Here is a 55,325-nt window from a genome sequence, read left to right as displayed (position 1 = left end):
TCTGGCCGGCCACGCGCTGACGCCGCGACTGACTGATGATGTGCCCTATCCCTATTTGATGCTACTGGTTTCGGGCGGTCATTGCCAGTTCCTGCTGGTCCGCGGGCCTGAGAGTTTTGACCGCCTCGGCGGCACAATTGATGATGCGCCGGGCGAGGCATTTGACAAGGTCGCGCGGCTATTGGGCCTTCCGCAGCCCGGTGGACCTTCGATCGAAAAATGCGCGCAGGAGGGCGACGCCAAACGCTTCGCCCTGCCGCGTCCGCTGTTGGATCGTGAAGGGTGCGACATGTCCTTTTCGGGTCTGAAAACCGCTGTGCTACGCGCCCGTGACAAATGTGTGGCCGCCCATGGCGGGCTGACGCGGCAAGATCAGGCGGATTTAGCGGCAGGGTTCCAAGCCGCTGTGGTTGATGTGTTGGCCCATAAGACACGCCGCGCCTTTGCAGAGTATCCGGCAGAAGGCGCGCGGGGTCTGTGCGTCGCTGGGGGTGTCGCTGCTAACCAGTCAATTCGTGCAGCGTTAGAGACTGTTGCTGCCGAGCAAGAGGCACGTTTTGTCGCTCCGCCGCTGACGCTTTGCACTGATAACGCCGCGATGATCGCTTTTGCAGCCGGAGAGCAAGCGGTACTGCGCGCGCCCGATGATCTGACGCTTTCGGCCCGCCCGCGTTGGCCATTAGACACTGCGCGGCCGTCGATGTTGGGCAGCGGCAAGAAGGGGGCCAAAGCATGAGCGTATCGGTTCTGGGCGCAGGGGCCTTTGGCACGGCGCTGGCGATATCGCTGGCGGGCAAAGGTCCGGTGACACTCTGGGCCCGCGATCCAGGCGACATGGCTGACCGACGCGAGAATAGCAAACGTCTGCCGGACTGCCCATTTCCCGATCGCCTTTCGGTGACCAATAGCCTCACCCTCGGGTGTCGAGCGGACATACTGCTGCTTGCCGTCCCGATGCAAAAGCTGCGCAGCGTACTGGAAGAACACGCGACCCTGCTTCACGGGAAACATCTGGTTGCCTGCTGCAAGGGCATCGAACTCAGCAGCGGTGTCGGACCAGTGAGCGTGATTGCGCAGACGATCCCCGATGCGAAGGCTGCGATCCTCACGGGGCCAAGCTTTGCCGCCGATATCGCGCGGGGGTTGCCCACGGCGCTGACCTTGGCCTGCGCAGATGCAGATTCAGGAAAATACCTTCAAGCGGAACTGACCACCGCGAACCTGCGGCTATACCGCACCACGGATACAATCGGTGCGGAATTAGGTGGAGCGCTGAAGAACGTGGTCGCGATCGCAAGCGGGGCCGCGATTGGGGCGGGTCTGGGCGAAAGCGCACGAGCGGCCCTGATGACGCGCGGATATGCCGAAATGCAGCGTCTTGCCGCGCATCTAAACGCCGAACCCACTACGCTTGCCGGGCTTTCAGGCTTTGGCGATTTGACATTGACCTGTACGTCCGAGCAATCGCGCAACTACCGGCTGGGGCAATCGCTGGGCCAAGGCACGCCCTTTGACCCGTCGACCACGGTCGAAGGCGCCGCCACCGCACGAGCTGTCGATGCGCTGGCCCGCGAGGCCGCGCTCGACATGCCGATTACGCGTGCAGTTGCCGGATTGCTCGACAACCAGTTAGATGTGGCTGGCGCTATGAAATCTCTGCTGACCCGCCCACTAAAGGAAGAATGATATGTTTGTTGCCCTAATCGCCCATGACAAAGCCGATGGCCTGCCGATCCGTCAGGAAAACCGGCCCGATCACCTTGCCTACCTCAAATCCAGCGATGCTGTGGCCCAGGCTGGCCCGCTCTTGAACGGCGAAGGCAGCATGATCGGCTCGCTCATCATTCTGGATGTGCCTGACATGGCCGCAGCCGAAGATTGGGCCGCGAATGACCCCTATGCCAAGGCCGGATTGTTCCAGAGCGTCACCCTGACCCACTGGAACCGGGTGATCGGCTGATGGCCTATTGGTTGTTCAAATCCGAACCCGCAACATGGAGCTGGGCCGACCAGAAGGCCAAAGGCGACGCGGGTGAGGAATGGGACGGCGTGCGCAACTACCAAGCCCGCAACTTCATGCGCGAGATGAAGCTTGGCGATCTGGGGTTCTTCTACCACTCGCAGAAAGACCGAGAGATCGTTGGCATCGTTGAAGTTTGCGCCGAAGCACACCCCGACAGCAGCACAGATGATCCGCGTTGGGAATGCGTGGACATCAAGGCGGTACGGTCTTTCGCCGTTCCGGTCACCTTGGATAAGATCAAAGCCGATCCGCGACTTGAGGATATGGTGCTGGTGAAAAACTCCCGCCTATCGGTGCAGCCGGTAACGGACGCGGAATGGGAGTTGATCTGCGCTCTGGGCAAAACGGCACCCTAGGGCCAGCAGGTTTTGACCATTGTGAAACGAAAAAGGGTTCCGGCACCCCGCCAGAACCCTTCTCACCCCATGTGCTCCCAAAACCACCACACATGTTCTTTATACGTTGATCTGCCCTAGCAGGCCGATACAAGATGGATAGCCGAACCGACTGTTTCGCGCAACTTTCGACTATGTCAAAGCCCGTTCAAAAACGAAACGCACGCTTAACCAAGCGCGCGCTTCAAGAAAGGATTTGTTAAGCTATTCTAAGGGCTTGCTCAGCCGTAAACCGACTCTTTGCCGAAGTGTTTGACCAGCATATAATAAACCACGGCGCGGTATTTGTTCCGCTCGGAACGGCCATAGGTTTCTATCGCTTTTTGAATACCGCCCATCAGATGTTCATCATCCGGCAGGCCGAGTTTCTTGATCAGAAAATTGTCCTTCACGGTGTTCAACTCCGCCGTGTCGCTGGAAGACACTGTTTGCGCGTCGGCATTATAGATCGACGGACCGCAACCGATAGTCACCTTGGTCAATAGGTCCATGTCTGGATCCATGCCGCATTTGTTCTTCAGGTCTTCGGCGTATTTCGCGATCCATTCATCACGCTTGCCCATAACATCTCTCCCAATAGTAAACTTCGGCCCCGCAGGGGTTCCTGAGACGGGAGCCTAAAGTCATATCGCTGTTTTGCAAAAGATTTATTTCGCCGCCGTTTGTAGCCCCATGCTGAGCACGAAAAAGAGGCGCCCCAAAGGGACGCCTCGATGCTAAAAATCCGTCCGTATTTTAGGATGCGTCGTCAAGGCTGACGTCGTCTTCAAGCCCTTCGAGCTGGCTTTCATCAACCTCTGGCTGCGCTTCCAACTCGGCTTTGGTCCAAGTGCTCAGCTTCAGGTCATTTTCAGCCGCCATAGAGATTTCTTCAAGCGGTACGGCGACGGTATGTTCGCCAAGGCCAAGGAAACCACCCACGCCAACGACTGCGGCATAGCCTGTGTCGGTTTGGATCACGTAATCAATGTCACCGATGGTATCACCGTCAGCTTCGACAACGGTCAGGCCAACCAAGTCACCTACGACCATGCCGGAAAAGGCGTTGCTCATGCCGGTGTCGGTCCGTGTGACGTCTGTCTCCATGTCAGCTTCGGTATCGGAAGCGACATCTTCAGTCAGGTCAGTTTCATTCTCGCCTTCGACTTCAGCGGTCATTTCGCTATCGACATCGGCGTTTTCCTCAGCAGCGACATCGGTATCGGTTTCAGTCGTCGTTGTGCCGCTTGTGTCGGTGCTCAGTGACGAATTCGACTCTGAATCAGCGTTCCCGGCCAGATCCGCTTCGGCGTCTGTGGTTGGCGCCACTTCTTCGGTCTCGGCGGTCAGTTCAGCGTCATTATCGACTTCGGTATCACCGTCGATTTCTGCGCTTTCGGTCGGCGCGGTCAGCACTTCATCAGTTGCCTCCGGGTCGTTTGTCCCTTCGTAATCATCTGAATTTTCGCGCGACATTTCGGCAGTTTGCTCAGCTTCTTTTTCAACCGATGCGCCAAGATCGTCGGCGGTGTTGGTCACGGTTTCACCAGAGACGGTTGCTTCGGCATTTGCTGCTGCACCAGCAGTGGTGTCGGCAGTCTGTGCGAAAGCGGTGCCCGCTGTCAGAGCTAGGGCTGCTACGGTCGATTTCAGGAATGTACGTTTCATTTTCGAACTCCTTTGTAATGGTCTGGGGAAGAAACACCGCCTGGATGACTATGTTCCGCTTCCTACCCGGAGCGCGCGGATATCTGCCTGAATCCGCCGAGAGAGGATTTATATACATACTTTCAATAGTTAAACGAAAGACGCCGCCCTGCTATATGCAAGACGGCGTGGTTATTCTTACGAAAGGGCGGTGAACCGACCGATTAGTAGCGATAATGCTCAGGCTTGAACGGACCTTCGGGGGTCACACCGATATAGGCAGCCTGCTCCGGGTTCAGCTTTGACAGCTTCACGCCGATCCGATCGAGGTGCAGACGGGCAACTTTTTCATCCAGATGTTTGGGCAGGATGTAGACGTCATTGCCGTATTTGTCAGTGTTTTCCCAGAGCTCGATCTGCGCCAACACCTGATTGGTAAAGGAGGCTGACATCACGAACGACGGGTGGCCGGTGGCGTTGCCGAGGTTCAGCAGGCGCCCTTCGGAGAGCAGGATCAGACGATTGCCATTCGGCATCTCGATCATGTCCACCTGTTCTTTGATGTTGGTCCACTTGTGGTTCTTCAGCGCGGCGACTTGGATTTCGTTGTCGAAGTGGCCGATGTTGCCAACGATCGCCATGTCTTTCATCTCGCGCATATGCTCGATGCGGATCACGTCTTTGTTGCCGGTGGTGGTGATAAAGATATCGGCGGTGGCTACGACATCTTCCAGCAGCACGACTTCGAAACCGTCCATCGCGGCTTGTAGCGCGCAGATCGGGTCGACCTCGGTCACTTTCACGCGGGCACCCGCACCGCGCAAGCTTGCGGCAGAGCCTTTGCCCACATCGCCATAGCCCATCACAACAGCGACCTTACCGGCCATCATCGTGTCGGTGGCCCGGCGGATACCGTCGACGAGGCTCTCTTTACAGCCGTATTTATTGTCGAACTTCGACTTAGTGACAGAGTCGTTCACATTGATCGCAGGGAAGGGCAGCTGGCCCTGTTTCACCAGATCATAGAGGCGGTGCACGCCAGTGGTTGTCTCCTCAGAAACGCCTTTGATCTGCTCACGCATCTTAGTGAACCAGCCGGGGCTTTCTGCCATACGCTTTTTGATCTGAGCGAAGATCGCTTCTTCTTCTTCGGACTTGGGAACGGAGATCAGCTCATCTTCGCCATTCTCTACCCGCGCACCCAGCAGAATGTACAGCGTCGCATCGCCGCCATCGTCGAGGATCAGGTTCGGGCCTTCCGGGAACATGAAGGATTTGTCGAGGTAATCCCAATGTTCAACCAGCGACTGGCCTTTGATCGCGAAGACCGGAACGCCCGCTTCGGCAATCGCCGCCGCGGCGTGGTCTTGGGTAGAGAAGATGTTGCAGGATGCCCAACGCACATCCGCGCCAAGTGCGACAAGCGTCTCAATCAGAACGGCGGTCTGGATGGTCATGTGCAGCGAGCCGACGATCCGCGACCCTTTCAGCGGCTTGCTTTCACCGTACTCATCACGCAGAGCCATTAGGCCCGGCATCTCGGTTTCGGCGATGTCCAGCTCTTTGCGCCCGTAGGCCGCCAGATTGATATCCTTAACAATATAGTCGTGGGCCATGCGGCGCTCCTGTTTGAAGTGTTGCAGGGCGGTTAGCACCTTCGCCGCGAATTCTCAATGTGAATGGAGAACGACCCCCGCAGGCTCAACGCTGAAGAGCGGCCAGTTGCTTATCGCCCGAAAGACCCGCCATCCAGTCATCGCCTTGGGCCAGCACACAGGCATTGCCGTCGGCCAATGTCTTAACCAAGGTCCATGTGCCCGATTGATCCGATGCCCAGAGTTGGCTGTTGTCGTCCCGCTGACCCGGCACAGGCTCTTCACCGTACCAATCGATCAGGGCCGACTTCATTTCCTTGGCGGGCATGCAGACTTCTTCTGCCTGTGCAGCACCTGCGAGGCTGGCCAAGGTAACTGCAAGTATCGTACCGGAAAAAACGGGTTTCATGATTATCTCCTTCGTGGGATGAACAGGGTGTAATGGGCAATGGTTCCCAAAGGATTACCAAGGAAGGACCGCATCGCGATGGCTCAGAAACCCCGCGCGTGGCAGAGGATGCTCTCAGGTCGGCGGCTAGATCTGCTGGATCCGACCCCGGTGGATGTTGAGATTGAGGACATCGCGCATGGGCTGGCCTTCGTCGCCCGCTGGAACGGGCAGACGCGGGGCGACTATGCCTATTCAGTCGCCGAACATTCGCTGCTGGTCGAGACGATCTTTGCCCGGATCGCCCCCCGCGCGCCTGCAAAATGGCGCTTGGCCGCGCTGCTGCATGACGCACCCGAATATGTGATCGGCGATATGATCTCGCCCGTGAAGGCTGCCGTGGGGCCGGATTATCGCGCCTTGGATGACCGGCTGACCACTGCCGTGCATGTCAGGTTTGGCCTGCCCGCCAGCTTGCCAGTGCGCGTCAAACAGCAGATCAAAAAGGCCGACCGCGTTAGCGCGTGGATGGAGGCCAGCCAGATCGCGGGATTTTCTGAGGCCGAAGCCACCCGTTTCTTTGGCCGTCCGGATGCAACGCTGATGCAGGGGCTAAACATCCTGCTGCGCCCGCCCGTCGAAGTACGGAATGAATTCACCCAACGCCATGAGGCGCTGTTGGGCGAAATGGCGTGATCCACATCCGCCATGCCGGGGCCCTTGATACGCGCGCCTTGGCCGATCTGTTGAATGCGATCATCGCCAAGGGCGGCACCACTGCGATGGTCACCCCCATCACCCCGCGCGAATTGCAGGGCTGGATGGCAGCACCAGACAGCGCGTGGCATCTGGCCGAGGATGAGCGCGGGACGCTCAAAGGGTTTCAATATATAGAGCCGCATCCAGATCTGCCCGAGGGCGGTGTAGACGTGGCAACATTTGTACGAGTGGGAGAGACGGGCTTCGGCATCGGATCGGCACTGTTCGAGAAGACGAAACAAGCTACCCGAGACCTAGGCTATGCCCATATCCACGCCATCATCCGCGCCGACAATCCGGGCGGATTGGCCTATTACCAAAGCCGCGGGTTCGAAGATTTCCGCCGCCTGCCCAACTGCACGCTGGCCGACGGCACGCGTGTTGATAAAGTCTGGAAACGGTTCGAGCTTTAGCGCGGTGAGCGTTTAGCCAAGATGCGCTGCAAGGTCCGCCGGTGCATGTTCAGCCGCCGCGCGGTTTCCGAGACGTTGCGATCGCAAAGCTCATAGACCCGCTGGATATGCTCCCACCGCACGCGATCCGCGCTCATCGGGTTTTCCGGCGGTTCGGGTAGGTCCCCCCCGGTGGCCAAAAGCGCATTCACGATGTCATTCGCGTCAGCCGGTTTTGAGAGGTAATCCGTGGCCCCTGATTTCACCGCGGCAACCGCCGTGGCAATCGCGCCATAGCCCGTCAGCACGACAACCCGCGCATCGGCGCGTTTGTCACGGAGCACTTCGACGACGTCGAGGCCATTGCCATCTTGAAGCCGCAGATCAACAACCGCAAAAGCCGGGGGGCGCGCAGTTGCAATGGCTTTGCCCGCCGCGACAGAGCCTGCGGTCTCCACTTCAAAACCACGCTTTTCCATCGCCTTGGCCAAGCGGCGCAGAAACGGCTCATCGTCATCAACCAGAAGCAAGCTGCGGTCTGGGCCTAAGTCGGAAATATCCTGCATCAACGTCCCCTCTCCAAGGCTAATATGGGGCGGCTATCGCGGCGGGTCAATTTCAGCTTTGATCGAGGAAGCAACCGATGCTGTCGGCCATTTGTTCGGGGCGCACCTCACGGCGGAAAAATTCGACGACGCCTTCCTCGGGCATGACCAGATAACTGAAGGTCGAGTGATCGACGAGGTATTCGCCATTCTCATCTGCTGGATGGGCCTTGTAGTAGGTACGGTAAGCTTGGCTGGCCGCTTTGACTTGCTCAGGCGAACCGGTAAGCCCCACCATACGCGGATGCATCACTTCGGCAAAGTCACCGACCACTTCGGGCGTGTCGCGCGCGGGGTCGACGGTAATGAAGACAGGCGTAATGCTTTGGCCGCGCTCATCCAAAATCTCGGTCGCCGCTGCGTTGCGGTCCACATCCAAAGGGCAGACATCGGGGCAAGAGGTATAGCCGAAATAGATTAACGCAGGCTCGGAAATCACATCAGCATCGGTCACGGTCTCGCCGGCGCCGTTGACCAGTTCAAACGGCCCGCCGATATCGCCACCCGCCACTTGGCTCGTCCGACAAGAGGCATAGGCGTCATCCTCGCCGCGCAGCACCATAAAGGCCGTGCCCGCCAGAAATACTGCTGCAACCCCAACCGCACCAAATGCAATCATCCGTTTCATGTCAGTCCTCCGGGCCATCGGCCGCTCTTGATCGTGTTTCGCCGCAGACCTACGCTAGATCGCAGGTGATGCAAGACGCAATAAAGTGATGGGGCTAAGATGACGCAGGCAAATATTCGGCCCCTCGACGGGCGCACCCGCGCCAGTTGGATCCGGCTGCGCACCATGATCGTGCTGCGTTGGTTCGCCATCGCCGGGCAGTTGACTGCCGTGACCGTCGCGCAATCGGCGCTTGGCCTGCAACTGGCCTTTGGCCTTTGTTATATGACCATTGGCGTTTCTGTGGTGGGCAATCTAGTAGCGGCTTTTGTCTTTCCGCAGAACAAACGCCTGTCCGAGCGTGAGAACCTCGCCATGGTGCTGTTTGACCTTTTGCAGCTCACCCTGCTGCTGGGGCTAACTGGGGGGCTTAACAATCCCTTTGCGCTACTGCTGTTGGCGCCGGTCACGATCTCGGCAACTGCGCTTAGCCTACGTTCGACACTGGTTTTGGGCGCGACGGCGATTATCGCGGCGTCGGTACTGGCGTTGTGGCATCTGCCGCTGGTGACGCAATCGGGTGATGTGCTGCGCCAGCCCGGTATCTTTGTCTTTGGCCATTGGGCCGCCCTGCTGATCGCAATCGTCTTTACCAGCGCCTATTCGCGGCGCGTGACTTCTGAGGTGCATTCGATGGCAGACGCACTTTCGGCAACACAACTTGTGTTGGCGCGCGAACAGAAACTGTCGGACCTTAGCGGAGTTGTCGCCGCTGCCGCGCATGAATTGGGCACGCCTCTGGCGACAATCAAGCTGGCCAGTTCCGAATTGCTGAACGATCTGGAAGACCGCCCAGATCTAGCCGAAGACGCCGCACTGATCCGCGATCAGGCTGACCGCTGTCGCGATATTATGCGCGACATGGGGCGCATTGGCAAAGACGACCTGCACATGCAGCGCGCGCAGCTGACAGCCGTGGTAAAAGAGGCCGCAGAGCCGCATTTGGACCGGGGCAAGACGGTCATTTTTTCCGACAATCCGATGGCCCGAGACCACGGGCGCCCGCCAACCATTCCACGCAAACCCGAAATCATCCACGGTCTGCGCAATCTGGTGCAGAACGCAGTGGATTTTGCCGAAACCACCGTTTGGATCGAAACTGAATGGTCGACCGATGATATTTCAGTGCGGATCATCGACAACGGGCCCGGCTTCCCCCCGCAGCATTTGGGCCGGATTGGGGACCCCTTCCTGCGCCGCCGCAGCGGCACGACAAGCGAACCTGCGCGTCCAGAATATGAGGGCATGGGGCTGGGGCTTTTTATTGCCAAGACCTTTCTAGAGCGTTCCGGTGCGCGGCTACGATTTGCCAATGGATCAGACAGTGGTTGGCTGCGCGGGCTGCCGCCAGCAGGCAGTGGGGCCGTGGTCGAAGTGGTCTGGTCGCGCCACCTGCTCGACCTTGGCCCAGATGACAATGTGTTCGGGGAAAACCAACGTCTGACCGTTTAACGACGGGCTCAGGAGAATTTGTTAACGATGCGTTAACCTTTGGTCTCCAAGGTAAGGCGTCGCATTTGCCGAAAGGGTTTTCCGTCATGGCATTGCCAGACGTTCTCATTGTGCTTGCCGCAGCCTGCGTATCTGCTTTGGTCGCCCTTTGGTGGCTTAGCACCCTCGGTACGCGTACAACGAAAGCCCCCCCAGATATCGACGACATGAGCCTGCTTTTCGAGGATGGGCACCTGATCCACGGGTCCGACAACGCCCTCACCCGCTTTGCCCTCGCCCCCGGTTATCACCATTGGGAGGACATTCGCGAGGCGCTGTTAACGCGGTTTCCCGAATTCCCTGCCTCCCCCCGCCATGGGGCCACCGGAAATCTGACGCTCGCCGCCGAAGATGGGGACAGCCCGCCAGAACTTCGTATCACATGGCGGGACGCGCTGTGTTGGTTGCACCTGCCACAGACCCGCGCGGCAGAAGAAATCACAGAGGAAACATTTACCACACTCGCCGCCCTGCGCCGCGCCAGCGACAGCAGCCCAAACCCCGCATGGCAAACCGAGGCAGGCGGACGCATCATCTGGCACAACAAGGCCTATGCGGCGCTGAAACAAAAGGCGCAGCATGATCCTGAATGCGGGGGCGCCGCCCTGTTCAGCACGCCGTCGCCCGATCACCCCAACCGCGTCTGCTTGCGCAGTGCCCAAGGGGAAAAGCCGGATTGGTACGCGCTGACCACCACCAGCGAAGATAATCTGCAGATTTACCACGCCACCTGCATCAATGCCGTTGTCGCCGCTGAGGAAGCACAACGCAACTTTGTCCAGACCCTCGCCAAAACCTTTGCGCATCTGTCCATCGGCTTGGCAATCTTTGACCGAAACGGGCAGTTGGCGCTGTTCAATCCGGCCTTGGTTGACCTTACCGCGTTGCCCGCACCCTTCCTCAGCGCCCGACCCACAATGGTGTCTTTCTTTGATTAACTGCGCGAAAGCCGCCGCATGCCAGAGCCGAAGAACTACAAGAACTGGCGGCAAGAGATCGCAGAGGTGATCGCCGCCGCGACCGATGGGCGCTATCAAGAGACATGGTCCCTCGAAAACGGTCAGACCTACAGCATTCGGGGGCGCCCTCATCCAGATGGAGCCACCGCCTTTCTGATCGAAGACATCACTGCCGAGGTTACCCTAACCCGCAATTTTCGCGCCGAACTTGAGCAAAGCCAAAGCCTTCTTGACACATTAGAGGACGGTTTCGCCGTCTTTTCAGCTTCCGGCGTGCTGACGGTCTGCAACGCTGCATATCGCGCCCGGTGGAAACAAGACCCCGATAAAAGCTTTGCCGAGATAACCATTGATGACGCCATCCGTGTTTGGCGGGAAATGTCAACGGCAAATCCGCTTTGGCCCGACATCGCTGAATTTGTCATGTGCCGGGGGGACCGCGCGGGCTGGAACATGCCCATCTATCCTCTCCAAGGCGGGCCGCTATCATGCGAAGTATCAGCCATCGCCTCAGGCGCGACGCTCGTGCGCTTTCGCCCGATCCCGGTTGGCGCGGCCAGACAGGATCGCTCTGCCGCCCCTATGGCAAGCGACCAGCGGCCCCCCTCCGAGTAAGGCACCTCCATCCGCTTTGATCTTGCGGCTGCGCGTCGGCACGCTAAGCATGGGGCATGTCCGAAGATACACTTTCCCTCCTGCTCAGCGGCCCGGATGAGACCGCCCAGCACGCGCGGCAATTGGCCCGCCGTCTATCCCCCGGCGATGTTGTCCTGCTCAGCGGCGATGTTGGAGCGGGTAAAACCCATTTCGCTCGTGCGTTAATCTCTGAACTGCTCGACTATCCCGAAGACATCCCCTCGCCCACCTTCACGCTGGTGCAGATTTATGAGGTGCAAGGCGGCGCGATCTGGCACGCTGACCTGTACCGGCTAACCTCTACCCATGAGATTGAGGAACTGGGGCTGATTGACGCATTCCACGATGTGATCTGTCTGGTGGAATGGCCGGATCGTCTGGGGCCGCTCGCACCCCACGGGGCGCTGCACATCACCCTTGCCCCGGACGCCGAAGAAGACACCCGCACACTGACCGCCAAATGGATTGGCGCCGATTGGGCCGACAAGTTGGTCGAGTGGCACAGATGACCCAGCGCACCCCCCTGATCGAAACCTTCCTGCGAAATGCAGGCTGGTCTGATGCCACGCGAAAACTGCTGGCCGGTGACGCCTCAAACCGGCGTTATGATCGGCTTCGCAGAACGAATGGTAAAACTGCAATATTGATGGACGCCCCGCCTGACCGCGGCGAAGATGTGCGCCCCTTCTTTCAGGTTGCTAAACATCTGACGGCCAACAACCTCAGCGCGCCCCAAATTTACCACATAAACAGCGACCACGGGCTCTTGCTGATCGAAGACCTTGGTGACGCATTATTTGCCAGGCTGATGGCAACCGATCCTGCTCAGGAACTTCCGCTTTACCGTGCCGCGACCGACGTGCTGGTCCAACTCCATGCCGCGCCCCTGCCCGATCTGCCGATCTGCGATGCCAATTGGCTCACTGAAATGGCGGCCCCTGCGTTCGATTTCTATGCGCCGGACAGCGGGCAAGGCCCAAACGCCGCTTTTGAGCAGGCCTTTCACCCTCTTGCAACCGCATTGGATGCCGCGCCCAAAGTCGTGATCCTGCGCGACTACCACGCCGAAAACCTGCTTTGGTTGCCACAGCGTACAGGGGCCGCGCGTGTGGGCCTGCTAGATTTCCAAGATGCACTGCTGGGCCACCCGGCCTATGATCTTGTCTCGATCCTGCAAGATGCCCGCCGCGATGTTTCGCGCGCGACCGAAGCAAAGATAGTGGACTATTATCTTGCCCAGACCGGGCAGGACGAAACCGCCTTCCGGCACGCATATGCTCTGCTTGGTACGCAGCGCAACCTGCGCATCCTCGGTATCTTTGCCCGCCTCTGCATACGCGATGGCAAACCGCATTATGTCGACCTGATCCCCCGTGTTTGGCAACATTTGCAACACAACCTAAGCCATCCCGCGCTATCCACTGTGGCAGACAGTATCGCGGGCGCACTGCCCCATCCTACCCCCGATTTTCTGGAGCATTTGAAAAGCCAATGCGCGAGTACCCCGACGCCATCATGATGTTTGCTGCCGGGTTCGGCACGCGCATGAAGCATCTTACCCAAAACCAGCCCAAGCCGATGGTGCCGGTCGCCGGTCGCCCGCTGATTGACCACGCGCTTGACCTTGCCCAAGCGGTTTCGCCTGCGCGGATCGTCGCGAACCTGCATTACTTGCCCGATCAGCTAGACACACATCTGCGCGCACAAGGCGTCGAGACGATCACTGAGACGCCTGACATCCTCGATACCGGCGGCGGGCTGCGCAATGCGCTGCCTCTGCTGGGCTCAGATCCGGTTTTCACCATGAACAGTGACGCAATCTGGGCAGGACCAAACCCATTAGAGAGCCTGCGCGCCGCATGGAATCCGGCACGAATGGATGCGCTTTTGATGACGGTGCCGCTGGAAAACACTCTTGGTCACGGTGGCGAGGGCGATTTCACCATCGCAACAGATGGCCGCCTTAAACGGGGGCCGGGGCAAGTCTATGGTGGGGTACAGATCATTAGAACCGATCTTCTGGCTGAGATTGAGGCCGATGCATTCTCGCTTAACCTAATATGGGACATGATGCTGCACCGCGAGAGGGTGTTTGGCCTGTCCTATGAAGGACGTTGGTGCGATGTGGGTCACCCCGGCGGCATTGCCCTCGCCGAAGGTCTGTTGGCAGGTACCCATGTTTGAGCCGCAAGAGACACCCCGCATCTTCGGCCTAGCCCCCGGCGTCGACTTCCCGCGCGGGTTGGTGCGCGGGCTCTGCGAACGTCTGGAAAACGGCCCGCCCGAGGCGATGGCGCGGGTCGAACTCATCGTGAACACCAACCGCATGGCACGCCGATTGCGCCATGATTTTGATGCGGGTCCGGCAGGCTTCCTGCCACGCATCCGGCTGATTACCGACCTTGACGCATTGGCGCCCGGTGTTGCCCTGCCAGCGCCGACACCGCCCCTGCAACGGCGGCTCGAACTAATTCAACTGGTCTCGCGCCTGCTGGATGCCGCGCCGGATCTCGCGCCGCGTGCGTCACTTTATGCACTGTCTGACAGCCTTGCCGGGTTGATCGACGAGATGCAGGGCGAAGGCGTTTCGCCCGAAACCGTGGCCGGGCTGGACGTGGGTCACCTTTCGGCCCATTGGGAGCGTGCGCAGCGTTTTCTTGCCATCGCCCATGACTATCTTGGCCAGACCACCACCCGCCCCGACGCCGAGGCGCGGCGGCGTCAACTGGTCGCCCGGATCATTACCCGTTGGCAGGACAATCCACCGCAGCATCCGGTGATCCTTGCAGGCTCCACCGGTTCGCGCGGCACGACCGCCTTGCTGATGGAGGCCGTGGCCCGCCTGCCCCAAGGCGCGATCATCCTGCCTGGGTTCGATTTCGAGATGCCGACCGCCGTTTGGAACGAATTAGATCAGGCGCTTTTGGCCGAAGATCATCCGCAATACCGTTTCCGCAAGCTAATGAATATGCTCGGCGTTTCGCGGGGGGCGATTGAACCGTGGTGCGACATGCCTGCCGTTTCTGCGGCACGTAACAAGCTGCTGTCGCTTTCGCTCCGGCCTGCGCCGGTCACCCATGCTTGGCTGAATGAGGGGCCAAAGCTGGAAGACCTACATGGTGCCACGGCTGACATCACCCTGATCGAAGCGCCCACGCCGCGGGTCGAAGCGCTGGCCATTGCGTTGCGTCTGCGCCAAGCTGCCGAAGACGGGGTGAAAGCCGCGTTGATCACGCCCGACCGGATGCTGACCCGGCAGGTTACCGCAGCCCTTGATCGGTGGAATATCCTTCCCGATGATAGTGCCGGGATGCCGCTGCAACTGTCCCCTCCGGGGCGGTTCCTGCGCCATGTGGCGGCGCTGTTTGTCCGGAAACTGGATGCCGAAGCGCTGCTGACCCTATTGAAACATCCGCTGACACACAGCGGCGCGGGGCGGAACTTTCACCAGCTCTATACCCAGCGGTTGGAGGCCGAGATCCGGCGTCACGGGCTGCCCTATCCCGACGCCGAAGGGTTGACCGAAATCGCGGAACGCGCGGCAAAGCGGATGGAAGACCCCAGCGGTTTCCGCGATTGGGTTGCTTGGCTGGGCGAGGTTTTCCCCGGCCATGACGCCCCCGGTGAGCGGCCCCTGCCCGATTGCGTCGCCGCACATTTGGCGCTGGCCGAAAGGATCGCCGCCGGACAACCCGCCGACCCCGATCACCTGCTCTGGCAACATGGCGCTGGCATTGCGGCGGAAGCTGTGATGGCAAACCTCACCGAACACGCCGTGCACGGCGGCGCGATGAATGCGGCTGATTATGCCGATTTGTTGGGCGCGCTGCTGTCCCAAGAAGAGGTGCGCGAGGCCGACACCCCGCACCCCGACATCATGATCTGGGGCACGATGGAGGCGCGGGTTCAGGGCGCTGATCTGGTCATCCTTGGCGGCCTTAATGAAGGCACTTGGCCCGAAGCACCGCCACCCGATCCGTGGCTGAACCGCCAAATGCGCGAGAAGGCGGGCCTGCTGCTGCCCGAGCGGCGCGTCGGTCTTTCGGCGCATGACTACCAACAGGCGATCGCTAGCCCCGAGGTTTGGATCACCCGCGCGATCCGCTCGGATGAAGCCGAAATGGTGCCTTCGCGCTGGTTGAACCGGCTGGGCAACCTGCTGGGGGGGTTGGGCGAAACCGGTGGACCGGAAGCATGGAAAGCAATGCAGCAACGCGGCGGCTATTGGCTGGATCAGGTGCGTGCCTTGGAAACAGTGGAGCGTACCGCCGCCGCGCCGCGCCCGTCGCCCCGGCCCCCACGGGCGGCGCGGCCCCGCAAGTTGTCGGTGACTGAGGTCAAGACGCTGATCCGCGATCCCTATGCCATCTATGCCAAACACAGTCTGAAACTGCGCGCCATAAACCCGCTGGTGCAGTCACCCGACGCCCCCGTGCGCGGTATTGTTCTGCACCGCATAATGGAGGACTTCGTAAAGCTGGTGGCGCGCGATCCAGCGCGGCTAACCCGTGAAACCCTTCTCGAAGTTGCCTCTCAGGTTTTGGAGGAGGAAGCCCCTTGGCCCGCTGCCCGCGCCATGTGGCTGGCGCGGATCGACCGGATCGCTGATTGGTTCATCGCCCGCGAGCGGACCCGCGCGGATTTCTCCAGCCCCGTCGCTTTTGAGCAGGGCGCGCGCGGCAGTTATACCTTCGCGGACCTCGGCTTTACCCTCAGCGGTTTTGCCGACCGGATCGACCAGACCGAAGACGGCGATGTGCTGATCTATGATTACAAGACCGGCACGCCGCCGGGCAAAAAGGAACAGCGGTTGTTCGACAAACAACTGCTGATCGAAGCGGCGATGGTCGAACGTGGAGGGTTTCCCGAGGTGGGCGTGGCCCATGTGGCGCATGCGGCCTTCATCGGCTTGGGCTCCAAACCCGTCGAAGTGCCCGCCCCCTTGGATGAGGAAAACCCCCAAGAGGTGCTCGCTGGTCTGCATGCGCTACTGTCGCGCTACCTTGACGAAGGCCAAGGGTTTACCGCCCGGCGCATGGTGCAAAGCGATGGGTTTGCAGGAAACTATGACCAATTGGCCCGCTTTGGCGAATGGGATGGCACCACAGCGGCCAAGCCAGAGGATCTGGAATGATGCGTAATTTCAACGATGCAACCCGGGCCCAGATTGAGGCAGCGCGGCCTGATGCTTCCACTTGGCTGACCGCGAATGCAGGCTCTGGCAAGACCCGCGTGCTGACCGACCGCGTGGCGCGGTTGTTGCTGGATGATGTGGAACCGCAGCATATCCTTTGCCTGACCTATACCAAAGCCGCCGCATCAGAGATGCAGAACCGCCTGTTCAAACGCTTGGGCGAATGGGCGATGCTGAAGGATGAAGCGTTGCGCAGTGCGCTGGCCGATCTTGGCGTACACGGGGAGCTGACGCCCGATCAGCTGCGCAATGCCCGCACCCTTTTCGCCCGCGCGATTGAGACGCCCGGCGGGCTGAAAATTCAAACCATCCACTCCTTCTGCGCGGCCCTCTTGCGGCGTTTCCCGCTGGAGGCGCAGGTCAGCCCACAGTTCACTGAGATCGAAGACCGGGCCGCCGACCTACTACGCGCAGAGATCGTGGATGAAATGGCCGAAGGCGAAGACGCGCATTTGGTGGCCGATATCGCGCGGCACTACACTGGCGAGGATTTCGCCAGCCTGACCCGCAGCATCGTCGGCCAGCGTGACGCTTTTGCCGAAGCGCGGTCATGGGCCGAGATCCTAGCGCTTTTTGACCAACCCGAAGACCTGACCGAAGACAGCATCGCCGGTTCCGTCTTCCTCGGCAGCGAAGCGGCGATGATGGCAGAAATCATCCCGCATCTGTTGGCCAAGGGCGGCAATGACGGCAAAGCGGGCGCGGCCTTGCAAGAGGTCAAACATTACGATCTCTCGGCCCTGCCCCAACTGGAAAGCACCCTGCTGACTGGCAGCGGAGCCAAAGCGCCCTTTACCGCTAAGATCGGCAGTTTTCCAACAAAACCGACGCAAAAGGTCATCGCAGAACAAATGCCGCAGCTAGAGCAGTTGATGCAACGGGTTGAGGACGCCCGCGAGGCGCGGCTTGCCCTGAAAGCGGCGCGCAAAACCTATGTGCTGCACCGTTTTGCGAGCCGTTTCCTTGCGCGTTATGCGGATGAAAAACAAAAGCGGGGCTGGCTTGATTTCGATGATCTGATCCTCAAAGCCCGCGCCCTGTTGACTGACAAAGCCGTGGCTGCTTGGGTGCTTTTCCGGATCGATGGCGGCATTGATCACATCCTGGTAGATGAGGCGCAGGATACCTCTCCGCGCCAGTGGGATGTGATCGAACGGCTGACGGATGAGTTTTACTCCGGTGCCGGGGCCCGCAATGAGGTGGACCGGACGCTGTTCGTCGTAGGTGACAAGAAACAGTCGATCTATTCGTTCCAAGGTGCGGACCCTGAAGAACTGGACCGTAAAGGCGCGGCCTTTGAGCAGAAGATCGGCGAAGCGGGGCAGTTTTTCCAACGCCGCAGCCTTGCGTATTCCTTCCGCTCTTCTTCGGCGATCTTGCAGGCAGTCGATGGGGTGTTTGACCCAGAGATTCAGCCCGGTTTCACGAATGACGGGCATCTGGCCTTTAAGGACCGCCTGCCCGGCCGCGTCGACCTTTGGCCCTTTATCGAAAAGGCTGGCCCCGATGAGGAAGGCGATTGGACCGACCCCGTAGACCGCCGCAGCGCGCGGCATCACACAGTGCAACTGGCGGAACGCATCGCGCGGCGCATCAAAGATCTGACGACCGAAGAACATTACCTGCCCGATGACGCCAAAGGCGGATTGGCGCGGCGTCGCATCCAACCGGGGGATTTTCTGATCCTCGTGCAGCGCCGCTCCGCCCTATTCTCCGAAATTATCCGCGCTTGCAAAGCAGCGGAACTGCCCATCGCCGGGGCGGATCGGCTTAAGGTTGGGGCCGAGCTTGCGGTGCGTGATCTGGCCGCAATCCTGTCGTTCTTGGCAACACCGGATGATGATCTATCACTCGCCACCGCGCTAAAATCGCCGCTTTTCGGATGGTCAGAGCAAGACCTTTTCAGCGTCGCACATTACCGTAAAGAGGATCATCTCTGGCAGGCACTGCGCAACCAAACGGAGGATCATGCCCCTACGCTCGCCGTGCTGCGCGACCTGCGAGCGCAAGTAGATTACCTCCGCCCCTATGATCTGATTGAACGCATTCTTACCCGCCATGATGGCCGTCGCAAACTGCTGGCGCGGCTAGGCCCAGAGGCCGAAGACGGCATCAACGCAATGCTAAGCCAAGCCCTCTCTTATGAGCGCGGCGCAGTGCCCAGCTTGACCGGGTTCTTGCAATGGATGCAAACCGATGATTTGGAGATTAAACGCCAGATCGACAGCGCCTCGAACCAGATCCGGGTGATGACGGTGCATGGCGCCAAGGGGCTGGAAGCGCCCATCGTGATCCTGCCCGACACCGGGCGGCGCGATGTTACGATCAAGGATGAGATCATTACCGTTGGCGGCACTCCCGTATGGAAAGCCGCAGCAGATGATACACCGCAACCGATGCGGACACGGCTGGATGAAATGAAAGAGGCTGCGCTTCAAGAACGGCTTCGACTGTTCTATGTCGCGATGACGCGGGCTGAAAAATGGCTGATTGTGGCGGCTGCGGGGGAGCTATCGAAAGATGAATCCTCTTGGTACCAGATCACCGCTGCCGCTTTGACCCGGCTGAAGGCAGAGCCGTCGGGAGACGATGGCACGCTACGCTATCAGCAGGGCAATTGGGATGCGCTCGACATTGTTGATACACCAGAGGAAATCGTCACAACGCCCCAGCTAGACCCTATTTTTACACGTAGTGCCCCCGCGCCAAGCGGTGAGGCCAAAACTCTATCGCCCTCCGATCTTGGCGGGGCAAAGGCGCTGGCGGGGGAAGCGGGGTTCGACATGGATACCGCGCTGAGCTACGGCACTTTGGTGCATGAATTGCTTGAACATCTCCCGTTGATGGATGCCGATGCGCGTGAGATATTCCTAAACCGCTTGGCACGACATCATCCAACAGAAATGATCGCCAGGGCACAGGATGAAGCCGACGCCGTTCTAAGCGCCCCTGCCCTTCTCGCACTTTTTGCTGACACTGCTCTTGCTGAAGTGCCCGTCACCGGCAGTTTGGGCGCGCAGCGTCTGCATGGGACGATTGACCGGCTGGTAATTACCGAGGATCACATCCTCGCGGTGGATTTCAAGACCAACCGAGTGGTTCCCGGCGCACCGGATGCCTGCCCGGACGGGTTGTTGCGCCAAATGGGGGCCTATGCCCATATGCTGCGGCAAATCTACCCCGACCAACAGATCGAGACGGCAATTCTGTGGACAGCAACACCCGCCCTGATGATGTTACCCAACGATATCGTGACAAATGCGATGCGTGCCCTGCCATATCTTGACGCCACTGCCATGCGTTCATAGGTTCAGGCCTCAACCCATTCCTGTCAGGAGAGCATCATGGCAACCGTCGCAGTCACCGACGACACTTTCGACGCCGAAGTCAAAAATTCGGACATTCCGGTTCTGGTCGATTTCTGGGCCGAATGGTGCGGCCCGTGCAAACAAATTGGCCCTTCGCTGGAAGAGCTTTCGGCTGAAATGGACGGCCGCGTGAAGATCGTTAAAGTCAACGTCGACGAAAACCCCAACTCGCCCGCTCAGGTTGGCGTGCGCGGTATTCCGGCGCTGTTCATCTTTAAAGACGGTCAGGTCGTATCGAACCTTGCTGGTGCGCGCCCAAAGGCCGCTCTGCAAAGCTGGATCGAAGAATCCATCTAAATTCAGTAATTTACTGAATTATCGTTACGAAAATGGGCGCCTTTCGGGGCGCCCTTTTCATTGGGGGCTACACCGGCCAGCCAAAGCGACGAAACCTTGCGGCAATCTTCTTCTCGGCCTCCGCCCGACCTGCGTTGATGCAGTTCTCTTGCCAGAACCACCATAGATCAGCCGCGAAATTCGGCGTAGCCTGTTGAGCAACGGCAAAGCTGTGGCTGAGATCTGCCAGATCTGCCCTGACACCGATATGATGAAAGTCGATTTCACCAAACAACAGGGCCGGTTTTCCAAAGAAATACCCTGAGAAAGCAGCCGCAGAATTCTGGGTCACGACAAAATCGCAGCCCTGCAAATGAAGCTCCATATCACCCGATGTCAGGGTTAGACGCGGGTGCCGCGCTGCAAGGCTTTCAAGCGCCGACAACTCCTCTGAACTATAGGCTTCTTTTGGGTGCAAGGCCGCCACAACAGCGCCCGGGCAGTGCGCGAGCGTATGCCCTAACATCGCTAGCGGGCTGCACGATTGGAACGGCCGCCGCTGTAACAGGCGGCCCTGTAGCGGCACATAGATCGGCCCATCCCGGCGAGCTTGTTGCGGAGCTTCGCCAAACAGGCGTTTTTGCCAAAATTTATAGAACCGTTTTACAGCCTCAGGGTCGATATTCACTGGATCAAACTTGGATTGGGCCACATCCCATAGCCAACGCTCTGGTCGCGCTTCGATCTGCCAGAACGGGTAGTGGTAGCAGCGGCGAAACACCAAGCCGTGCGCCGTTGGGGCAGGGGCCATATGGGTCAGTGATAGGCCATTTGGGTCACCTAAAGGGTCGTCGATATTGCGGTATGTGACCCTAAGTTGGGCATTCACAAGAACACGGGCGACTTTACTAATGAAGTTATGTGCGCCAGCTTCTGCGCTCTCCCGCAGTGGGGGTTCCAGATAGATATCAACGTGGGCGCGATCCTGCATAGCGCAGAGGCTAGACCGCCGCCCGTCCGCCCACAAGCGCCGCTGCCCTTGTCCTGCCTTGCCACGGGGGCCATATAGACGCCAAGCGACAGGAGGCCCCATGGCACAGAACGACGATTTCCCCGGTTGGCACGGGACCACGATCATTGGCGTCAAAAAAGGCGGCGAAGTGGTGATTGCCGGTGACGGACAGGTCAGCCTTGGCCAGACCGTAATCAAAGGCACCGCGCGCAAAGTGCGCAAACTTAGCCCCGGCGGCTATGACGTTGTGGCGGGGTTTGCGGGCTCTACTGCCGATGCGTTTACACTGCTGGAGCGGCTGGAGGCCAAGCTGGAAGCGACACCGGGGCAACTGGCCCGTGCGAGTGTTGAGCTGGCGAAGGACTGGCGCACCGATAAGTACCTGCAAAAGCTGGAAGCGATGTTGATCGTGACCGACGGGAAAGACCTGCTGGTCATCACCGGCGCGGGCGATGTGCTGGAGCCGGAGCACGAAGTCGCCGCGATTGGTTCGGGTGGGAACTACGCCCTCGCCGCGGCACGCGGCATGATGGAAAGCGACCGTGATGCCGAAACCATCGCCCGCGACGCCATGGCGATCGCCGCCGACATCTGCGTCTACACCAACGGCAAACTCACCGTGGAGAAAATCACCGCATGACTGACCTGACCCCCCGCGAGATCGTATCCGAACTGGACCGCTATATCATCGGCCAGAATGACGCCAAACGCGCCGTCGCCGTGGCGCTGCGCAACCGGTGGCGACGCAAGCAGCTGTCGGATGATCTGCGCGACGAAGTGTATCCCAAAAACATCTTGATGATCGGCCCCACCGGCGTCGGTAAGACCGAGATCAGCCGCCGTTTAGCCAAGTTGGCCCGTGCGCCGTTTATTAAGATCGAAGCCACCAAGTTTACCGAAGTCGGCTATGTCGGCCGGGACGTCGAACAGATCATCCGCGATCTGCTCGACAGTTCTATCGCCATGACCCGGGAATTCATGCGCGAGGATGTGAAGACCAAGGCAGAGCAAGCCGCCGAAGAGCGCGTGATCGACGCCATCGCCGGGACTGACGCCCGTGATGGAACGCGTGAGATGTTCCGCAAGAAACTCCGCAACGGTGAATTGGACGACACGATGATCGAGCTTGAGGTCGCCGACACCTCCAGCCCGTTCCCGATGATGGACATTCCCGGCCAACCCGGCGGCGGCGCAGGGATGATGAACCTTGGCGATTTGTTCGGCAAAGCCATGGGCGGGCGTACCACTAAAAAGCGCCTCGCCGTTGCTGACAGCTATGAGGTGCTGTTGGGCGAAGAGGCCGACAAACTGCTGGATGATGAGGCCGTGAACCGCGCCGCCATCGAAGCCGTAGAGCAGAACGGTATCGTATTCCTTGACGAAATCGACAAGGTCTGCGCCCGTTCTGACGCGCGTGGTGGTGATGTTTCACGTGAAGGTGTGCAGCGCGATCTGTTGCCGCTGATCGAAGGCACAGTCGTTTCGACCAAACATGGCCCGGTGAAAACCGATCATATCCTCTTTATCGCTTCGGGTGCGTTCCACATCGCTAAACCATCGGATCTGCTGCCCGAACTTCAGGGCCGTTTGCCGATCCGCGTGGAACTGCGGGCGCTGACCGAAGAGGATTTTGTCCGCATCCTGACCGAAACCGACAACGCCCTGACCCGCCAATACACTGCCCTGATGGAGACAGAGCAACTGACCGTCACCTTCACCGAAGAAGGCATCGCAGCGCTGGCCAAAATTGCGGCGGATGTGAACACGTCGGTTGAAAACATCGGTGCGCGGCGGCTCTATACCGTGATGGAACGGGTGTTCGAGGAAGTCTCGTTCGACGCGCCAGACCGTTCGGGGCAAGAGATCACCGTCGATGCGGATTTTGTTGAAAAGAACTTGGGCGAATTGACCCGTTCGACGGATCTTAGCCGCTACGTTCTTTAGGGCTTCCCTTTCCTCCATGCCCCGGCGATGAAAGGGGCATGGAGTACCTTGGATTTTTGCGGCGTAACTGGCTGTTTCTGCTGGCTGGTTTCTTGCTCACCTTTACCTCGTCTTATGGGCAAACCTATTTCATCTCTCTGTTTGCGGGGGTGATAAAGGGTGATTTCGGCCTAAGTGACGGTCAATGGGGTGGCATCTATACCGTTGGCACCACGCTTTCGGCGATAACCATGGTTTGGGCCGGGGTGCTGACGGACCGGTTCCGCGTCCGGGCGCTGGCCTTTGGCGTGATGGTGGCGCTTGCTGGTGCCTGTTTGGCAATGGCAGCGGTGCCAAACTGGATCGCGCTGATCTTTGTCATCTATGCACTGCGGCTGACCGGACAGGGGATGATGTCTCAGCTGGGACAGGTCGCCATGGTCCGCTGGTTCGAAGCCTCGCGCGGGAAGGCGCTTTCGCTTTCCTCAATGGGTTTCGCGGCCGGTCAGGCATTTCTACCAGTGATTTTTGTAGCGCTTTTCGCCAGTTCTCATTGGCGTAGCCTTTGGGTGCTGGCTGCGGTGCTGGTGGTGTTGACGATCCCCGCGATCCTACTGCTGCTACGGCAAGAGCGAACACCGCAAAGCATGGCCGATCAGGCGCAGCGCGCGGGCATGAACGGGCGCCATTGGACACGGGGTGAAATGCTGCGCTCTGGCTTATTCTGGATGATGATCCCGATGGCCATCGGCCCCGCAGCATGGGGCACGGCGCTGTTCTTTCAACAGGTGCACCTAACCGAGGTGAAGGGCTGGGAGCTGGTCGAGTTTGTGGCGCTGATGCCGGTTTACACTCTATCGGCGGTGGCCTGTACGTTCCTTTCCGGCTGGGCGATCGACCGCTTTGGCGTCAGCCGCGTGCTGCGCATACAGATGCTGCCCTTTGCGTTGTCTTTCGTTGTATTGGCCTATGCCGATACGCTGTGGATGGCAGGGATCGCGTTGGTGATCTTTGGTGCCGGGCAGGGGATGCAATCGACTGCACCGGCGGCGTTTTGGGCGGAATATTACGGCACACGGCATGTGGGTTCGATCAAAGCGGTTGCAGCGGCACTGATGGTCTTTGGGTCGGCTATTGGGCCGGGGGTTACGGGGCTTTTCATTGACCTTGGCGTCGATTTCCCGCAGCAAATGCTTCCAATTGCAGTGTATTACCTAATCGCCGCCGGTCTCGCGACATGGGCGATCCACCGCTATAAACCTTGGCTGCCCCGTTAACGATGGCGGCGTAGATAGACGTAGTATGCGCCGCCGCCACCATGGCTGATATGGGCTTGTGTAATCTGCAGCACCAACGCGCTTAGCGGCGGCATCGCCAGCCATTGTGGCACCTGATGGCGCAGCACGCCATCGCGCACGGGGATCGGCCCGCCTTCGTCACGGCGTTTGCCCTTGCCGGTAATCACCAGCACCAGCCGTTTGCCGCGCGCGTGGGCGTCCATGATAAAGCCGTTCAGCGCGGGATGCGCGCGGTCAAGCGTCATGCCATGCAGGTCAATCCGGCCTTCGGGGCGCAGCTTGCCACGTTTCATCTTGCCGAAAGCCTTGTGATCCATCTGAACGGGTGCGGCCTTCATCTGTTCACTCAAGGTGGGGCGCAGATCGTTGCTGCGCTTTTTCGCGGTCGTCTGGGGTTTGCTGCCCTGAAGCGTTATCTTGGCCCGTCGCACCTGTGGCGGGGCAGGGGCGGGCGCGTCGATTTCGGGCGTGAAAAGCTTGCTCATTTCCAGCTTTTCAGTCCGCTCGGTCACCCGGCGCCAAAGCGCTAGGTCATCGTCATTTAACCGCCGCCGTTTCATATCGCGCTTTCGGGTAAGAAAGCATAGGCGCGTTGGATTGGCATCAGCACCATCATCCGACCCGGATCGCGCAAGCGCCCAGCGGCGCGGCCTGCCTTGTCTCCGGTGCCAAAAAATACATCAGCACGCTGCGTGCCTTTGATGGCCGAGCCGGTGTCTTGCGCAACCATCAAACGACGCATCGGTTTCTTGCCTTCTTTCTCTAACCATACCGGCGCACCCAGTGGGACATAGGCCGGGTCCACTGCGACGCTGCGTAGGGTGGTGATAGAGCGGTTCATCGCCCCCAGCGGCCCTTTATCGGCGGGCACGCGGCTAACCTCACGGAAAAATACATAGGACGGGTTGTGATACAGCAATTCGCGACCATCCTCGGGGTTACGGCGCACCCAGTTCTTAATCACATCGGCGCTTACTTGATGCGCCTCATAAACCCCGCGCCGCACCAATTCGACCCCGACCGAACGGTAATCATGGCCGTTGGCACCGCGATAGCCGACACGCAGATAGCTGCCATCGGGCAGGCGGATACGACCAGAACCTTGAATTTGCAGAAAGAAAAGCTCCACCGGGTCATCGACCCATGCGATTTCCAGCCCCCGGTTGCGCATCACTTCGCCGTCTAGGATCTCGCGTCGGGTCAGCCACGGGCGAACCTCCTCGGCCTCGGGCGGCATGGCGTAGATCGGATACTGGAAACGCGCAGAAGGGTAGAGATCACCATCAAGTTCTGGTTCAAAATAACCGGTAAATAGCGCGTCTTGACCATCTTCCATCAGCACTGGTCGGAAGAAAAGCTCAAAGAACTGGCGCGGGTCTAATCCGTCTTTCGCCAGCTTGCACAGCGCACGCCAGTCGATGTCTTTCATATCCCCGCAGGTGCTGGTGAAAACCTCAAACGCGGCGGCGTGGTCATCGTCGGCCCAGCCGTCAAGCTGGTCGAAATCCATAACCGTATAATGCACTTCTGCTGTGGCCGGCGTGTTCATTGATACACCGGCCAACAGCGCAAATGCGCAAAGGGCACGCGCTACCCGTCTGTGGAAACCAGCAGCCAATTCGGATCATCCGAGCCCATGACACGGGCGAAGACCCATGTATCTTTTTGGCGTTTGATTTCGTTGACGCTGCCTTCGACAATCTCCCCTTCACGGTTGCGCACCGCCGAGGTTAATTCGCCGACAAAGCGAATGGTGAGTTCGGCTTCGTTCGTGCCCTCATCCATCCTGGCGTCAATCAGCTCCAGTTCACGCACGCCGATGAAATTGGCCTCGATTGTCAGCCCTTGGTCTTCGCGGGCGGCCACACCGTCAACAAAGCTCTCGTATACATCCTCGGCCAAGAAAGGCTGAATTTCCGCAAGATCGCCGCGCTCATAGCCCATGACGATCATCTCATAAGCGCCGCGTGCGCCTTGCAAGAAATCGTTCACACCAAAAGACGGTTCAACGCGCTTCATCTCGGCAAGCGCTTTGCCCGAAGTGCTGTCTTCGGGGACGTGATCGGTAATATCGAGATCCGGTCCGCCTTCGATCACCTCGAACGACGGACCACTGCGGGCAGCGGGCGTTTGATCGCTGACAGGAGGCTTTTCAAAACCTTCACGTGTGCCGAGCACATTTTTCAGGCGCAGGATCAGGAATACGGCGATACCGGCAAGCACCAGAAGCTGTATCAGGGGAGAATTCATCGAAACCTCATTCAGGGGTGGCATGGAAACATGCGAGTTAAGCTCTTATGTAGGTGTTCGACCGGGGCAAGTCCACTCTGCCCCCAGCGAAAGGACCCTGCCGCATGTGGCTATTGATCGCATTTATCGCCGTGCCTCTTATCGAGATCACGCTTTTCATCCAAGTCGGAGGCGCTATCGGGCTCGGCTGGACACTTGCCGTTGTGGTATTCACTGCCATTCTGGGCACGTGGTTGGTGCGTTCTCAGGGGGCAATAGCCATGGGGCAACTGCGCAGCTCTTTCTCTGATCTGCGCGACCCGACGGAACCTTTGGTACATGGCGCGATGATCCTTTTTTCCGGCGCACTTTTGCTGACGCCGGGTTTTTTCACCGATGCAGTCGGCTTTGCCTTCCTGATCCCGAGCTTTCGGGCGACGGCCTACCGTGCGATCCGTGACCGTGTGAACATCCAAAGCTTTGGCACGCCCGGCGCCGGTATGGGCCCGCGCCCCGGCCCCCAGGGTAGACGCGATCCGCGTGGCGATGTGATCGACGGCGATTTTCATGAGATTCCCGAACAGCCACGCCAGACCAAAGGGCCATCCGGCTGGACAAAGGATTGAGCGGCCCGTGCCGACCTGCTAAGTCCGGGTAGATTTAAGATATTAACCACAACAGGACACAGACCATGGCAGAAAACGAAACACCGCAACCCAAACAACCGCAGATGCGCGTGCTGGGCCAGTTCATCCGCGACATGTCCTTTGAGAACATCATGGCGCAAAAGGGTGCGCCTGCGGATGTGCAACCTGACGTTCAGGTTCAGGTGAACCTCGACGCGAAAAAGCGCCCCGGGGAAAGCCAGTATGAGACGGCGATCAAGCTGAACATCACCTCAAAGGCGAAAGACGGCGACGCAACGCTTTTCGTGTTGGAAATTGACTATGTCGGCATTTTTCAGGTCGACAACGTCCCCGAGGAGCAGATGCACCCCTACCTGCTGATCGAATGCCCGCGCATGATCTTCCCGTTCTTGCGCCGCATTGTCAGCGACGTGACGCGTGACGGTGGCTTCCCGCCGCTGAACCTTGAGAACATCGACTTCCTGTCGCTTTACCGCAACGAAGTCGCGCGCCGTCAGGCCGAAAACCCGCCAAAAGCCGACGCCTAAGCGTTAACCAAGCTGTTTCCACAGCACGTCGTCGCCCAATTTACCGATAAACTCGGAATGGGCGGCGGCTTCGGCCTCTGTCAGACATGAGGGCAGGGGATTGGGCCGCGGTTTCGGGGTCCAGCGTGTGTCCGGTTGACCGGCCTTCTGCTCAGGAGCAGACGATAGCGCAAAATCGGGCTGCCGCCCGCCGATCAACTCCAAATAAACTTCGGCCAGAATTTCACTGTCGAGCAACGCGCCGTGCAAGGTCCGCGATGTATTGTCGATGCCAAAGCGGCGGCAGAGCGCATCAAGCGACGCGGGCGAGCCCGGGAAACGCTTGCGGGCAATTTCCAGCGTATCGAGCGCTTGTTCCCATGGGATCTGCGGCAGGCCCATCCAGCGCAGCTCGGCATTTAGGAATTTGATATCGAAAGCGGCATTGTGAATGATCAGCTTTGATGTGCCAATAAAATCAAGGAACGATTTGCCGATCTGAGCAAATTTGGGTTTGTCGCGCAGGAAGTCGTCGCCCAACCCGTGCACCTGAAACGCCTCTTCGGGCATTCCGCGTTCGGGGTTGATGTACTGATGATAGGTCTCGCCGGTGGCCATATGGTTCATCAACTCAACTGCACCGATTTCGACGATACGGTCGCCGCTTTCGGGATCAAAACCAGTGGTTTCGGTATCGAGCACGATTTCACGCATGGCTTAGCTTTTCCCTTATATCGCGGATCACCGCTTGGACCTGCGCGCGGGCATGATCAAGCGTGTCGGTCTCTATCACATAGTGTGCTCGTGCGCATTTCTCTTTGGCGGGCATCTGCTTGGTGCGGATGGCGTCGAATTGCACTTCGGTCATGGTGCCACGGGCAAGCACGCGGTCGCGTTGGAGGGTGTCGGGGATAATCACGCAGGCCACCGCATCCATCGCAGCCTCACCGCCGGTTTCAAACAGCAGCGGAATGTCGAGAACAGCAATGTCGCTGGTGGCATCAGCAAGGAAAGCCGCGCGGTCTTGGGCCACCAAAGGATGCACAATCGCCTCAATCCGGGGCAGGGCGGTGGGATCGGTGGCGATTATCTCTTTCAACGCGCTGCGTGAAACGCTGCCCGCTTCTATTGCCGCCGGAAAAGCCCCCTGCATCGGCGCCACAGCCGCGCCACCGGCGGCATATAACCGATGCACCGCCGCATCCGCGTCCCAAACTGCACAGCCTTCCTCGGCGAACATCTTTGCCGTGGTCGACTTGCCCATGCCGATCGATCCGGTCAGCCCCAGGTGGAACATCAGCGCAGCACCGCCGTTCGCGTGGCGCGGTCAACCTCTGGCCGTTGGCCAAACCAACGCTCAAACGCGGGGACCGCCTGGTGGAGCAACATGCCAAGGCCGTCGACCGTGACGCAGCCCATTTCCTCGGCCGTTTCCAAAAGATGCGTGCGCAGGGGCGTATAAACGAGATCTGTCACCACTGTGCCAGGGCGCAAGCCGTCCAGCGGCACACGCAATGCCCCTTTGCCGATCATGCCAAGCGAAGTGGTGTTCACTACTAAATTCGCGTGCGCCAGCATATTGCCTGCCTGCACCCAATCGACAACCTTCACGCGGCTGCCAAAGTCGTGCTGCAATTGTTCGGCGCGCACGCGGGTCCGGTTCGACAGGCAGATCTCAGGCACGCCCGCGTCAAGAAGCGAAGAAACCACAGCCCGCGCCGCGCCGCCTGCGCCCAGCAGTGCCACCGTCCCGGCCTTCGGATCCCATTCAGGTGCGCCAACTTTGAGGTTTTCGATAAACCCGTAGCCATCCGTATTGTCCGCATGGATTTTGCCATCTGCACGAAATATCAATGTGTTGGCCGCGCCGATCAGTGTGGCGCGATCAGTAATGAGATCTGCAATCTTCATCACTGCTTCTTTATGCGGAAGGGTCAGGTTCACCCCAACAAAGCCCATCTTGGGCAGCGTTCTTAGCACCTCTTCCAGATCGCTCGGCTCAACATCAAGGGGGACGTAATGGCCTGCAATACCGTAGGTCTCTAGCCAATGGCCGTGCAACTGCGGCGATTTGGAATGCGCGATGGGTGATCCAATCACTCCAGCAAGGGGGATTTTCGACAGGCTCATGTCTCGAGGTCTCCGCGCAGCGTCAGATAGTTCAGCAACTCAAGAAATGGCATACCGAGGACGTGAAAGTAATCCCCCTCGATTTGACTGAACAGTCGTACGCCTTCTTCTTCTAACTTATAGCAGCCCACTGCGTGACGGATACTCTCCCAGTTTCGATCGACGTAGTCGGCAATATAAGCGTCGGTCGCTTCGCGCATTCGCAGTCGCACCTGCCCAATATGCCGCCAAAGTGGTTCACCGTCTTGGTAAAGCACCGCAGCCGCCAAAAGAGAATGCCGGCCCCCGCGAAGCTGCAGCAACTGGGTGATGGCATCATCGCGGTCGCGTGGCTTGTGCAACATCTCGCCGCGATGCTCCAATACCTGATCGCAGCCGAGGACCAGTGCGCCGGGGTTCTTTTCGCTTATCTTACGGGCCTTCATCTCGGCCAATGTATCGGCGATATCGCGTGGCTTGGCACCTTCAGCTCGCAGTGCGGCGGTGATCATCTCTTCATCTATCCGCGCCGGGATCACCTCATGCTCAACCCCGGCTTGGGCCAGCAGCTGTGCACGTATCTCCGAGCCGGAGGCGAGGACGATTTTTTTCGGCATGTGGATAACCCTGTGATGAACTGGCGCAAATCTTGAGGATTTGTTCTGCGAGATAAACGTTGACAGCACAAGCCCGCAAATCTCGCCCCGAGTCGCGGTTTTTGTCGCCGATTCCCACCCCGATGGATAGGGATAAGCTACTTGTGCGTATAACCTCTCAAGTTCACTGGTTATCCCCGGTTCGATACATTTTGTCCCCCGGAAAATACGCTGACAAGTCTTTGAAGGATTTAAATTTTCCCGAATCGGAGAGGTTTTTTCCACAGGGGTCCGCGAAGTTTGTTCACCTGTTGATAACCAATGGTATAAATCATTAATCCACAGGAATCCGCATCCCTACAATCAACTACATCTTTTCTCTTTTCTTATTTATTAAGAAAGAAGCACGCACACCGGAGCCCTACCCATGTTTGACCTTCTCAGCTTTGCCTATCCGTGGATCAAAGCGCTCCATATCGTGTCCGTCATCAGTTGGATGGCCGCGCTGTTTTATCTTCCACGTCTTTTCGTGCATCACGTGGAACAGGCCGGTTCCGCCGGTCAAATGCACGACACTTTCTCGATGATGGAATACAAGCTCGCTCAGGTCATCATGCGGCCCGCGATGATGGCAACATGGGTTTTCGGCCTCGCCCTCGTTCTAACGCCCGGAATTGTGGACTGGACGATGATCTGGCCTTGGACGAAAGGCGCAAGCGTCATCGCAATGACGGTTTTCCATGTTTGGCTAAAAAAACAGGTAAAGTCGGTCGAACAGGGCCAAAGTAGCGTCACTGGCCGTCAGTTTCGCATGCTGAACGAAGTTCCGACGCTGCTGATGATCGTTATCGTCTTCTCTGTCATCGTGAAATTCTGAAGCAATTGACTCAAGCGCCACCCTTGCCTATATCTGCGCCACTGTCCCGTCCGGGGCGGTTTCTGCTTGCCACATTCAAATGATCGACCAGCCCGCATTCTGCTGCGGCTGAACAGGATGCCCCATGACAATCGAAACGCTGAACCTCGCTGATCTTAAGGCGCAGACGCCGAAAAACCTGCTCGCCATGGCCGAAGAGCTGGAAATCGAAAACGCATCGACCATGCGTAAAGGCGAGATGATGTTCCAAATTCTCCGCGAACGCGCGGATGATGGTTGGGAGATCTCAGGCGACGGTGTCTTGGAAGTGTTGCAAGATGGATTCGGTTTCCTGCGCTCTCCGGAAGCAAACTACCTGCCGGGCCCTGATGACATCTATGTCTCGCCCGACATGATACGCAAATGGTCGCTGCGCACCGGGGACACCATCGAAGGGTTGATCAAAGCGCCTGACGACACCGAACGCTATTTCGCGCTGACTGAAGTGACCAAGATCAACTTCGAAGCGCCCGAAAAAGCACGCCACAAGGTTGCCTTTGAGAACCTGACGCCACTGTACCCCGATGAGCGCCTGACGATGGAGGTCGACGACCCGACGATCAAGGACCGCTCAGCCCGGATTATCGACCTTGTGTCGCCAATCGGTAAAGGCCAGCGTTCGCTGATCGTGGCCCCACCGCGCACAGGTAAAACCGTGTTGTTGCAGAACATCGCAAACAGCATCGAAAAAAATCACCCAGAATGTTACTTAATCGTCTTGCTGATCGATGAACGCCCCGAAGAAGTCACCGACATGCAGCGTTCGGTGAAGGGGGAGGTTGTGTCTTCCACCTTTGACGAACCCGCGACCCGTCACGTGGCCGTTTCCGAGATGGTGATCGAAAAGGCCAAACGTCTTGTCGAACATAAGCGTGACGTCGTGATCCTCCTCGATTCTATCACGCGTTTGGGGCGTGCGTTCAACACCGTTGTACCGTCCTCCGGCAAGGTTCTGACCGGCGGTGTGGATGCCAACGCATTGCAGCGCCCGAAACGCTTCTTTGGTGCCGCACGGAATATCGAAGAGGGCGGCTCACTCACCATCATCGCGACTGCGCTGATCGATACGGGCAGCCGGATGGACGAAGTGATCTTTGAAGAGTTTAAAGGTACCGGTAACTCTGAAATCGTGCTTGATCGCAAGATCGCTGACAAACGCGTCTTCCCAGCGATCGACATTCTTAAATCCGGCACACGGAAAGAAGACCTATTGGTCGATAAAGTCGACCTCCAAAAGACGTTCGTGTTGCGCCGTATTCTCAACCCGATGGGCACGACTGACGCGATCGAATTCCTGCTGGGTAAACTAAAGCAAACAAAGTCAAATTCTGACTTCTTCGACTCTATGAACACCTAAGTTATTTAAAGATAACAGTAGGTTAGTGAATTATGGATACGATATTCGCCCAAGCGTCAGCGCCGGGCCGTGCCGGGATTGCGGTGATCCGCATTTCAGGTCCGCAGGCCTTTGGGATCACGCACAAGATCTCCGGTAAACGCCCGATCGGGCGCGATAGCGTACTGCGTACCCTGCGGGGCGCTGATGGAGAGGTTATCGATCAGGCCTTGGTGCTGAGCTTTCCTGAGCCGAATTCGTTTACCGGCGAGGATGTGGTTGAACTGCACCTCCACGGCTCAATCGCCGTGGTCCGTGCGATGCTGTCGTTGCTATCGGATTTCCCAGATACCCGAATGGCCGACGCTGGAGAGTTTACGCGGCGGGCGTTAGAAAACGAAAAGCTTGATCTGGCCCAGGTCGAAGGACTTGCGGATTTGATCGAAGCCGAAACCGAAGCTCAGCGAAAGCAAGCGGTCCGGGTTCTGTCCGGGCACCTCGGCGCACGGGTTGAATATTGGCGCAAAGATCTGATTAGGGCGGCTGCTTTGTTGGAGGCCACAATCGACTTTGCGGATGAGGAAGTTCCGCTTGATGTGACCCCTGAAGTCGATGCATTGCTCCAAAAGGTGAGTGCGGAACTTAAAGCCGAAATTAGCGGAACTCATGTCGCTGAACGTGTGCGAAGCGGCTTTGAGATTGCGATCATCGGTGCGCCTAATGCTGGAAAATCGACTCTTCTTAACGCGCTTGCCGGTCGTGATGCAGCGATAACATCAGAAATCGCTGGAACCACCCGAGACGTTATTGAAGTACGGATGGACCTCGGGGGGCTTCCAGTCACTCTTCTCGACACAGCTGGCTTGCGTGATAGCGAGGACCAGATCGAATCGATCGGTGTTGAGCGAGCGATTGCGCGCGCAAAGTCGGCCGATTTAAGGGTCTTCCTTGCGTCGTCGGGGGAGACACTTATGATTGCCCCAACGCCTGAGGATATCGTGTTGAGACCTAAGGCAGATCTCACTGGCGACATGGGTGATGGGATTTCGGGAAAAACCGGGCTGGGCGTGTCCGAACTTATTGATCGGATCCGGTCAACCCTTTCTGAACGGAGTTCTACCATTGGTTTAGCGACCCATGAGCGACATCGCGTCGCTTTAGAGGAAGCTGTCTCGTGTTTGTCGGAAGTTGATGCTATTCTAAGCCTAGGGCCGGATAGCTATGATCTGGCAGCGGAAGAATTTCGGTTCGCCATACGAGCGCTTGAAACTCTTGTCGGGCGAATTGATGTTGAAAACTTACTGGATGAGATCTTCACCAGTTTTTGCGTAGGTAAATGATGGAGTGTTTCACGTGAAACATTTTGATGTGATCGTGATTGGTGGGGGGCATGCGGGCGCTGAGGCAGCTCACGCATCCGCTCGCCTAGGGGCCAATACCGCACTGGTGACAATGAGCCGCGATGGCATTGGTGTAATGTCCTGTAATCCCGCAATTGGTGGTTTGGGCAAGGGCCATCTGGTCCGTGAGATTGATGCTATGGACGGCGTGATGGGTCGCGTAGCAGACAAGGCCGGCATCCAATTTCGCCTTCTTAACCGGAGAAAGGGGCCGGCAGTTCAAGGCCCGCGCGCGCAAGCTGATCGAAAGATCTATCGCAACGAAATGCTTCGCGAAATTGAATCACAGTCGAACCTCTCGATCGTTGAAGGAGAGGTTATTGATTTTTTGATTGACGCTGGGTCTGTAACTGGCGTTTGTCTTGCAGACGGGAGAGAGCTAAGTTCCGGTTCGGTGGTTCTGACGACAGGTACGTTCTTGCGGGGTGTGATCCATATCGGCGACGAATCCCATCATGGGGGCCGGATGGGAGATAAGGCTTCCGTTAGGTTGGCCGAGAGGATCGATTCCTTCGATCTTCCGATGGGCCGACTGAAAACTGGCACCCCCCCACGGCTAGACGGCCGTACTATAAACTGGGATGCTCTAGAGACACAGCCGGGAGACGAAGAACCTATTCTTTTTTCGTTTATGTCGGAACATATCTCAGCCACCCAAGTTGCCTGCGGTATCACGCATACCAATCCAAAGACTCACGAAATCATCCGTGACAACCTCGAACGGTCGGCGATGTATGGGGGGCATATCGATGGGATAGGGCCGCGCTACTGCCCCTCAATCGAAGATAAAGTGGTGCGCTTTTCTGACAAAGAATCTCACCAGGTCTTTCTAGAGCCCGAAGGGGCGGACGACCATACTGTATATCCAAACGGTATCTCAACGTCACTGCCTGCAGATGTGCAAGAAGCCTATGTCCGTAGTATGGTCGGTTTGGAGAACGCGGTTATTCTTCAGCCGGGTTACGCAATCGAGTATGATTACGTTGATCCCCGGGCGCTGTCGCTAACTTTATCTGTGCGGTCCGTGCCAGGCTTGTACCTAGCCGGTCAGATCAACGGCACAACCGGTTACGAGGAAGCAGCTGCGCAAGGTCTGGTAGCGGGATTGAATGCAGCGCTTGCCTCACAGGGTCGGGATAGTGTCGCATTCAGCCGGTCTGATAGTTATATCGGCGTAATGATCGACGATCTTACAACCCGTGGCGTCACAGAGCCGTATCGCATGTTCACATCCCGCGCAGAATTCAGATTGTCCTTGCGCGCTGATAACGCCGACCAGCGGTTGACTCCGGTGGGTCTAGAACTCGGGTGTGTTTCAGAGGAAAGAATGACGAGTTTCAAAGCGAAAGTTGTATCGCTTGAACTTGCTAAGGCGCTTTTGTCTGAGCGGGTATTTATTCCTAACGAACTTCTTTCTTCCGGCATCAACGTCAATCAAGATGGATCAAAGCGGACTGGGCTGCAGGTATTGGCCTTTCCCAATGTCCTGTTTGAGGACCTGATCCCGCTTGTACCTCAGCTTGCTGACTTTTCGCACGAGGTTCGCCGGCAGGTCGAACGCGATGCGCTATACGCAACCTATATTGAGCGCCAGCGAAAAGAGATCGACGTCCTGAAAAAAGATGAGATGCTTGAAATCCCAAATTCTTTTGACTTCAATGAACTCTCAGGTCTCTCGAATGAGTTAAAGTTCAAGATTTCGCAGGCGCGACCCGAAACAATGGCTCAGGCGGCTAGAATAGACGGAATGACTCCAGCTGCGCTTACATTGATTCTAGCGCGGATTAAACGGGGCGAGAGGAAGAAGTCTGCATGAGCGATCTCGAAGCGCTAAATGTTTCACGTGAAACATTTGACAAGCTGAACATGTTTTCCGAGCTAGTTCGAAGGTGGAACCCGAAAATCAACCTGGTTTCTAAAACCAGTTTGGACGAACTCTGGGAACGGCACATCATGGATTCGACCCAGATCTTCTCGCTTGTCAAAACCGAAGGTCACTGGGTGGATCTAGGCAGCGGCGGAGGGTTTCCCGGAATTGTGGTGGCCATACTCAATCAAGAAAAAGAGAGATTTAAAGTTACGCTTGTCGAGAGCGACCAGAGGAAGTGTGCCTTTCTACGTACGGCGATCCGGGAGTTAGAGCTTTCTGCCACGGTAGAGAATGAACGGATAGAGCTACTCCAGTACCAACAAGCGGATGTCCTCTCGGCACGTGCATTAAGTGATCTTACGAGCCTCCTTGGTTTCTGTGAGATGCATCTTGATCCGTTGGGCGTGGCACTTTTTCCCAAAGGCAAAAGCTGGAAGGAAGAAGATGAAGCTGCGCGGCACCTGTGGTCTTATGAATGCGATGCTATTCAAAGTAAGACAGACCCAGACGCGGCCATTTTGAAAATCAAGGAAATCACTCGTGTCTGACCTTTCCCGGCCAACCGGACCAAAAATCATCGCTATTGCGAACCAGAAAGGTGGTGTTGGGAAAACGACCACTACAATTAATCTAGCTGCTGCGCTCGCCGAAGCTGGGAAGCGGATCCTTGTCGTGGACCTCGACCCGCAGGGGAACGCATCCACGGGTCTCGGGATCGAGGTTGAGGATCGCGAGTATACAACATACGAACTTCTTCTAGACGATATCGAGCCGGAACAGGTTATACAGAAGACCGAAACCGAAGGTCTTTTCATCGTACCGGCAACCGTGGACCTCAGCTCCGCTGATATCGAACTGTTCGCGAATGAAAAACGAAGCTTCCTCCTCCATGACGCTTTGCGCCAAACTCAGATGGATCAGTTCCATTTCGATTATATCCTCATTGATTGTCCTCCGTCTTTGAACCTTTTGACGGTGAATGCGATGATTGCTGCGCATTCTGTGCTCGTCCCGTTACAAAGCGAATTCTTCGCACTCGAAGGGCTATCGCAGCTTATGCTCACAATCCGTGAGGTCCGCCAAAGTGGGAACAAAGACCTGCGCATTGAGGGGGTCCTTCTTACGATGTACGATCGGCGCAATAACCTGTCGCAACAGGTCGAGAATGACGCACGCGCGAATTTGGGAGAACTCGTCTTCCAAACAATGATCCCAAGGAATGTTCGGGTAAGTGAAGCGCCAAGCTTTGCCATGCCAGTTCTAAGCTATGACCCTTCCTCGAAAGGGGCGGTGGCTTACCGGGACTTGGCGTCGGAGCTAACAAAAAACAATGGTTAATAAGGTGGCAGTATGGCAGATAGACAAGAGCGTAAACGGGGCCTTGGCCGGGGGCTTTCGGCGCTGATGGCTGATGTAGCAGAGACAGAAAGCGTTGCCGCTAAGGGGGCCGCGGCGGCGGAGCAGTTCATCCCAATTGAGCGGATCAAGCCAAATCCGGACCAGCCGCGTAAGCGATTTGAGCAAGATAATCTTGACGATCTTGCGGCTTCAATTCGCGAGAAGGGCGTTATCCAACCGCTGATCGTTCGTGCGATGAGCGATGGTAACTTTGAAATCGTTGCCGGTGAGCGCCGCTGGCGTGCCTCACAGATTGCGAAGGTTCATAGCCTACCGGTCATCGTGCGCGAATTCACCGATGTTGAAGTTCTTGAAGTTGCAATCATTGAGAATATTCAGCGTGCGGACCTGAACTCGGTAGAAGAAGCTGCTGGCTATCGACAGTTGATGGACAAGTTCGGGCATACACAGGAAAAGATGGCCGAGGCGCTCGGAAAAAGCCGGAGTCATATTGCAAATTTGCTGCGGCTTTTGAACCTTCCTGACCCTGTTCAAGAGATGGTTCGCCAGAATGAGCTGAGTGCTGGCCACGCGCGGGCCCTGATCCCGGCGAAAGACCCGATGAAATTGGCTCAGCAAGTCGTCAAGGGCGGTCTATCTGTACGGGCGACCGAGGCTTTGGTCAAGAAAGACCATGCTGGCGAGCGTGGTAATATGGTAAATAAAGACCGTCTCTCGCAGCGCTCAGAGAAAGATGCTGACACACAGGCGCTTGAAGGCGATTTGTCAGCCAACCTCGGAATGAAGGTGGTTTTGGACCACAAGTCCGGCCAAGAAGCTGGCAAGGTAACATTGCATTATACATCGCTTGATCAGTTGGACGAGATCTGCCGCCTGTTGGGCGGAGCCTAGGGAAGAAGCGTTTCGATCACGGCGTTCAATACGATAACGCCCTGATCTGAAACGGTTAATCGATCACCTTCGCGCGCCGCCATACCGAGGTCTTGCAAGTGATTGACAGCGTCTTGATCAATTTCATGCCCGGCAATGGCGGCGTAGCGGTTGAGGTCAACGCCTTCTTTCAGGCGTAAGCCCATCAAAAGAAACTCGGTTGCTTGTTCGCTCCTGCTTATCATTGCTCTGGGCTTTTCGGATTCGCACTTCGAAACACCATCAAGCCAGCGCTGCGGATTGCTATAGGCCACCGTAGCTAGCTTTTGACCGTCCAAGGTTATTCTTCCATGCGCACCGGGGCCAATTCCGATGTAGTCGCCATAACGCCAATAGATCAGGTTGTGCCGGGATTGTGCACCGTCCCGTGCATGGTTTGAAACCTCATAGGCGGGCATGCCCATTTCATTGCAGATGTCCTGCGTCAAGGTGAACATATCCGCGCCGAGGTCTTCGTCCGGCAGGCCACGCAGCTTGCCGCGCGCGTACCGATCCCCAAATGCAGTGCCTTGTTCGATTGTAAGTTGATAGAGGGAAATATGGTCTATCGCGAGGGATAGGGCCTGCTTTAGCTCTGCTTTCCACTGGGCAGCGGTTTGATCCTGCCGACCGTAGATAAGATCGAAGCTCACCCTCTCGAACGTGCCGCGTGCAATATCAAAGGCTGTCATAGCCTCTTGGGCCGAGTGTAGCCGACCAAGACGTTTAAGATCCGCGTCGTTTAGGGCCTGAATGCCCATCGAGACCCGTGAAACGCCCGCCTGCCGATAGGCGGCGAAGCGGCTTGCCTCTACAGAGCCGGGATTGGCCTCGAGTGTGATTTCGAGATCATTGGCTGTGGGCCAGTGGCGTCTAATGGCAGAAATAATGTCTGCCACGACGTCAGGGTCCATTAGGCTGGGTGTGCCGCCACCGAAGAAAACCGCGTTGAGCACACGCCCCGGGGTTTCATCGGCAGCGCGCTGTAATTCGCTTAGGTAGGCGTCGCGCCAAGCGCGCTGGTCGATTGTACGGCTGACATGCGAATTGAAGTCGCAATAGGGGCATTTCGCTTCGCAAAATGGCCAGTGGATATAAAGACCGAAGCCGCCCTGTTGCCAATCTTCAGCCAAAACAGCCCGCAATCAATTTGGCAAAGGCATCAGCGCGGTGGCTGATGCTGTTTTTCTGATCGGCGTCCATCTCGGCAAAGGTGATGTCATGTCCATCCGGCCGGAATATCGGATCATATCCGTGACCCTGCTTACCGCGCATGGGCCAGACTAGGGTGCCGTTAACCTTCCCAGCGAATACCTCATCATGGCCATCCGGCCACGCCAGTACCAAGGTCGCACAGAAGCGGGCACGGCGAGGGTGGGGGGCGTTTTTCTCTTCTAGGAGATCGTGGGTCTTGGTCATGGCCATGATGAAATCGCGGCCATTTTCGGTCTCGGCCCAATCGGCGGTATAGACACCGGGGGCGTTACCCAACGCTTCAACCTCGATGCCTGAATCGTCGGCTAGGGCGGGCATTCCAGTGGCCTTTGCGGCAGCATGTGCCTTGATCCGCGCATTGCCCACGAAAGTGGTTTCAGTCTCTTCCGGCTCGGGCAGCTGCATCTCTGCCGCGCCGACCACGGTCACCCCATGGGGTGCAAAGAGTTGGCCCATTTCCTCAAGCTTGCCAGCGTTATGCGTCGCAATCAGAATACGGTTTTCGGTGAATGTGCGGGTCATGCAGTAACCGATTTCTGGATTTCCGCCAATTCACCAACGCCTTTTTCGGCAAGGTCCATCAGTTGGTTCATCTGGTCACGGGTGTAGGTAGAGCCTTCGGCGCTCATCTGGACTTCGATCAACTTGCCCGAACCGGTCATGATAAAGTTACCGTCAACGCCTGCCTCAGAGTCTTCGGGGTAGTCGAGATCAAGCACCGGTTGGCCCGCATAGATACCACAGCTTACCGCGGCGACAGGATCAACCAGTGGATCAGAGACGACATCACCCGCTTTCATCAGCTTGTTCACCGCCAAACGCAGCGCAATCCAGCCGCCGGTGATCGACGCACAGCGCGTGCCGCCATCGGCCTGAAGCACGTCACAATCGACGGTGATCTGACGCTCGCCCAGAGCAGACCGGTCAACGCCTGCGCGCAGGGCGCGGCCGATTAGGCGCTGGATCTCGACCGTGCGACCCCCTTGCTTGCCCGAAGCGGCCTCTCGGCGCATCCGCGTGTTGGTCGCACGGGGCAGCATGCCATATTCTGCGGTCACCCAGCCCAGACCGGAGCCTTTGATAAACGGGGGCACGCGGTCCTCGATTGTAGCGGTGCAAAGCACATGGGTGTCGCCCATTTTGATCAGGGCCGAACCTTCAGCATGTTTGGTGAAACCTGTCTCGATCGAGACGGCGCGCATTTCATCGAGTTTCCGGCCAGAGGGACGCATGACATATCCTTTTTAATGTTGCCCGGGGATACCGCCCCACAAGGCTTTGATGCAACCCCGATTGACGTTTGCCCGGCTTGTACCTTTATTAGACATGAGAGCGAGCATAGATGAAAAACACGCCTGAACTGCTGAAAGACATGAATGACCGGTCCCGCGAAGTGTTTCGCCGGGTGGTAGAAGGATATCTGGAAAACGGTGATCCGGTCGGTTCGCGGACGCTCACGCGGGATTTCAGTGAAAAAGTGTCCGCTGCGACGATCCGCAATGTGATGCAAGATCTCGAATATCTGGGTCTGTTGGACAGTCCGCATGTCTCTGCCGGGCGTATTCCGACGCAGTTGGGATTGCGGATGTTCGTCGATAGCATGATCGAGATTGGCGACCCTACTGAGCTGGACCGCGAGAAGATCGACGCGACATTGGGTAACAATTCCTCTGATGTCGGTGGGTTGTTGGATCGTATCGGTTCGGCCCTATCGGGCGTTACTCATGGCGCTTCCTTAGTGTTGACGCCAAAGCACGAAGCGCCGATCAAACACATCGAATTTGTCTCACTTTCGCCGGATCGGGCGCTGGTGGTGTTGGTTTTCTCGGATGGGCATGTGGAAAACCGGCTGTTTACCCCGCCGCCGGGCCAAACCCCAAGTTCGATGCGTGAGGCGGCGAATTTTCTCAACGCCTTTGTCGAAGGAAAGACGATCAGTGAATTGCAGCGAAGCATCAAACAAGAGATCGCCAAGCGCCGCCAAGAGATTGACGTGCTGGCGCAGCAACTGGTCGAAAGTGGCGCGGTCCTGTGGGACGGGGAAGGGGAGCATCCTGAACGCTTGATCGTCCGAGGCAGGTCGAATCTGCTGAGTGGAGAGGGGGAGGCCGAAGACCTCGACCGTATCCGCAGCCTGTTTGACGACCTAGAGCGCAAGCGGGACATTGCCGAATTCCTCGAACTGGCCGAAGATGGGGACGGTGTGCGCATTTTTATCGGGTCAGAAAACAAACTTTTCTCACTTTCGGGTTCCTCTCTGGTCGTTTCCCCTTATATGAACGCTGATCGTAAGGTGATCGGAGCCGTGGGTGTCATTGGCCCGACACGCTTAAATTATGGACGTATCGTGCCGATTGTGAATTACACGGCACAACTGGTGGGAAAGCTGATTTCCGACCGGAACTAGAGGTGGAACATGGCAGAGCCGAAAGAAAACGACTTTTTGGACGAGATCGACAGCGCCGAAGCTGAAGAATACGCCGAAGACATGGCCGAGATCGACGAAGAAGCCCTTGCGGTGGAAGAGTTGCGCGCCGAGCGCGACCAGTATCGTGACCGTTTCATGCGCGCGCTGGCCGATGCAGAGAACGCGCGCAAGCGGTCCGACAAAGACCGGCGCGAAGCCGAGAACTACGGCGGCTCTAAGCTGGCCCGCGACATGCTGCCGGTCTACGACAACATGAAACGCGCGTTGGAAACCACGACGGATGAACAGCGCGAAGCCTTGGGTCCGTTGTTGGAGGGTATCCAGCTGACAATGCGTGAGCTGCTAAGCGTTTTCAAAAAGCACGGCATCGAAGTGATTGCACCCGAGGTTGGCGATAAGTTCGACCCGAAGCACCACGAAGCGATGTTTGAGGCCCCCGTGCCTGGCACCGTGGCGGGCGAGATCATTCAGGTCGCCGCCGAAGGCTTCATGCTGCACGACCGTCTGCTGCGCCCCGCGCAGGTTGGGGTGTCTTCGACCCCGGCGAGCTAAGCTCAGTCAGATATCTTTGAAAGAGGCGGTCAGGATTTGGCCGCCTCTTTAAGTTTATAGATCAGCTCAAGCGCTTCACGGGGGGAAAGTTCATCGGGGATGATCTCTTTCAGTTTTTCCTCAACTGCGGAGGATTTGCTCGCCTTCGGCTGTGGGGCAGGGCTGACCGCAAAGAGCGGCAGGTCGTCGATTAGCGTTTTCTGAGTGGCGCCACCTTCGCGTTCGCCCTTTTCTAACGCTTCGAGCACCACACGGGCGCGGGCGATGACCGGGGCGGGCAGGCCTGCCAGCTGCGCCACTTGCACGCCGTAGGACCGATCAGCGGCACCCTTGCGCACCTCGTGCAAAAAGACGACCTCGCCCTCCCATTCCTTGACCGCCACCGTGGCATTGTCGACCCCTGGCAGCTTGCCCGCCAGCGCCGTCATTTCGTGGTAATGCGTGGCAAATAGCGCGCGAGCGCGGTTCACGTCGTGCAGATGCTCAAGCGTGGCCCATGCGATTGACAAGCCGTCATAGGTGGCCGTGCCGCGCCCGATCTCATCAAGGATCACCAGCGCACGGTCGTCTGCTTGGTTCAGGATCGCGGCTGTTTCGACCATTTCAACCATAAAGGTCGAGCGACCCCGCGCTAAATCATCCGACGCACCAACGCGGCTAAACAACTGGCTGACGATGCCGATATGGGCCGAGCTTGCGGGCACGAAGCTGCCCATCTGGGCCATCAGCGCAATCAAAGCGTTTTGGCGGAGAAATGTCGATTTACCCGCCATGTTGGGGCCGGTTAGCAGCCAGATATTAGCGGCGTCACCCTCAGCCCCCAAATCGCAATCATTGGCGATAAAGGGTTCACCTGATTGCTGTGCCAATGCACGCTCTACAACCGGATGCCGCCCGCCTTCGATCTCAAATGCGCGGCTCATGTCGACGCGGGGGCGGGTCCAGTTTTCGCTACGGGCGAGGTCAGCCAATGCAGCGGCCAGATCGACTTCGGCCAGACCGGAAGACGCTTGGCCGATCTCGGCGGCCTGATCTAAGATCGCACTTCGTAGACGTTCATAGAGCCGTTTCTCAATTTCCTGCGCATGATTGCCAGCGTTAAGGATTTTAGTCTCCAACTCTGACAGTTCGACCGTGGTAAAGCGTACTTGATTGGCGGTTGTTTGACGGTGGATAAACGTCTCTGACAGCGGAGCAGAGAGCATTTTTTCCGCGTGGGTCGAGGTGCATTCGATGAAGTAGCCCAGCACGTTATTATGCTTAATTTTCAGCGAAGAAATCCCGGTATCAGAGACAAATTGCTGCTGCATGCCAGCGATGACGCCGCGGCCTTCGTCGCGTAGCTCACGCGCGGCGTCTAGGTCTTCATCGTACCCCGGCGCGATGAAACCACCATCGCGCACCATCAAGGGCGGCTCTGCCACCAGACCCTGATCCAACAGGTCAATCAGATCGCCATGGCCTTGCAGCCCTTCGGCGGCGTCGCGTAGAAGATCTGGCAGATCGTGCTGGGTTAGGGACTGATGCAATGCCTCAGCTTCGATTAGGCCGTTGCGAATAGCGGCAAGGTCGCGCGGGCCCCCACGATCCAATGAAAGACGTGACAACGCGCGGTCAAGATCGGGCACATTGCGCAGACGTTCGCGGATATCCTGCGCCACGCGGGGGGTGTCAAAAGCAAAGCTGACCGCATCGGCGCGGGCGTTGACCACATCGACCACCCGCGAGGGGCTTGAGATCCGCCGCTCCAACAGACGCGCGCCCCCGGCTGTTGCGGTATTGTCCATGATCGACAGGAGCGACCCGGCGCGTCCGCCGTTAAGCGAATGTGTCAGTTCCAGATTGCGTCGGGTCGCCGCATCGATCTGAACGGTACGGGCTTCGGCCTCTTTCTGTGGGGGGCGCAGCAGGGGCAAGTTGCCGCGCTGCGTGATCGTGAGGTATTCTATTACCGCTCCCATCGCGGAAACTTCGGCGCGGGTGAAGGTCCCGAACGCCTCTAACGTGGCAATATCGAACAGATCGCAGATACGTTTTTCAGCGCTAGTGCTGTCAAACGCGGATCGCGCCAGCCCAGTCAGTGCAATGCCGAAATCAGAGACGACCTCGTGCAATTCATTCTCTTTTGCCTCGGAAACGATCAACTCAGACGGGGAAAGCCGCGCTAGTTCTGGCCCAAGACGAACCTGCGCCAGTGGCATCACGTGAAACGCCCCGGTTGAGATATCGACCCACGCCATTGCGCAGGCATCCCGCACTTCGGCAAAGGCGGCGAGGTAGTTATGGCGGCGCGCTTCCAACAGGCTCTCTTCGGTCAGCGTGCCGGGTGTGACCAGCCGCACCACATCGCGCTTCACGACCGACTTATACCCGCGCTTCTTGGCCTCGGCTGGGCTTTCCATCTGCTCACAGACAGCTACGCGAAACCCTTTGCGGATCAGGGTCAGCAGATAGCCTTCGGCGGCATGGACCGGCACGCCGCACATGGCGATGTCTTTACCCTGATGCTTGCCACGTTTGGTCAGCGCGATATCCAATGCTTCGGCCGCGGCAACGGCGTCATCGAAAAACATCTCATAGAAATCGCCCATGCGGTAGAACAACAGCGCATCCGCGTGGTCCGCTTTAAGCTCAAGATATTGCGCCATCATTGGCGTTACTTTTTCTGTCTGCACGGCTGCCCCCTGTTGCAGCGCAGACCCTACAAAACCCCCCGACGCAGCGAAAGGGGGGTGCAGCGCGATGGGCGGTCTTTGTCGTGCGATTTTCCCTGACGCGGCGCTTGCGTTGTGCTGAACTCTGTTCGTGGCTAAGAAGATTTGGAAGCAGAAAAAGGGTTATGTCGTGACAAGAAAGAACCGTATCACCTCTGAAGAGGCGCTTGCCTTTCACCTTGAACCGACGCCCGGCAAGTTCGAGATCTCGGCCACCGTGCCGATGACCACGCAGCGCGACCTTAGCCTTGCCTATTCCCCCGGTGTGGCCGTGCCCTGCGAGGCGATCGCGGAAAACCCCGAAACGGCTTATGATTATACTAACAAAGGCAACCTCGTCGCAGTGATCTCCAACGGGACGGCGGTGCTGGGCTTGGGGAACCTCGGCGCGCTGGCGTCCAAGCCGGTGATGGAGGGCAAGGCGGTGCTGTTCAAACGCTTCGCCGATGTGAACTCTATCGATATTGAACTGGATACCGAGGATACCGAAGCCTTCATTAATGCCTGCAAGCTGATGGGGCCGACCTTTGGTGGCATCAACCTCGAAGACATCAAAGCGCCTGAGTGTTTCATCATCGAACAGCGTCTGAAGGAAGAAATGGACATCCCCGTCTTCCATGACGACCAGCACGGGACAGCGGTGATCTGTGCCGCCGGTTTGATCAACGCGCTGCACCTGTCGGGCAAAAAGATCGAAGATGTGCGGATCGTGCTGAACGGTGCAGGGGCCGCTGGGATCGCTTGTTTGGAACTGCTGAAAGCGATGGGTGCGAAACATGACAATTGCATCATGTGCGATACCAAAGGTGTGATTTATCAAGGCCGTACCGAGGGGATGAACCAGTGGAAGTCGGCCCATGCCGCGAACACCGAGCTGCGGAGTCTCGAAGAGGCGATGAAGGGAGCGGATGTTTTCCTTGGCGTCTCTGTGAAAGGCGCTGTGACGCCCGACATGGTAGCCTCTATGGCCGACAATCCGGTGATCTTTGCCATGGCGAACCCTGATCCAGAGATCACGCCGGAAGAGGCACATGAGGTTCGGATGGACGCCATCGTTGCCACCGGACGTTCGGATTACCCTAATCAGGTCAACAACGTGCTGGGCTTTCCCTATCTCTTCCGTGGTGCGCTGGACATCCATGCGCGGGCCATCAACGACGAGATGAAGATCGCCTGTGCGCACGCATTGGCGCAATTGGCCCGTGAGGATGTGCCGGACGAAGTCGCGCTGGCCTATGGTAAGACACTGACCTTTGGGCGTGATTACATCATCCCCACGCCTTTTGACCCACGCTTGATTCACCGTATTCCGCCCGCAGTCGCCAAGGCAGGGATGGACACCGGTGCTGCGCGCCGTCCGATAATTGATATGGACGCTTACGAACTGGGCCTAAAATCACGGATGGATCCGACCGCGAGCATTCTGCGTGGAATCAATGCACGGGCGCGGGCGAACCAAGCACGGATGATCTTTGCAGAAGGCGATGACCCCAAGGTTCTGCGTGCGGCGGTGATGTATCAACGCGCCGGGTTGGGCAAAGCGTTGGTCGTAGGCCGCGAAGAGGATGTACGCGCGAAACTCGAAGCCTCCGGCATGGAAGACGCAGTGCGCGAGTTGGAAGTGGTGAACGCTGCCAATACCCAGCATTTGGAGACGTACAAAGATTTCCTATATGGCCGCTTGCAGCGCAAAGGGTTTGACCGCAAAGATATCCACCGCCTCGCCTCGCGCGACCGCCACGTCTATGCGGCGCTGATGCTGGCACATGGCCATGGCGATGGTCTGGTGACCGGGGCCACCCGCAAGTCCGCGCATGTTTTGGAACGGTTAAACCACGTGTTTGATGCCAATGCCGAAGCAGGTGCCGCTGGGATCACGGCATTACTGCATAAGGGACGTATCGTCTTTATCGCTGATACACTTGTGCATGAGTGGCCGGACGAGAATGACCTGGCCAATATCGCCGAAAGCGGTGCGCGGGTGGCACGGCATCTGGGGCTTGAGCCGCGTGTAGCTTTCGTCAGCTTCTCTACTTTCGGGTATCCGGTATCTGAACGGGCCGAGAAAATGCATCTTGCCCCCGAAGTGCTTGATCGGCGCGGCGTTGACTTTGAATACGAAGGCGAGATGACGGTGGATGTGGCGCTGAACGCAGCCAGCCAAGCGAACTACCCATTCTCGCGGCTCACTGGTCCTGCCAATATTTTGGTCGTGCCTGCGCGGCACTCGGCCAGCATTTCGGTCAAGCTGATGCAGGAAATGGCGGGGGCGACGGTGATCGGTCCGATTCTTACGGGGCTCGATAAGTCGATCCAGATTTGCTCTTCGACCTCTACGGCGAATGACATTCTCAACATGGCCATTCTTGCGGCCTGTAAGGTGGGCTGATGATCTGGAACCTCGGCTCTATTAACGCGGATAACTTTTATTTGCTTCCTCATCTGCCGGGACCGGGAGAGACGGTTTCAGCCCGTGATTTCCGTCAGGGTCTGGGCGGTAAGGGGGCCAATATGTCGGTCGCCGCCGCGCGGGCCGGGACGCGCATCATGCATGTTGGTGCGCTTGGTGCCGATGGCGGCTGGGCGTTGGAGCGGCTGCTGGAATATGGGGTGGAAACGGCGCATATCACCCTGATGGAGGGCGTGACGGGCCATGCCAATATCGCGGTGGATCTGGAAGGTGAGAACAATATCGTTATCTTCCCCGGCACCAATCATGAAATCACCGAAGAGATGATAGGCGCGGCGCTGAGTGAGGCATCTGCGGGCGACTGGCTGTTGATGCAAAACGAAACCAACGGTCAGCGTTTCGCAGCGCAGACGGCCAAGACTTTGGGCTTGCATCTGGCCTATGCGGCGGCACCGTTTGATCCCGAGGCCGTGACAGCAATCATCGAACAGATTGATCTGCTGGTGCTAAACGAGGTCGAAGCAGCGCAGCTTCGGGCCGCCACCGGGGGTGAGCTGCGTCAATTGCCCGTCGATGATATCGTGGTGACGTTGGGTTCGGAAGGCTGCGAATGGGTCTCTAACAACGCACACCGTGTTGAATCTTTCCCCGCTTATAAGGTTGATGCAGTGGATACGACGGGGGCGGGGGACACTTTTACTGGTTATCTGGTGGCCGGGCTGGACCGGGGAATGAACATGCCGCAGGCAATCGATCTGGCGATGCGGGCCGGAGCCTTGATGGTCACGCGCCACGGAACTGCAGATGTGATCCCCGACCTGAAAGAGATCGGAGATCATGATTTTAGTATCTAACTGATGAATTAGAGCTTATTTGACAAAGGGCGCAGCGCTGCCCCAAAGCTGTTTTACGCGCGCATCACGGCCACAGCCGTTGCGATAGCGTTTGTAGGCCACAGATTTCTTAACCGCTACACCAACACTGCTGAACGCAAGTCGTTCGCTGCTTTTGTAGTAGTCTTGGTGGTAATCTTCGGCCGGATAGAAGGGTGTATCGCCAAGGATCGGGGTCACGATCTGGGTGCCAAGTGCGGCCTGTGCTCCGGCCTTTGCTTCTTCTGCCGCGCTTTTCTGGGCGGCGTTGCCAGCAAAGATTGCTGTGCGATAGCTATCCCCACGGTCACAAAACTGACCGCCCGCGTCCGTAGGATCAACCGAACGGAAAAACAGATCGAGCAGCGTATTGCGGCTGACCACGGCAGGGTCGAATTGGATCTGCACCGCCTCATAGTGGCCGGTGTTGCCGCCGGTGACTTCTTTGTAAGTGGGGTTTTTGGTGCGGCCGCCTGCAAAGCCTGAAACGGCTTCTTTTACGCCTTTCACGGATTCAAAATCCGCTTCTACACACCAAAAGCAGCCGCCTGCTACGGTGAGCACTTCAGTCTCTGCCGCTGCAGCGGGGCGGTTTTGCGCCACGAACCCAAGTGTGATGGCAAGGGTCAGGATCGCGGGTTTGAACATTGATTTTCGGAACATGGTGGTCCTCCTCTGGCATAGGGTTGCCGCTGAGACGTAGGTAGCGCAAGGCCGAGACGGGGAAAGTCACGCTGTGGTGAAGGCAATTTACCACTTGGCTTAGAGCGGTGATCTTTCTAGCCTCGCGGGCTGAACTGCAATTGGGAGAGTGTCATGCGTATCGCGATGTGGTCCGGGCCACGCAATTTGAGTACGGCGATGATGTATAGTTTTGGGGCGCGTCAGGACTTTACCGCGATAGATGAGCCTTTTTATGCAGCCTATCTGAAGGTCACTGGTCTGGACCACCCGATGCGCGGCGTGGTGCTGGCTGCACAGGAACAAGACCCTGCATTGGTCCCCAATGGGTTTGTACAGGACGGCGCGCGGCATCTTTATATGAAACATATGGCGCAGCATATGATCGATGGGTTCCCGCTGGATTGGGCGAAGGATTGTGTGAACGTTCACCTCATCCGGCATCCCGCGCGGGTGATCTCCAGCTACGCAGAAAAACGCGAAGAGCCGAGCTTAGCCGATATTGGTTTTGAACGTCAGGCCATGTTGTATGAACATCTTGGCGGGGTGATCATTGATAGTGCCGATATCCGCGCGAACCCCGAAGGTATGCTGCGCAAGCTATGCGCGGCGCTAAATTTAACCTTTGATCCCGCAATGTTGCGCTGGTCTGCCGGGCCACGACCTGAAGACGGCGTATGGGCGCCGCATTGGTACGGGACAATCCACAAAAGCACCGGTTTTGCTGGCCCCGAAGGAGCATTGAAGGAACTCGACCGCGCTCAACAAGAGGTCTTGGAAGAGGCTATGCCCTATTATGAGAAGCTTTTCACCAAGCGGATAAAATTAAACTAATAAATTTGAAACTTCTGTCCTCCTTTGTCGTGAGTGTAACGGCTGCATATGGGGGATGAATTAGATGAGAAGTATGACAAGCACCCTAATCGCCTTGGCGATGGTTACGGGTGGTGCTTGCGCCGATGCATATGCCACTGCCATGGCCGAAGCGTCAGACGATAATTTTTCTGATACGGCCGTAAGTGCGGAAAAGGTTATCGCGGATAAAAACGGTTGGTTGGTCATGTACCGGACCGATGAAGAAATGAAACCTGACGCGGTGATTGGCGTTGCCCCACTGCGCGCGGGGGAGGCCGAAGAAATTGCCCCGGTGCTGCAAAATGAGGTCGAGGAGGATGATATGGTTATGATGACAGTTCAACCTGACGATAACGCAAAGCAGAACGTGTTCGATGTTAAGCCGGAATCTAAAGATGGCGAGCCGAACAAACTGAAGGGTACATTGGTGATGAGGGTTGTGAGCGTAGAGTGATGTATTTCGACGCTTGTTAAGAAGAAGGCCCAGACGGAAACGTCTGGGCCTTCTTCTTTTGGCGCTCTTGGGGGAGGCCGCCGGGGGCGCTGCCCCCGGACCCCCGCGGGTATTTAAGAAAGGATGAAAGAGGGTCTGGGACCCGTGCTTCAGCCTTTGGTGCGTTTGTCGCGGGCGGCGAGCAGTTTGAGGCGCAGGGCGTTCAGTTGGATGAAGCCTGCGGCGTCTTTCTGGTCGTAGGCGCCGGCGTCGTCTTCAAAGGTCACATGGGCCTCGGAGTAAAGGCTGTGATCGGACCAGCGGCCCACGGTGCGAACGTGGCCTTTGTAGAGTTTCAGGCGCACGGTGCCGGTGACATGGGTTTGGCTTGCATCGATGGCGGCTTGCAGCATGGTGCGTTCGGGGCTGTACCAGAAGCCGTTGTAGATGAGCTCGGCGTATTTCGGCATCAGCTCGTCTTTTAGGTGCATGGCGCCGCGGTCGAGGGTGATGGATTCAATGCCGCGGTGAGCTTCGAGCAGGAGGGTGCCGCCGGGGGTTTCGTAGATGCCACGGGACTTCATGCCGACGAAGCGGCCTTCGACCAGATCGAGGCGCCCACAACCGTGTTTGCCGCCAAGCTCGTTGAGTTTGGTGAGGATCGTGGCGGGAGACATGGCTTCGCCGTTGATGCTAACGGCATCGCCGCGCTCGAAGCCGATTTCGACATATTCAGGGGTGTCGGGTGCGTCTTCGGGGCTGACTGTGCGCTGGTAGACGTAGTCGGGTGCATCGACGGCGGGATCTTCGAGGACTTTGCCTTCGGACGAGGTGTGCAGCAGGTTGGCGTCGACAGAGAATGGCGCTTCGCCGCGTTTGTCTTTGGCGATCGGGATCTGGTTTTCTTCCGCGAAGGCCAGCAATTTGGTGCGGCTCGACAGATCCCATTCGCGCCAAGGGGCGATCACCTTGATGTCAGGGTTCAGCGCATAGGCGGCCAGTTCGAAGCGAACTTGGTCATTGCCTTTGCCGGTGGCGCCGTGGGCGACCGCATCGGCGCCGGTTTCTTCGGCGATTTCTACCAGACGTTTGGAGATCAGCGGACGGGCGATGGAGGTGCCTAGGAGGTAGAGACCTTCATAAACTGCATTGGCGCGGAACATCGGGAAGACGAAGTCGCGCACGAACTCCTCACGTACGTCTTCGATATAGATGTTTTCAGGAGCGATGCCCATCATCTCGGCTTTTTTGCGGGCGGGCTCCAGCTCTTCACCTTGGCCAAGGTCGGCGGTGAATGTCACCACTTCGCAGCCATATTCGGTTTGCAGCCATTTCAGGATGATCGAGGTATCGAGGCCGCCGGAATAGGCAAGCACGACTTTCTTGGGCGCGGACATGACGGGTTTCCTTTCAAGTTCGCTCTGCGAGGTAGCGGTTTTCGCGGGCGCGGGCAAGATTGAAGCCTGCGTTGACCTATGCAGGCTGCGCGCCTATCGACGAAGAGCAGCAAGGAGAGCACAGATGGCGGATGAATTTGCACAGAAAGCACAGGCGGCGGCAGAGGCGTTGCGGGTGTTGTTTCCGGCCACACCACTGTTGCGGAATGAGCATCTGTCGGAGCGTTTTGACGCGGATATTTGGTTGAAACGTGAGGATTTGAGTCCTGTACGCTCTTACAAGCTGCGTGGCGCGTTCAATGCGATGCGCAAAGTTATTCCGGGGCAGGGGCTGTTTGTTTGTGCCTCGGCAGGCAACCATGCGCAGGGGGTGGCTTTTGCCTGTAGCCATTTCGGGGTGCGGGGCGTGATTTTCATGCCGGTGACGACGCCACAACAGAAAGTTCAGAAGACCCGTATTTTTGGCGGCGATAACGTCGAGATCCGGTTGGTCGGGGATTATTTCGACGCCACTCTGGCCGCTGCGCAGAACTTTTGCCGGGATGAGGGGGCGCATTTCCTGTCGCCCTTCGACGACGAGGATGTGATTGAGGGTCAGGCATCTGTTGCCGTTGAGATTGCCGAGCAATTAGGGCGGGTGCCGGACCGGGTGATCTTGCCGGTGGGCGGCGGCGGCCTGTCTTCGGGGGTGGTCAGTTATTTTGGCACCACCTGTGATTACACATTCGTTGAACCTGCCGGTGCGCCGAGCTTGGCGCGGGCGTTGGAAGTGGGGGCGCCGGTCGATGTCTCTCCGATTGATAACTTTGTCGATGGCGCCGCAGTGGCCAAGATAGGTGCGCGGACGTTTGAGCGGCTTCGCGGGGTGAACCCTGCGGATGTGGTGCATCTACCGGAGGATCGTATCTGCGTGACGATTAACGAGATGTTGAACGTCGAAGGCATCGTGTTGGAGCCAGCAGGCGCGCTGTCGATAGATGCGCTGGGCGAAGTGGCGGATCAAATTGTAGGCAAAACGGTGGTCTGTGTGGCCTCGGGCGGTAATTTCGATTTCGAGCGTTTGCCAGAGGTTAAGGAACGGGCGCAGCGCTATTCCGGGGTAAAGAAGTACTTCATCCTGCGTATGCCACAGCGGCCGGGCGCCTTGAAAGAGTTCCTGATGATGCTTGGGCCTGACGATGATATTTGCCGCTTTGAGTATCTTAAAAAATCAGCGCGCAATTTTGGTTCGGTTCTGATCGGGATCGAGACACGGCAGCCTGAGAATTTTAAGCCTTTCTTGGAGCAGTTGGGACAATCAGGTTTTACCTATACGGACATTACCAACGACGAGACGCTCGCGCAGTTTGTTTTGTGATGTGAGGTAACGTTCTAGAAACAGCCTGTCGCCCTCATTCGCGAGGGTTGCCACGGCTTCGCTGGCAGATAGCACCAGTGTGGCATGGTGTTGTTCTGTCGGTTCGGCAATCCGGCGTACGGGGTGGGCGACATAGATATGGCAGATTTTCTGCGCCCAAAGATCGTAATCCTTCATATAGGTGAAACGGCGGAACGCACCCAGACGGCGCGGGCGGGCGATGCGCCAACCGGTTTCTTCCAGCACTTCGCGGTGCAGCGCTTGAAGAGGGGATTCACCAGCCTCAATACCGCCACCGGGCAGTTGCACTTCGGTCTCGTCGCCCATTTCAAGCGTCATCAAAAAGCGGCTTTGCAGCGGCAGAATGGCATAGACGCCGGGGCGGGGTGTGTAGGTTTGGCCGGGCTGCGGTGCGCGGCCTGTACGTCTGATCATCTGCTGCCCCTTTTTCCATGGGTTGCTGCGCCTATATAGACGCGGTATGCCAAGCGGCCCCCGATAAGGAAACCCGATGACCCAAGGAACTAAAATCGCGTGGGACGATACCGTTCTGCCCTTTCAGCTTGATGATGTCGACATGCGCGGCCGCGTGGCGCGGCTTGATGGCGTGTTGGAAGGCATCCTGAAGCAGCACGATTACCCGCCGCAGGTTGAAGCTTTGGTGGCCGAGATGGCGTTGTTGACCGCATTGATCGGTCAGACGATCAAGCTGCGCTGGAAATTATCGCTACAGGTACAGTCCAAAGGCGCCGTTCGGATGATCGCGACCGATTACTACGGCCCCGAGAAGGAAGGCGAGCCTGCGCGCATCCGCGCCTATGCCAGCTATGATGCGGATCGGCTGACCGATGACGCCCCGTTTGAACAGATCGGCGAAGGCTATTTCGCGATCATGATTGACCAAGGCAAAGGCATGACCCCCTATCAGGGCATCACGCCGCTGGCTGGCGGGTCTTTGGCGGCCTGTGCAGAAGCCTATTTCGCCCAGTCCGAGCAGTTGCCGACACGCTTTTCGCTAAGCTTTGGCAAATCGTCCGGTCCGGGCGAGCCAGAGCATTGGCGTGCCGGTGGCATCATGTTGCAGCATATGCCCAAAGCCTCGCCGCTCTCGGCGTCGGGCGAAGGTACGGGTGAGGTCCTCAAGGCCGACGACTTGGTCGAAGGCGATGAGGCCGAGAATTGGAACCGCGTGAACATCCTGCTCGGCACGGTTGAAGATCTGGAACTGATCGGCCCCAGCGTGCCGCCGACCGACCTTCTGCTGCGATTGTTTCACGAGGAACAACCGCGGGTCTATGATGCGCAGCCGGTGCGTTTTGGGTGTACTTGCTCCGAAGATCGCGTGCGTCAAAGTCTGTCGATCTACTCAGCGCGCGATATCGAGAAGATGACAACTGATGATGGCCGAGTGACCGCCGATTGCCAATTCTGCGGCGCGCATTATGACCTCGACCCGGCCACGGTCGGTTTCGACGCTAAGGCCTGAGGTGAACGATCGGTTCCAGTCTTTCCGCAAGGCGCTCGCGCAGACAGGGGTGGAATCCTCTGACTTTGACCTGAATCCAGAGGTCTCGTTGCCCGCAGGCCGCAGCCTGCGGCCTGCGGGCGTGCTCGCGCCGGTGATTGATACGGGCGCGCGATTGGAACTGATCTTAACCAAACGCTCTTCGGCGTTGAAACACCACCCCGGACAGATAGCCTTTCCGGGGGGCAAACAAGACGGCGGCGATGCGGATGTTATCGCCGCCGCTTTGCGGGAAGCACGCGAAGAGATCGGCATGCCGAGCGACATCGTGGATGTTTTGGGGGTGCTGCCTGCCCATGAAACGGTCACCGGCTTTAGCGTGACCCCCGTGATCGGCTATGTGACGCGCGATTTCACCGTGGTGCCAGAGCCCGGCGAGGTTGAAGAGGTGTTTCGCGTGCC

57 protein-coding genes (2 of these 57 running past the window's edge) are annotated in these 55,325 nt (G+C 57.8%); 36 read left to right on the top strand and 21 right to left on the bottom strand.

Going from position 1 to position 55,325, the window contains the following annotated elements; translation table 11 throughout:
• The 4 genes in view from tsaD to DSM110093_RS00520 are tightly spaced (at most 1 nt apart) and all read left to right on the top strand, a layout consistent with a single transcriptional unit that may run on beyond the window.
• Positions 1-736 carry the 3' portion of a tRNA (adenosine(37)-N6)-threonylcarbamoyltransferase complex transferase subunit TsaD gene (tsaD, locus tag DSM110093_RS00535; protein ID WP_243266224.1) on the top strand. The gene continues 368 nt to the left of window position 1, outside the view, so 736 of the gene's 1,104 nt are visible here — the last part of the coding sequence; its start codon lies beyond the left edge, outside the window; its stop codon occupies positions 734-736.
• A complete protein-coding gene (locus tag DSM110093_RS00530) occupies positions 733-1,686 on the top strand; it encodes an NAD(P)H-dependent glycerol-3-phosphate dehydrogenase (protein ID WP_243266223.1) in 954 nt (317 codons plus the stop codon). Before tsaD ends, DSM110093_RS00530 begins: the two co-directional genes overlap by 4 nt.
• A gap of 1 nt (position 1,687) precedes the next feature.
• A complete protein-coding gene (locus tag DSM110093_RS00525) occupies positions 1,688-1,960 on the top strand; it encodes a YciI family protein (RefSeq protein ID WP_243266222.1) in 273 nt (90 codons plus the stop codon).
• Positions 1,960-2,379, top strand: a complete 420-nt coding sequence (locus tag DSM110093_RS00520) for an EVE domain-containing protein (RefSeq protein ID WP_243266221.1) — start codon at positions 1,960-1,962, stop codon at positions 2,377-2,379. Before DSM110093_RS00525 ends, DSM110093_RS00520 begins: the two co-directional genes overlap by 1 nt.
• Positions 2,380-2,639: 260 nt before the next feature.
• On the opposite strand, the gene DSM110093_RS00515 is transcribed toward DSM110093_RS00520, so the two are convergent.
• The 4 genes from DSM110093_RS00515 to DSM110093_RS00500 all read right to left on the bottom strand — a co-directional run bounded on the left by DSM110093_RS00515 (position 2,640) and on the right by DSM110093_RS00500 (position 6,048).
• Complete coding sequence (locus tag DSM110093_RS00515) at positions 2,640-2,981, bottom strand: DUF2853 family protein (RefSeq protein WP_093927624.1); 342 nt, start codon at positions 2,979-2,981, stop codon at positions 2,640-2,642.
• Positions 2,982-3,153: 172 nt separating this feature from the next.
• Positions 3,154-4,065, bottom strand: coding sequence for a PRC-barrel domain-containing protein (locus DSM110093_RS00510; protein WP_243266220.1), 912 nt, complete (start codon positions 4,063-4,065; stop codon positions 3,154-3,156).
• Positions 4,066-4,268: 203 nt separating this feature from the next.
• Complete coding sequence (ahcY, locus tag DSM110093_RS00505) at positions 4,269-5,660, bottom strand: adenosylhomocysteinase (protein WP_243266219.1); 1,392 nt, start codon at positions 5,658-5,660, stop codon at positions 4,269-4,271.
• A gap of 85 nt (positions 5,661-5,745) precedes the next feature.
• Positions 5,746-6,048 carry an S-adenosyl-L-homocysteine hydrolase gene (locus DSM110093_RS00500; protein ID WP_243266218.1) on the bottom strand — a complete coding sequence of 101 codons (303 nt, stop codon included), beginning with the start codon at positions 6,046-6,048 and terminating at the stop codon, positions 5,746-5,748.
• Positions 6,049-6,126: 78 nt separating this feature from the next.
• Between DSM110093_RS00500 and DSM110093_RS00495 the strand changes: the two genes are divergently transcribed.
• Complete coding sequence (locus DSM110093_RS00495) at positions 6,127-6,723, top strand: HD family hydrolase (protein WP_243266217.1); 597 nt, start codon at positions 6,127-6,129, stop codon at positions 6,721-6,723.
• Positions 6,720-7,199 carry a GNAT family N-acetyltransferase gene (locus DSM110093_RS00490; RefSeq protein WP_243266216.1) on the top strand — a complete coding sequence of 160 codons (480 nt, stop codon included), beginning with the start codon at positions 6,720-6,722 and terminating at the stop codon, positions 7,197-7,199. Before DSM110093_RS00495 ends, DSM110093_RS00490 begins: the two co-directional genes overlap by 4 nt.
• Here DSM110093_RS00490 and DSM110093_RS00485 read toward each other — a convergent pair.
• The gene (locus DSM110093_RS00485) at positions 7,196-7,744 is read right to left on the bottom strand and encodes an ActR/PrrA/RegA family redox response regulator transcription factor (protein ID WP_067935816.1); all 549 of its coding nucleotides are present in this window, start codon (positions 7,742-7,744) and stop codon (positions 7,196-7,198) included. The genes DSM110093_RS00490 and DSM110093_RS00485 overlap by 4 nt on opposite strands.
• Before the next feature lie 52 nt (positions 7,745-7,796).
• Positions 7,797-8,411: an SCO family protein gene (locus DSM110093_RS00480; protein ID WP_243266215.1), complete on the bottom strand. Its 615-nt coding sequence runs from the start codon at positions 8,409-8,411 to the stop codon at positions 7,797-7,799.
• 99 nt (positions 8,412-8,510) lie between these two features.
• Here DSM110093_RS00480 and DSM110093_RS00475 point away from each other — a divergent pair, with 99 nt between their 5' ends.
• The 9 genes from DSM110093_RS00475 to trxA all read left to right on the top strand — a co-directional run bounded on the left by DSM110093_RS00475 (position 8,511) and on the right by trxA (position 20,395).
• A complete protein-coding gene (locus DSM110093_RS00475; protein ID WP_243266214.1) occupies positions 8,511-9,902 on the top strand; it encodes a sensor histidine kinase RegB in 1,392 nt (463 codons plus the stop codon).
• An 86-nt stretch (positions 9,903-9,988) separates the two neighbouring features.
• Positions 9,989-10,879 (top strand): hypothetical protein, encoded by an 891-nt coding sequence (locus DSM110093_RS00470; protein WP_243266213.1) that lies wholly within the window; start codon positions 9,989-9,991, stop codon positions 10,877-10,879.
• Positions 10,880-10,897: 18 nt separating this feature from the next.
• Positions 10,898-11,515 carry a hypothetical protein gene (locus DSM110093_RS00465; RefSeq protein WP_243266212.1) on the top strand — a complete coding sequence of 206 codons (618 nt, stop codon included), beginning with the start codon at positions 10,898-10,900 and terminating at the stop codon, positions 11,513-11,515.
• 56 nt (positions 11,516-11,571) lie between these two features.
• A complete protein-coding gene (gene tsaE, locus DSM110093_RS00460; RefSeq protein ID WP_243266211.1) occupies positions 11,572-12,045 on the top strand; it encodes a tRNA (adenosine(37)-N6)-threonylcarbamoyltransferase complex ATPase subunit type 1 TsaE in 474 nt (157 codons plus the stop codon).
• On the top strand, positions 12,042-13,055 hold the full coding sequence (locus DSM110093_RS00455; RefSeq protein WP_243266210.1) for a phosphotransferase: 1,014 nt from the start codon (positions 12,042-12,044) through the stop codon (positions 13,053-13,055). Before tsaE ends, DSM110093_RS00455 begins: the two co-directional genes overlap by 4 nt.
• A complete protein-coding gene (locus tag DSM110093_RS00450) occupies positions 13,028-13,720 on the top strand; it encodes a nucleotidyltransferase family protein (protein WP_243266209.1) in 693 nt (230 codons plus the stop codon). Before DSM110093_RS00455 ends, DSM110093_RS00450 begins: the two co-directional genes overlap by 28 nt.
• Positions 13,713-16,670 carry a double-strand break repair protein AddB gene (gene addB / locus DSM110093_RS00445; RefSeq protein ID WP_243266208.1) on the top strand — a complete coding sequence of 986 codons (2,958 nt, stop codon included), beginning with the start codon at positions 13,713-13,715 and terminating at the stop codon, positions 16,668-16,670. Before DSM110093_RS00450 ends, addB begins: the two co-directional genes overlap by 8 nt.
• Entirely contained in the window at positions 16,667-20,038 is a 3,372-nt protein-coding gene (addA, locus tag DSM110093_RS00440; protein WP_243266207.1) for a double-strand break repair helicase AddA, read from the top strand. The genes addB and addA overlap by 4 nt, the downstream gene beginning before the upstream one ends.
• A gap of 36 nt (positions 20,039-20,074) precedes the next feature.
• Positions 20,075-20,395: a thioredoxin gene (gene trxA, locus DSM110093_RS00435; protein WP_243266206.1), complete on the top strand. Its 321-nt coding sequence runs from the start codon at positions 20,075-20,077 to the stop codon at positions 20,393-20,395.
• 67 nt (positions 20,396-20,462) lie between these two features.
• On the opposite strand, the gene DSM110093_RS00430 is transcribed toward trxA, so the two are convergent.
• Positions 20,463-21,365 carry a hypothetical protein gene (locus tag DSM110093_RS00430; RefSeq protein WP_243266205.1) on the bottom strand — a complete coding sequence of 301 codons (903 nt, stop codon included), beginning with the start codon at positions 21,363-21,365 and terminating at the stop codon, positions 20,463-20,465.
• Positions 21,366-21,465: 100 nt separating this feature from the next.
• On the opposite strand from DSM110093_RS00430, the gene hslV reads away from it, so the two are divergent.
• From hslV to DSM110093_RS00415, 3 genes are read left to right on the top strand one after another with little or no spacing between them, the layout of a single operon-like run.
• Positions 21,466-22,026, top strand: a complete 561-nt coding sequence (gene hslV / locus DSM110093_RS00425; RefSeq protein ID WP_243266204.1) for an ATP-dependent protease subunit HslV — start codon at positions 21,466-21,468, stop codon at positions 22,024-22,026.
• Positions 22,023-23,330: an ATP-dependent protease ATPase subunit HslU gene (hslU, locus tag DSM110093_RS00420; RefSeq protein WP_243266203.1), complete on the top strand. Its 1,308-nt coding sequence runs from the start codon at positions 22,023-22,025 to the stop codon at positions 23,328-23,330. The genes hslV and hslU overlap by 4 nt, the downstream gene beginning before the upstream one ends.
• Positions 23,331-23,368: 38 nt before the next feature.
• A complete protein-coding gene (locus DSM110093_RS00415; protein WP_243266202.1) occupies positions 23,369-24,586 on the top strand; it encodes an MFS transporter in 1,218 nt (405 codons plus the stop codon).
• Here DSM110093_RS00415 and DSM110093_RS00410 read toward each other — a convergent pair.
• From DSM110093_RS00410 to DSM110093_RS00400, 3 genes are read right to left on the bottom strand one after another with little or no spacing between them, the layout of a single operon-like run.
• Entirely contained in the window at positions 24,583-25,167 is a 585-nt protein-coding gene (locus DSM110093_RS00410) for a Smr/MutS family protein (protein WP_243266201.1), read from the bottom strand. The genes DSM110093_RS00415 and DSM110093_RS00410 overlap by 4 nt on opposite strands.
• Positions 25,164-26,156, bottom strand: coding sequence for an MltA domain-containing protein (locus DSM110093_RS00405; protein WP_243266200.1), 993 nt, complete (start codon positions 26,154-26,156; stop codon positions 25,164-25,166). The genes DSM110093_RS00410 and DSM110093_RS00405 overlap by 4 nt, the downstream gene beginning before the upstream one ends.
• A 41-nt stretch (positions 26,157-26,197) precedes the next feature.
• Positions 26,198-26,857 (bottom strand): Tim44/TimA family putative adaptor protein, encoded by a 660-nt coding sequence (locus DSM110093_RS00400; RefSeq protein WP_243266199.1) that lies wholly within the window; start codon positions 26,855-26,857, stop codon positions 26,198-26,200.
• A gap of 104 nt (positions 26,858-26,961) precedes the next feature.
• Between DSM110093_RS00400 and DSM110093_RS00395 the strand changes: the two genes are divergently transcribed.
• Positions 26,962-27,462, top strand: coding sequence for an FxsA family protein (locus tag DSM110093_RS00395; RefSeq protein WP_243266198.1), 501 nt, complete (start codon positions 26,962-26,964; stop codon positions 27,460-27,462).
• A 65-nt stretch (positions 27,463-27,527) separates the two neighbouring features.
• Entirely contained in the window at positions 27,528-28,010 is a 483-nt protein-coding gene (secB, locus tag DSM110093_RS00390; RefSeq protein ID WP_243266197.1) for a protein-export chaperone SecB, read from the top strand.
• A 3-nt stretch (positions 28,011-28,013) separates the two neighbouring features.
• On the opposite strand, the gene dnaQ is transcribed toward secB, so the two are convergent.
• Genes dnaQ through DSM110093_RS00370 form a run of 4 tightly spaced genes read right to left on the bottom strand, consistent with a single transcriptional unit; the run spans position 28,014 to position 30,715 of the window.
• Entirely contained in the window at positions 28,014-28,703 is a 690-nt protein-coding gene (dnaQ, locus tag DSM110093_RS00385; RefSeq protein WP_243266196.1) for a DNA polymerase III subunit epsilon, read from the bottom strand.
• Positions 28,696-29,286 carry a dephospho-CoA kinase gene (gene coaE, locus DSM110093_RS00380; protein ID WP_243266195.1) on the bottom strand — a complete coding sequence of 197 codons (591 nt, stop codon included), beginning with the start codon at positions 29,284-29,286 and terminating at the stop codon, positions 28,696-28,698. The genes dnaQ and coaE overlap by 8 nt, the downstream gene beginning before the upstream one ends.
• Complete coding sequence (locus tag DSM110093_RS00375) at positions 29,286-30,119, bottom strand: shikimate dehydrogenase (protein WP_243266194.1); 834 nt, start codon at positions 30,117-30,119, stop codon at positions 29,286-29,288. The genes coaE and DSM110093_RS00375 overlap by 1 nt, the downstream gene beginning before the upstream one ends.
• A complete protein-coding gene (locus tag DSM110093_RS00370) occupies positions 30,116-30,715 on the bottom strand; it encodes a Maf family protein (protein WP_243266193.1) in 600 nt (199 codons plus the stop codon). Before DSM110093_RS00370 ends, DSM110093_RS00375 begins: the two co-directional genes overlap by 4 nt.
• A 406-nt stretch (positions 30,716-31,121) precedes the next feature.
• On the opposite strand from DSM110093_RS00370, the gene DSM110093_RS00365 reads away from it, so the two are divergent.
• The 7 genes from DSM110093_RS00365 to DSM110093_RS00335 all read left to right on the top strand — a co-directional run bounded on the left by DSM110093_RS00365 (position 31,122) and on the right by DSM110093_RS00335 (position 38,466).
• Positions 31,122-31,571 (top strand): CopD family protein, encoded by a 450-nt coding sequence (locus tag DSM110093_RS00365; protein ID WP_243266192.1) that lies wholly within the window; start codon positions 31,122-31,124, stop codon positions 31,569-31,571.
• 124 nt (positions 31,572-31,695) lie between these two features.
• Positions 31,696-32,967, top strand: coding sequence for a transcription termination factor Rho (gene rho, locus DSM110093_RS00360; RefSeq protein ID WP_243266191.1), 1,272 nt, complete (start codon positions 31,696-31,698; stop codon positions 32,965-32,967).
• Between the two features lie 32 nt (positions 32,968-32,999).
• Positions 33,000-34,286: a tRNA uridine-5-carboxymethylaminomethyl(34) synthesis GTPase MnmE gene (gene mnmE / locus DSM110093_RS00355; RefSeq protein ID WP_243266190.1), complete on the top strand. Its 1,287-nt coding sequence runs from the start codon at positions 33,000-33,002 to the stop codon at positions 34,284-34,286.
• A gap of 13 nt (positions 34,287-34,299) precedes the next feature.
• A complete protein-coding gene (gene mnmG, locus DSM110093_RS00350) occupies positions 34,300-36,162 on the top strand; it encodes a tRNA uridine-5-carboxymethylaminomethyl(34) synthesis enzyme MnmG (protein ID WP_243266189.1) in 1,863 nt (620 codons plus the stop codon).
• On the top strand, positions 36,159-36,764 hold the full coding sequence (gene rsmG, locus DSM110093_RS00345) for a 16S rRNA (guanine(527)-N(7))-methyltransferase RsmG (protein ID WP_243266188.1): 606 nt from the start codon (positions 36,159-36,161) through the stop codon (positions 36,762-36,764). The genes mnmG and rsmG overlap by 4 nt, the downstream gene beginning before the upstream one ends.
• Complete coding sequence (locus DSM110093_RS00340; protein ID WP_243266187.1) at positions 36,757-37,554, top strand: ParA family protein; 798 nt, start codon at positions 36,757-36,759, stop codon at positions 37,552-37,554. Before rsmG ends, DSM110093_RS00340 begins: the two co-directional genes overlap by 8 nt.
• Before the next feature lie 12 nt (positions 37,555-37,566).
• A complete protein-coding gene (locus DSM110093_RS00335) occupies positions 37,567-38,466 on the top strand; it encodes a ParB/RepB/Spo0J family partition protein (RefSeq protein WP_243266186.1) in 900 nt (299 codons plus the stop codon).
• Here DSM110093_RS00335 and hemW read toward each other — a convergent pair.
• The 3 genes from hemW to rph are packed head-to-tail and all read right to left on the bottom strand — an operon-like array spanning position 38,463 to position 40,931.
• Positions 38,463-39,617 carry a radical SAM family heme chaperone HemW gene (gene hemW, locus DSM110093_RS00330; RefSeq protein ID WP_243266185.1) on the bottom strand — a complete coding sequence of 385 codons (1,155 nt, stop codon included), beginning with the start codon at positions 39,615-39,617 and terminating at the stop codon, positions 38,463-38,465. The two genes, DSM110093_RS00335 and hemW, sit on opposite strands and share 4 nt — an antisense overlap.
• Entirely contained in the window at positions 39,610-40,221 is a 612-nt protein-coding gene (gene rdgB, locus DSM110093_RS00325) for an RdgB/HAM1 family non-canonical purine NTP pyrophosphatase (protein ID WP_243266184.1), read from the bottom strand. Before rdgB ends, hemW begins: the two co-directional genes overlap by 8 nt.
• Complete coding sequence (rph, locus tag DSM110093_RS00320) at positions 40,218-40,931, bottom strand: ribonuclease PH (protein WP_243266183.1); 714 nt, start codon at positions 40,929-40,931, stop codon at positions 40,218-40,220. Before rph ends, rdgB begins: the two co-directional genes overlap by 4 nt.
• Positions 40,932-41,041: 110 nt before the next feature.
• Between rph and hrcA the strand changes: the two genes are divergently transcribed.
• A complete protein-coding gene (gene hrcA, locus DSM110093_RS00315) occupies positions 41,042-42,106 on the top strand; it encodes a heat-inducible transcriptional repressor HrcA (protein WP_243266182.1) in 1,065 nt (354 codons plus the stop codon).
• A 9-nt stretch (positions 42,107-42,115) separates the two neighbouring features.
• The gene (locus tag DSM110093_RS00310) at positions 42,116-42,679 is read left to right on the top strand and encodes a nucleotide exchange factor GrpE (RefSeq protein ID WP_007118398.1); all 564 of its coding nucleotides are present in this window, start codon (positions 42,116-42,118) and stop codon (positions 42,677-42,679) included.
• 29 nt (positions 42,680-42,708) lie between these two features.
• Here DSM110093_RS00310 and mutS read toward each other — a convergent pair whose 3' ends face one another.
• On the bottom strand, positions 42,709-45,330 hold the full coding sequence (gene mutS, locus DSM110093_RS00305; protein WP_243267742.1) for a DNA mismatch repair protein MutS: 2,622 nt from the start codon (positions 45,328-45,330) through the stop codon (positions 42,709-42,711).
• 193 nt (positions 45,331-45,523) lie between these two features.
• On the opposite strand from mutS, the gene DSM110093_RS00300 reads away from it, so the two are divergent.
• A complete protein-coding gene (locus DSM110093_RS00300) occupies positions 45,524-47,782 on the top strand; it encodes an NADP-dependent malic enzyme (protein ID WP_243266181.1) in 2,259 nt (752 codons plus the stop codon).
• Positions 47,782-48,657: a ribokinase gene (locus DSM110093_RS00295; RefSeq protein WP_243266180.1), complete on the top strand. Its 876-nt coding sequence runs from the start codon at positions 47,782-47,784 to the stop codon at positions 48,655-48,657. The genes DSM110093_RS00300 and DSM110093_RS00295 overlap by 1 nt, the downstream gene beginning before the upstream one ends.
• Before the next feature lie 15 nt (positions 48,658-48,672).
• On the opposite strand, the gene msrA is transcribed toward DSM110093_RS00295, so the two are convergent.
• Positions 48,673-49,338: a peptide-methionine (S)-S-oxide reductase MsrA gene (gene msrA, locus DSM110093_RS00290; RefSeq protein WP_243266179.1), complete on the bottom strand. Its 666-nt coding sequence runs from the start codon at positions 49,336-49,338 to the stop codon at positions 48,673-48,675.
• A 153-nt stretch (positions 49,339-49,491) separates the two neighbouring features.
• On the opposite strand from msrA, the gene DSM110093_RS00285 reads away from it, so the two are divergent.
• Together DSM110093_RS00285 and DSM110093_RS00280 are read left to right on the top strand one after the other, a co-directional pair.
• Complete coding sequence (locus tag DSM110093_RS00285; protein WP_243266178.1) at positions 49,492-50,190, top strand: sulfotransferase; 699 nt, start codon at positions 49,492-49,494, stop codon at positions 50,188-50,190.
• A 73-nt stretch (positions 50,191-50,263) separates the two neighbouring features.
• Positions 50,264-50,665 (top strand): hypothetical protein, encoded by a 402-nt coding sequence (locus DSM110093_RS00280; protein WP_243266177.1) that lies wholly within the window; start codon positions 50,264-50,266, stop codon positions 50,663-50,665.
• Positions 50,666-50,814: 149 nt separating this feature from the next.
• Here DSM110093_RS00280 and DSM110093_RS00275 read toward each other — a convergent pair whose 3' ends face one another.
• A complete protein-coding gene (locus DSM110093_RS00275; RefSeq protein WP_243266176.1) occupies positions 50,815-52,041 on the bottom strand; it encodes an argininosuccinate synthase in 1,227 nt (408 codons plus the stop codon).
• A gap of 124 nt (positions 52,042-52,165) precedes the next feature.
• Here DSM110093_RS00275 and ilvA point away from each other — a divergent pair, with 124 nt between their 5' ends.
• A complete protein-coding gene (ilvA, locus tag DSM110093_RS00270; RefSeq protein WP_243266175.1) occupies positions 52,166-53,398 on the top strand; it encodes a threonine ammonia-lyase IlvA in 1,233 nt (410 codons plus the stop codon).
• On the opposite strand, the gene DSM110093_RS00265 is transcribed toward ilvA, so the two are convergent.
• Entirely contained in the window at positions 53,339-53,833 is a 495-nt protein-coding gene (locus DSM110093_RS00265) for an NUDIX hydrolase (protein ID WP_243266174.1), read from the bottom strand. The two genes, ilvA and DSM110093_RS00265, sit on opposite strands and share 60 nt — an antisense overlap.
• A gap of 76 nt (positions 53,834-53,909) precedes the next feature.
• Here DSM110093_RS00265 and DSM110093_RS00260 point away from each other — a divergent pair, with 76 nt between their 5' ends.
• Complete coding sequence (locus tag DSM110093_RS00260; protein WP_120349783.1) at positions 53,910-54,884, top strand: Hsp33 family molecular chaperone HslO; 975 nt, start codon at positions 53,910-53,912, stop codon at positions 54,882-54,884.
• A gap of 1 nt (position 54,885) precedes the next feature.
• A protein-coding gene (locus DSM110093_RS00255; protein ID WP_243266173.1) for a CoA pyrophosphatase crosses the window boundary here: on the top strand, positions 54,886-55,325 show its 5' portion. It continues 157 nt past the right edge of the window; the window shows 440 of its 597 coding nt (coding positions 1-440); it begins with the start codon at positions 54,886-54,888; its stop codon lies beyond the right edge, outside the window.

Source organism: Sulfitobacter sp. DSM 110093 (genome assembly GCF_022788715.1).
Taxonomy (GTDB): Bacteria; Pseudomonadota; Alphaproteobacteria; order Rhodobacterales; family Rhodobacteraceae; genus Sulfitobacter.
Note: the sequence above shows the minus strand (reverse complement) of the source record. Positions and strands in the feature narration are given on the sequence as shown.

Excerpts from the sequence above, each read along its gene's own strand:
- DSM110093_RS00465 (WP_243266212.1), top strand. The coding sequence starts at position 10,898 with ATGCCAGAGCCGAAGAACTACAAGAACTGGCGGCAAGAGATCGCAGAG.
- DSM110093_RS00260 (WP_120349783.1), top strand. The coding sequence starts at position 53,910 with ATGACCCAAGGAACTAAAATCGCGTGGGACGATACCGTTCTGCCCTTT.
- hrcA (WP_243266182.1), top strand. The coding sequence starts at position 41,042 with ATGAAAAACACGCCTGAACTGCTGAAAGACATGAATGACCGGTCCCGC.
- msrA (WP_243266179.1), bottom strand. The coding sequence starts at position 49,338 with ATGTTCCGAAAATCAATGTTCAAACCCGCGATCCTGACCCTTGCCATC.
- rdgB (WP_243266184.1), bottom strand. The coding sequence starts at position 40,221 with ATGACCCGCACATTCACCGAAAACCGTATTCTGATTGCGACGCATAAC.
- DSM110093_RS00520 (WP_243266221.1), top strand. The coding sequence starts at position 1,960 with ATGGCCTATTGGTTGTTCAAATCCGAACCCGCAACATGGAGCTGGGCC.
- DSM110093_RS00405 (WP_243266200.1), bottom strand. The coding sequence starts at position 26,156 with ATGAACACGCCGGCCACAGCAGAAGTGCATTATACGGTTATGGATTTC.
- coaE (WP_243266195.1), bottom strand. The coding sequence starts at position 29,286 with ATGTTCCACCTGGGGCTGACCGGATCGATCGGCATGGGCAAGTCGACC.
- DSM110093_RS00530 (WP_243266223.1), top strand. The coding sequence starts at position 733 with ATGAGCGTATCGGTTCTGGGCGCAGGGGCCTTTGGCACGGCGCTGGCG.
- DSM110093_RS00400 (WP_243266199.1), bottom strand. The coding sequence starts at position 26,857 with ATGAATTCTCCCCTGATACAGCTTCTGGTGCTTGCCGGTATCGCCGTA.
- rho (WP_243266191.1), top strand. The coding sequence starts at position 31,696 with ATGACAATCGAAACGCTGAACCTCGCTGATCTTAAGGCGCAGACGCCG.
- DSM110093_RS00265 (WP_243266174.1), bottom strand. The coding sequence starts at position 53,833 with ATGATCAGACGTACAGGCCGCGCACCGCAGCCCGGCCAAACCTACACA.
- addA (WP_243266207.1), top strand. The coding sequence starts at position 16,667 with ATGATGCGTAATTTCAACGATGCAACCCGGGCCCAGATTGAGGCAGCG.
- DSM110093_RS00430 (WP_243266205.1), bottom strand. The coding sequence starts at position 21,365 with ATGCAGGATCGCGCCCACGTTGATATCTATCTGGAACCCCCACTGCGG.
- ahcY (WP_243266219.1), bottom strand. The coding sequence starts at position 5,660 with ATGGCCCACGACTATATTGTTAAGGATATCAATCTGGCGGCCTACGGG.
- DSM110093_RS00455 (WP_243266210.1), top strand. The coding sequence starts at position 12,042 with ATGACCCAGCGCACCCCCCTGATCGAAACCTTCCTGCGAAATGCAGGC.
- DSM110093_RS00475 (WP_243266214.1), top strand. The coding sequence starts at position 8,511 with ATGACGCAGGCAAATATTCGGCCCCTCGACGGGCGCACCCGCGCCAGT.
- DSM110093_RS00310 (WP_007118398.1), top strand. The coding sequence starts at position 42,116 with ATGGCAGAGCCGAAAGAAAACGACTTTTTGGACGAGATCGACAGCGCC.
- DSM110093_RS00365 (WP_243266192.1), top strand. The coding sequence starts at position 31,122 with ATGTTTGACCTTCTCAGCTTTGCCTATCCGTGGATCAAAGCGCTCCAT.
- secB (WP_243266197.1), top strand. The coding sequence starts at position 27,528 with ATGGCAGAAAACGAAACACCGCAACCCAAACAACCGCAGATGCGCGTG.
- mnmE (WP_243266190.1), top strand. The coding sequence starts at position 33,000 with ATGGATACGATATTCGCCCAAGCGTCAGCGCCGGGCCGTGCCGGGATT.
- DSM110093_RS00410 (WP_243266201.1), bottom strand. The coding sequence starts at position 25,167 with ATGAAACGGCGGCGGTTAAATGACGATGACCTAGCGCTTTGGCGCCGG.
- DSM110093_RS00280 (WP_243266177.1), top strand. The coding sequence starts at position 50,264 with ATGACAAGCACCCTAATCGCCTTGGCGATGGTTACGGGTGGTGCTTGC.
- DSM110093_RS00415 (WP_243266202.1), top strand. The coding sequence starts at position 23,369 with ATGGAGTACCTTGGATTTTTGCGGCGTAACTGGCTGTTTCTGCTGGCT.
- DSM110093_RS00295 (WP_243266180.1), top strand. The coding sequence starts at position 47,782 with ATGATCTGGAACCTCGGCTCTATTAACGCGGATAACTTTTATTTGCTT.
- DSM110093_RS00495 (WP_243266217.1), top strand. The coding sequence starts at position 6,127 with ATGGCTCAGAAACCCCGCGCGTGGCAGAGGATGCTCTCAGGTCGGCGG.
- DSM110093_RS00515 (WP_093927624.1), bottom strand. The coding sequence starts at position 2,981 with ATGGGCAAGCGTGATGAATGGATCGCGAAATACGCCGAAGACCTGAAG.
- mutS (WP_243267742.1), bottom strand. The coding sequence starts at position 45,330 with ATGATGGCGCAATATCTTGAGCTTAAAGCGGACCACGCGGATGCGCTG.
- DSM110093_RS00275 (WP_243266176.1), bottom strand. The coding sequence starts at position 52,041 with ATGTCCGCGCCCAAGAAAGTCGTGCTTGCCTATTCCGGCGGCCTCGAT.
- trxA (WP_243266206.1), top strand. The coding sequence starts at position 20,075 with ATGGCAACCGTCGCAGTCACCGACGACACTTTCGACGCCGAAGTCAAA.
- DSM110093_RS00485 (WP_067935816.1), bottom strand. The coding sequence starts at position 7,744 with ATGCAGGATATTTCCGACTTAGGCCCAGACCGCAGCTTGCTTCTGGTT.
- DSM110093_RS00500 (WP_243266218.1), bottom strand. The coding sequence starts at position 6,048 with ATGAAACCCGTTTTTTCCGGTACGATACTTGCAGTTACCTTGGCCAGC.
- DSM110093_RS00450 (WP_243266209.1), top strand. The coding sequence starts at position 13,028 with ATGCGCGAGTACCCCGACGCCATCATGATGTTTGCTGCCGGGTTCGGC.
- rph (WP_243266183.1), bottom strand. The coding sequence starts at position 40,931 with ATGCGTCCCTCTGGCCGGAAACTCGATGAAATGCGCGCCGTCTCGATC.
- hslU (WP_243266203.1), top strand. The coding sequence starts at position 22,023 with ATGACTGACCTGACCCCCCGCGAGATCGTATCCGAACTGGACCGCTAT.
- DSM110093_RS00525 (WP_243266222.1), top strand. The coding sequence starts at position 1,688 with ATGTTTGTTGCCCTAATCGCCCATGACAAAGCCGATGGCCTGCCGATC.
- DSM110093_RS00370 (WP_243266193.1), bottom strand. The coding sequence starts at position 30,715 with ATGCCGAAAAAAATCGTCCTCGCCTCCGGCTCGGAGATACGTGCACAG.
- ilvA (WP_243266175.1), top strand. The coding sequence starts at position 52,166 with ATGGCGGATGAATTTGCACAGAAAGCACAGGCGGCGGCAGAGGCGTTG.
- rsmG (WP_243266188.1), top strand. The coding sequence starts at position 36,159 with ATGAGCGATCTCGAAGCGCTAAATGTTTCACGTGAAACATTTGACAAG.
- DSM110093_RS00375 (WP_243266194.1), bottom strand. The coding sequence starts at position 30,119 with ATGAGCCTGTCGAAAATCCCCCTTGCTGGAGTGATTGGATCACCCATC.
- DSM110093_RS00510 (WP_243266220.1), bottom strand. The coding sequence starts at position 4,065 with ATGAAACGTACATTCCTGAAATCGACCGTAGCAGCCCTAGCTCTGACA.
- DSM110093_RS00395 (WP_243266198.1), top strand. The coding sequence starts at position 26,962 with ATGTGGCTATTGATCGCATTTATCGCCGTGCCTCTTATCGAGATCACG.
- DSM110093_RS00285 (WP_243266178.1), top strand. The coding sequence starts at position 49,492 with ATGCGTATCGCGATGTGGTCCGGGCCACGCAATTTGAGTACGGCGATG.
- addB (WP_243266208.1), top strand. The coding sequence starts at position 13,713 with ATGTTTGAGCCGCAAGAGACACCCCGCATCTTCGGCCTAGCCCCCGGC.
- DSM110093_RS00480 (WP_243266215.1), bottom strand. The coding sequence starts at position 8,411 with ATGAAACGGATGATTGCATTTGGTGCGGTTGGGGTTGCAGCAGTATTT.
- dnaQ (WP_243266196.1), bottom strand. The coding sequence starts at position 28,703 with ATGCGTGAAATCGTGCTCGATACCGAAACCACTGGTTTTGATCCCGAA.
- DSM110093_RS00470 (WP_243266213.1), top strand. The coding sequence starts at position 9,989 with ATGGCATTGCCAGACGTTCTCATTGTGCTTGCCGCAGCCTGCGTATCT.
- hslV (WP_243266204.1), top strand. The coding sequence starts at position 21,466 with ATGGCACAGAACGACGATTTCCCCGGTTGGCACGGGACCACGATCATT.
- DSM110093_RS00335 (WP_243266186.1), top strand. The coding sequence starts at position 37,567 with ATGGCAGATAGACAAGAGCGTAAACGGGGCCTTGGCCGGGGGCTTTCG.
- tsaE (WP_243266211.1), top strand. The coding sequence starts at position 11,572 with ATGTCCGAAGATACACTTTCCCTCCTGCTCAGCGGCCCGGATGAGACC.